We start from the raw sequence: 40663 nt of genomic DNA, 5'->3' as shown, positions 1-40663 counted from the left end.
CGTAGTACCGGGAGGGGAACCCTTGGACGGAACCTCCCCGGCCCCGCCTTACGAGGGCAGGACGGAGGCGCCGGTCCCTTTCCCGCGGGACCGCCGTCGCGACCCGCTTTCCCGCGGAAAGGGATGGGGCAAGGATAGCGCAGGTTAGGAAGGCGGGGATGAAATGGTGAATGGGGAGTAGTGAATGGTGAAGGGCGACAATGGCTTGGCGCGGAGAGGGCGAAGAATCTATCCCCGCGCGTGTTCCTTCACCGCCTGTTGAATGGAGACAGAGAGGAGCGGCTGCACCTCTAATTCAGATCGCGGTGATGCCGCCGTCGGCGGCGAGCGTCTGGCCTGTCATGAAGCTGTTTTTCGGATCGGCGGCAAAAAGGATCACTTCGACAATCTCTTCCACCTCGGCGAGCCGTTTCATTGGCACACCGCGCGTCAGGTCGGCTTCGGCTGCGGCGTTGTCCGGAGCCAGCTTCAACGTGCCCGTCACCATGGCCGTGCGGGCGAAGGAGGGGCAGACGGCGTTCACGCGGATGCCCTTGGTGGCATATTCCGCCGCCGCGGAACGGGTCAGGCCGACGACGCCGTGCTTGGCCGCCGCATAGGCCGCAAGCCGCGGCGCGCCGGCAATGCCGGCGACGGAGGCGATGTTGACGATCGCTCCGCCGCGCGATCCTTCGCGATGCTGGCGCTCCATCACCGGCAATTGATGCTTCATGGCGTAGAATACGCCGAGCAGGTCCACCTCAAGGATGCGCCGCGCCTCCTCGGAAGGAATGAGAGGGAGTTTCACGAAATTCTGCGCGATGCCGGCATTGTTGACGGCGATATCGAGCCGGCCGAATTTCTCCAGCGCCAGCTTCACCAGATTCTCCGAAAGGCTTTCCCTGGCGATGTCGCCGGCCAGTGTCGCCGTCTCGGCTTCCAGCGAGGCCGCCAGGGTTTCAAGCGGCTCGGGACTGATGTCGGACAGGACAAGGCGTGCTCCCTCGGCGGCGAAACGCGCGGCCGCCCGGCTGCCGAAGCCGCCACATGCCCCCGTCACCAATACGGTAAGTCCGTCGAAGCGTTTCATCGCATCCTCGATCCTTTCCCGTCGATCAGCTCACCGGCGAGCCCGGCAAGCAGCTTTACCGCTTCCCCATAGGTCTTTGCCTTTTCCGGGTTCGACGCGTTGCCGTCCAGGGCGCGCTTGTAGACGCCCTGGCAGATCGCGGCGAGGCGGAAGAAGGAGAAAGCAAGATAGAAGGTCCAGTTGCCGATCGCGGCAATTCCGCGCCGCGCGCAATAGCTTTCGACATAGGCCTCCTCGGAGGGAAGACCGATGGCTGACCGGTCGATGCCGCCCAGCCCCTTGAAGCCGGAACTGTGCGGCAGGCGCCACTGCATGCATTGATAGGCGACGTCGGCAAAGGGATGACCGAGGGTGGAAAGCTCCCAATCCAGCACCGCCGCGACTTTGGGCCTGTCCGGCGCGAAGATCATGTTGTCGAGCCGGTAATCGCCATGGACGAGCGACACGCGCCCGTCGTCCGGCGGCATATGCTCCTCCAGCCAGGCGATCAGCCGGTCCATGTCGGGCACGGTCTCCGTCTCGGAGGCGCGGTACTGGCTCGYCCAGCGCGAGAACTGACGTTCGAAATAGCTGCCCGGCTTGCCGAAATCCGCAAGGCCCGCCTTTTCGATATCCACGTCGTGAAGGGCGGCCAGCGTTTCGTTCATGGCGTCGTAGATGGCGGTGCGCTCGTCATTGCTTCCAACCTCCGGCAGGGCCGGATCCCAGAAGATGCGGCCCTCCACGAGGCCCATGACATAGAACATGCGGCCGATGGGGGAATCCTCCGGCGACAGATGCAGGACGGGCGGCACGGGAACCGGCGTGTCGGCAAGCGCCTGCATGACGCGGAATTCGCGATCCACCTGATGCGCCGATTTCAGCAGCTCGCCCGGCGGCTTGGCGCGCAGCACGTAACGGCCGCTTTTCGCCTTCAGGAGATAGGTCGGGTTCGACTGGCCGGAACTGAATTTCTCGATTACCTCGAGGCCGGAGAAGCCTTCCACATGGGTTTCGAGATAGGGGCCGAGTGTGGCCGCGTCGAGCCTGTTGGGATCCTTCATGCGGTTTCTTCCCCGGCACGGTCGGGCATGGCGAGCGTCAGCCAGCGGGCGGTCAGTGCCGGCTTCAGGAAATTCTCGATCTCGACCGTCACGTCATAGCCGATCTCGACGATGCCGGAAGGGCGCAGGTTGAATTTGGCCAGAACGAAACGGGCGCGGATGCGGGCGCCCGACTTGACCGGCGCCAGGAAGCGCACCTTGTCGAAGCCGAAATTGACCCCCATTGCCGCGCCTTCGACCCGCGGCACTGCCTCGAAGACCATGGCGGACAGAAGAGAAAGCGACAGGAAGCCATGGGCGATCGTGCCGCCGAATTGCGTCTCGCGCGCCGCCCTTTCAGGGTCCGTATGGATGAATTGATGATCGTCGGTCGCCTCGGCGAACTGGTCGATCATCCGCTGCGAGACGACGCGCCATCCTGACACGCCGATCTCCTTGCCGACCAGCGCCTTTGCCTCGTCTATCGTAACGGTTCTGTCGTTCAAAGACCCTGCTCCGTCCCGGTGCCCGACAGGTCAGTCCTTGAACAGCTTCATCCCGTGCTGCACCGACTGACCCCCATCGAGCGGAAGTATTGCGCCGGTCACATAGCTGCCGGCCCGGCTGCACAGATACAGTGTTGCTCCCGCGATGTCATCCGGAGCGCCGATCCGCCCCATCGGTACCCGGCTGCCGATCCTGGCAGCCTGTTCGTCGGTCTTGGTGGCGAAGGCCGTCATGCGGCTCTGGAAGGGGCCGGGCGCGAAAGCGTTGACGGTGATGCGCCTTTCGGCAAGTTCGATGGCGAGGGTGCGCGTCAGATGGTGAACGGCAGCCTTCGAGGCCGTATAGGAATAGGCACCGTCGGCGATCGGCTGCGTTCCCATGACGGAGCCCAGATTGATGATGCGGGCCGGGTCTTCATGGCTGGCGGCTTTTTCAAGCAGCGGAACGAGCTCGCGCGTCAAATGGAAGAGACCGGTGACATTGACGTTCAGCACGCGCGCCCAGGCGTGATAGGGAAAGGTCTCGAAGGGCTCGCCCCAGCTCACGCCGGCATTGTTGATGAGGATATGGAGCTTGTCCGTGCGCTTCTTGACCTCCCCGGCAAGCGCCAGCACGCCTTCCTCGGAACTCACGTCGCCGGCAAAGCCCTCCGCCTTTCCGGCACCACCCAGCGCGTTCAGCTCCTCGGCCGTCTTTTCGCATTCGGCACCCTTGCGTGAGGCGATCATGACATTCGCGCCCGCCTGGATCAGCCCGGTCGCGGCCATACGTCCAATGCCGGTGGCGGCTCCGGTGACAAGCGCCGTCTTGCCGGCGACAGAAAACAGTTCGTCCAGATAGCTCATGAAATCACTCCTCCCGCGACAATCGGCACGGCGCGCACATTGACAACATACCCGGTAGTATGTTCATCATTCCATGGTCCGTAAAGCCCCGCCGGTGGATCGACAAGAATAATAGCCGGCGAAGACGGGAGGAGGGTTTTCCGCATGACGCTCGACGTCCGGGAGCACAATCTGGACAGTTCGCGCCTGGACATATTGCGGGCGGCGGCGACATGCTTCATGGAGCGCGGCTATGCGGCGGCTTCCATCGACGAAGTGGCGCGCAGCCTTGGCGCAACCAAGGGCCGCATCTACCATCATTATCCGTCCAAGGCCGATCTGTTCGCGGATGTCTTCCGCACCGGCATGGACATGAATTACGAAGCGATCGCGCCTTATCGCGATCTGGCCGGTCCGGCCCTGCCGCGCTGGCGGCGCATGGCCTTCGCCCATGTCATGCAGATGATCACCACCAGAGCGTTCCAGCGCGCGGTATGGATCGGGGTGGAAATGCATCTGCGCGGTGCCACCACGCCGGAGCAGCGCACCGTCTTCAACGAACTGATCGCCTACCGGTCGGCCTATGGGGACGTCTTCCGCGAGACCCTCAGGCAAGGCCGGGCTGAAGGCGTGTTTTTCTACGAGGACCTGAGCATCACCAACCAGCTCATGTTCATGACGCTGAATTCGCCCATCTTCTGGTATAGCCCGCGTTCGGGAGAGACCCTGGCCGACATAGAGCATCTGGCCACGCAGGTTGTCGATTTCGCAGAGGGGGGGCTCGTCACCAGGAAGGAACAGGCAGCATGACGGAAATGAATCTCGGCATGACCGAGCGGCTGAAGCCGATCCACGAAAAGGTCGCGCGCATGGTGCGCGAGGAGATCATGCCGCTCGACCAGGAATTCCTGGGCGAGGTCGGCAAGAGCGGCGACCGCTGGAGCTACACGCCGCGCCAGACCGAGATTCTGGAAGGGCTGAAGGCCAAGGCGCGCGAACGCGGATTGTGGAATTTCTGGCTTACCGGCTCCGAGCGCGGCTACGGGCTTTCGACCGTGGAATATGCCTATCTCGCCGAGGAGATGGGCAAGGCGCATCTGGGGGCCGAGACCTTCAACTGCTCCGCGCCCGATACGGGCAATATGGAGGTTCTGGAGCGTTTCGGCTCGCCCGAGCACAAGAAGAAATGGCTGGAGCCGCTGCTCGAGGGGAAGATCCGTTCGGCCTATCTGATGACCGAGCCAGACGTTGCCTCGTCGGACGCCACCAACATCTCCATGCGCTGCGAACGAGACGGCGACGGCTATGTGCTGAACGGCGAGAAATGGTGGTCATCGGGCGCCGGCGACCCGCGCTGCGCCATCTACATCACCATGGTGAAGACCGGCGGCGACGACATGCCGAAGCACCAGCGGCACTCGATGATCCTGGTGCCGGCCGACACGCCGGGCATCACCAAGCTGCGGGCGATGAAAGTCTATGGCGACGACGACGCGCCGCACGGGCATCTGCATCTGAAATTCGAGAATGTGCGCGTACCCGCCGAAAACCTGATCCTTGGCGAAGGGAAGGGCTTCGAGATCGCGCAGGGGCGGCTCGGGCCGGGCCGCATCCACCACTGCATGCGCGCCATCGGCCAGGCGGAAATGGCGCTGGAGCTGATGTGCAAGCGGGCGCTGCGCCGCGAGGCCTTCGGCAAGCCGCTCGCCCAGCTCGGCGCCAATTACGACATCATCGCCGAATGCCGCATGGAGATCGAGATGGCGCGGCTTCTGTGCCTCAAGGCGGCCTGGATGATGGACCAGGGCGATCCGCGGGCGGCCGCCCCCTGGATCAGCCAGATCAAGGTGGTGGCGCCGCGTGTCGCGCTCAAGGTTGCCGACGAGGCGATCCAGATGCATGGCGGGCAGGGCATCAGCCAGGACACGCCGCTGGCGCGCGCCTGGACGCATCTGCGCACCCTGCGGCTGGCCGACGGCCCCGATGCGGTCCATCGCCGGCAGGTCGCCCGCGCCGAACTGAAGAAATATACGCAAGAGAAGGTCTGATGAAGGCAATCGTCGCTCGCGATTTCGCTCCGCTCGACAAGCTCGAATATGCCGACTGGCCGGAGCCGGAGGCGAAGGGCGATGCGGTCGTGATCGGGGCGGAGGCCATCGGTGTCAACTATCCCGACGGCCTGCTCGTGCAGGGGCTCTATCAGATGCGGCCCGAAACCCCCTTCGTGCCCGGCATGGAAGTGGCTGGCAAGGTGCTGGCGGTCGGCGACAAGGTGGCGAGCGTCAAGCCAGGCGATCGCGTCGCCGCGCTGATGACCCATGGAGCCTATGCCGAAAAGGTGGCCGTGCCGGAAGCGACAGTGATGAAGCTGCCCGACGGCATAGGCAATGAGGATGCCTGCGCCCTGATATGCGGCTACGGCACGGCGCATCACGCGCTGAAGCAGCGCGGCGAGCTGAAGCCCGGCGAGACGCTCTGCGTGCTGGGCGCTTCGGGCGCGACCGGCGTGGCTGCCGTGCAGATCGGCAAGGCCATGGGCGCGAAGGTGATCGGCGTCGCCTCGACGGAGGAGAAGCGCCGGGTCGCCGGGGAAGCGGGTGCGGATATAGTCATCGGCTACGAGAACCTCAAGGACGAGCTGAAGCGCCTGACGGACGGCAAGGGCGTCGATGTCGCCTTCGATCCGGTCGGCGGCGAGTCCTTCGACGCGCTTTCGCGTTCCATGGGGTGGAAGGGAAGGCTGCTGATTATCGGTTTCGCTTCCGGAACGATCCCCAAATTCTCGGTCAATCTGGCGCTCGTCAAGGGCTTCAGCCTTGTCGGCGTGTTCTGGGGCTCATTCACCCAGCGGGAGCCGGAAGTCTATGCCGAGAATATGAAGGAGCTGATCGGCTGGCATATTGCGGGCAAGGTGAAGCCGGTGATCGAAGGAACCTATCCGCTGGCACAGGCGCCGGAAGTGCTGAAACGCGTTCTCGGGCGCGGCGCCACCGGCAAGCTGATACTGAAACCGTGAGCCGCCGATGATGACCGGAACCATGCGCGCCCTGATCCAGAAACATGACGGCTATGCCACACGGCATTCGGGCACCGTGCTGGAAGCCATGGAACCCTATGTGGAAGAGGCGCAGGTCCCGATGCCGGAGCCCGGCCCGAGCCAGGTGCTGATCAAGATCAGGATCGCCGCCGTCAATCCATCCGATGTCATGTTCGTCAAAGGCCTTTATGGCCAGCCGCGCCGCAAGGGCCAGCCTGCCGGCTTCGAAGGTGTGGGGGACGTGGTCTCGGCGGGCAGCGAGGCCGGACAGGCCCTGGTCGGCAAGCGCGTCGCATTCACCGTCGGGCTGACCGGCTGGGGCTCGTGGGCGGAATATGCCGTGGCCGAGGCGGCAGCCTGCATTCCGCTTGTCGAAGGCGTGCGCGACGAGGACGGGGCGGCACTGATCGTCAACCCGATCACCGCTCTCGCCATGTTCGACATCGTGCGCGAGGAGGGTCAGAAGTCCTTCATCCTGACGGCCGGTGCAAGCCAGCTCTGCAAGCTGATGATCGGCGTGGCAAAGGACGAAGGCTTCCGGCCCATAGCTGTGGTGCGCCGTGACGAGCAGATACCGCTTCTCGAAAGGCTCGGCGCCGCGCATGTGCTCAACAGCGAGGCGCCGGACTTTTCCCAGCGCATGGCCGCGCTCTGCAAGGAGGAGGAGCCGCGCATCCTGCTCGACGCGACCACCGGCCCGGTCGCCTCGGAGATATTCCATTCCATGCGCCATGGCGCGCGCTGGATCATCTATGGCCGGCTCGATCCGGCCGGGACGGTCATCCGCGAGCCCGGCCAGATGATCTTCATGCGCAAGCGGATCGAAGGCTTCTGGCTGGTGGAATGGATCCGCCAGGTGCCAACCGAAAGGAAGGTGCAGGCCTTCACCGAGGCGCAGAAGCGTTTTTCGGACGGGCGCTGGAAAACGGATGTAACGGCCATGGTATCGCTTGAGGAGGCGATGGCGCGCGTGCCGGAGGAATTGGCAAAGCCGAACGGAAAGGTGTTTATACGCCCTTAAAAGGGCGCAGGGAGGAGCGCCTTGTCCTTTGGGCGGGGTGCAATAAGGTAGGCTCGAAAGCCGGCACAAGACCGGCCGGGAACGTGGGAGGAATGCGTCTTGGACGTATTGCAGCTCTTTGTCAGCGGCCTTGCGAATGGCTGCGTGTACGGGCTGATCGCGCTTGGCTTCGTGCTCATCTACAAGGCAACCGAGGCGGTGAATTTCGCGCAGGGCGATTTCATGATGCTCGGCGCCTTCATCTGCCTCGGCCTGACCAATCCGCAATTCATGGATCTGCCGTTCTGGTTCTCGGTGCCGGTCGCGATCCTGATCATGGGAGTCTTCGGCTACCTGGTGGACATGGTCGTGCTCAGGCGGATGTTCGGCCAGTCGCAGGTGGCCGTCATCATCCTGACGATCGCGCTCGGCTTCGTGCTGCGTTTCGCGGCGGGAGTGATCTGGGGGCATGAACCGATCTCCCTGCGCACGCCCATGGCCGGCGAATATGTGCGCTTCGGAGGGCTGGTGCTTGGCCTGAGCGAGGTGATGGTCATCATCGTGACCTTCCTGCTCACGCTTGTCCTCTATGTCTATTTCAACCGCACGAAACTCGGCGTCGCCATGCAGGCGGCCTCGCAGAACCAGCTCGCAGCATACTACATGGGCATCCCCGTCAAGCGGCTGCATTCGCTGATCTGGGGGCTCGCGGGCATGGTGGCCGCCGTGGCCGGCATCCTCTTCGCCTCCAAGGGCTCCATCGAACCGTCTATCGGCCTGCTGGGAATCAAGGCTTTTGCGGCCGCCGTGATCGGCGGGTTCGGCAGTCTGCCCGGCGCGCTGCTCGGCGGCATCATCGTCGGGCTGATCGAACCCTTCGCCTCCTATTACATCGCCGCCGGCTATTCGCAGATCACGCCGTATCTGCTGCTCTTCCTGATCCTCGTCTTCCGGCCGCACGGCATCCTGGCCCAGATCCACAGCAAGAAGGTCTGAGCCATGCGGATGATCTTCAAGACCTCCTACGACGCAGACATCAATCTCTTCCGCGACCGCGAGCAGGGCTTCTGGTACATGACGCTGCTCGTCCTGTCGCTGATCCTGCCCTTCCTGCTCGACACCTTCTGGCTCGGCGAGATCACCAATGTGCTGATCTGGGCGATCGCCGGCATGGGGCTGATGATCCTTGTCGGCCAGACGGGACAGGCGAGCCTCGGGCACGCGGCCTTCCTGGCGGTCGGCTGCTACGCGAATGTGCTCCTGCAGGACCCGGTGGGCCTTCCCTTCATCCTATCCTTCCCGCTGGCGGGGCTCATCGCAGGGCTTGCCGGAATGCTGATCGCGCTGCCGATGACGCGGCTGCACGGCGTCTATCTGGCGATCGGCACGCTGGCGATCGCCATCCTCACGGAGGACCTGATCGTGATCGCGGAGCCGCTGACCAGCGGCGTCATGGGGCTCGTGGCGCCGACGATCAATATTTTCGGCCTCGAATTCGACCGCTACGGCACGCCTGGCCGCTTCTACTGGCTGGTGCTTGCCATCGCGATCCTGATGGTGCTTGCTTATCGCAACATCCTGCGCACGCCGCTCGGGCGGTCCTTTGCCGCCATTCGCGACTCGGAGGTCTCGGCGCGCGCGATGGGCGTCAATGTGGCGTGGACGAAGGCAATCTCCTTCGGCATCTCCAGCACCATCACGGGTCTTGCCGGCGCGCTGATGGGGCATTTCGCGGGCATCTTCAACAACGAGACCTTCAACATCATCATCTCGATCCAGCTCCTGCTGATGATCGTGATCGGTGGTCTCGGCTCCATTCACGGCGCATTCTTCGGGGCGATCATCGTGGCCTTGATGCCCCAGACCATCGCCATTCTGCGGGATACGGCCGGCAGCGTCTTCGGCGGCGGGTCGGTGGCGATACCGGGGCTGGAATCGGCGATCTTCGGCGCGATCCTCATCCTCTTCATCCTGTTCGAGCCGATGGGGATCTATGGCCGCTGGGTCAAGATACGCACCTATTTCCAGCTCTTCCCCTTCTATCGCCGCGACATGTTCCGCCGGCAGAAAAGCTACCTGAAGACGGAGCGCATGCGATGAAGGCCTTGCTAGAGATCGACAATGTCACGCTGCGCTTCGGCGGGGTCGTCGCCGTCAACAAGGTCTCCTTCTCCGTCGAGGAGGGCGAGGTCTTTGCGCTGGTCGGGCCGAACGGGGCCGGCAAGTCGACCCTCTTCAACCTTGTCTCGCGCTTCTACGACCCCGTGGAAGGCGACATCCGCTTCGCAGGCGAGAGCATACTGGACCGCAGGCCGCACGAGATTGCCCGCCTTGGTATCGCCCGTACATTCCAGAACATCGAGCTGTTCGAGCAGGCGACGGTGCTGCAGAATCTGCTGGTCGGGCGGCATCGTCACAGGCAAGGAAGTTTTGCCGGGCAGATACTGTTCACGCCCTTCGTCCGCAAAGAGGAACGACGGCACCGCGAGGCGGTCGAGAAGGTGATCGATTTCCTCGATCTCCAGCCCTATCGCGAAAAATACATCGCCGGCCTGCCCTATGGCGTGCGCAAGGTGGTCGAGCTGGGCCGCGCGCTGGCGATCGAGCCGCGGCTTCTCCTGCTCGACGAACCGGCTTCGGGCCTTTCGGTGGAGGAGACGCAGGACGTCGCGTTCTGGATCGAGGATATCCGCAAACAGATGGGCATCACCGTGCTCATGGTCGAGCATGACATGCATCTCGTCTCGTCAGTATCCGACCGGGTGCTGGCGCTGGCGGACGGCAAGATGCTTTCGCTCGGCACGCCGCAGGAAGTGCAGAACGATCCGGCAGTGATCGAGGCCTATATAGGCACTTCGGACGAGCATGAAAGGGTGGTGGCCTGATGCTGATGCAGGAGGAAAGGCCGGCGCAGGCCGACACGTCCGTGATTCTGACGGTCAGGAACCTGGAATCCTATTACGGGCCGATCATGGCGATCCGCGGCGTAAGCCTGGAAGTGCGCGAGGGGCAGATTGTCAGCGTGCTTGGCGCCAATGGCGCCGGCAAGACGACGCTTCTAAAGACGATCTCCGGCGTGATGGACCCGGAAAAGGGCGAAATTCTCTATCAGGGCCGCGATATCGCGGGCTTCGATCCCGACAAGATCGTGCGCATGGGCATCGTCCATGTGCCGGAAGGGCGCGAGGTGTTTCCGCTGCTCACGGTGGAGGAGAACCTGAAGATGGGCGCCTATGTGCGCTCCGACGCCGACGGTATCCGTCAGGATCAGGAGATGGTCTATTCCTATTTCCCGATCCTTGCCGAAAGGCGGCGTCAGGCAGCGGGCACGCTTTCAGGCGGGCAGCAGCAGATGCTGGCGATCGGACGCGGGCTGATGGCGCGGCCGAAGCTGATGCTGCTTGACGAGCCGAGCCTCGGCCTGTCGCCCCGGCTGGTGAAGGAGATCTTCACCATCATACGCCGGCTGAACCGCGAGCAGGGGGTGACGATGATGCTGGTCGAGCAGAATGCCAAGGTGGCGCTGGAAGTCGCCGACTACGGATATGTGATGGAACTCGGCCGCATGGTGATGGCGAACGATGCTCGGCGGCTGATGGAATCCAAGGACGTGCAGGAATTCTATCTTGGCGTCCAGCAGGAGACGCAGCGCGGCCAGAAGCGCTGGAAGCAGAAGAAGACATGGCGATGACGGTGGAGGATGGCATGACGATTGCCAGGCAGCTTCCCCCGCAGCAGACGGTGGGCGGGCACAGCTTCAATGCCGATCTGGCCACCGGCCCATTCTATTTCGACGGCTGCGACACGCTGGTGAAGCTCTTCCGCGAACGCTGCCGCAAGCTCGGGCAAAAGGTGGCGCATCGCGAGAAGGATTATGGAATCTGGCTTTCCTATACCTGGGACGACTTTTACGAACATGCCCGCCTGATCGGCCTCGGGCTCCTGTCGCTGGGACTAAAGCGCGGCGAGGTGGTCTCGATCCTTTCGGAGGACAACAAGGAATGGATCTATGCCGATCTCGGCGTGCAGTCTGTGGGCGGGATCGCTTCCGGCGTCTATCCGACCGACTCGGCGAGCCAGCTTGCCTATCTGGTCAACGATTCCGACAGCCGCTTTCTTTTCGTGGAGAATGACGAGCAACTCGACAAATTTCTCTCGGTCCAGAACGAGATGCCGGGGCTTGCCAAGGTCATCGTCTTCGACCGCGACGGGCTGTTCGACTTTTCGCATGAAAGGGTGCTCTTCCTCGACGACCTCTACCGGATCGGCCGCGAGTTCCTGAAGGAGAACCCGAACCGCTTCGATGAGGAGATCGCCAGATCGGAGCCGCAGGATACCGCCATCCTCGTTTATACTTCCGGCACGACCGGGCCGCCGAAAGGGGCGATGATCAGCCATGAGAACATTATCGTTTCCATCATCGGCGGGGTGCTGACCCTGCCGGTGCGGGCCGACGACGAGCAGGTCTGTTTCCTGCCGCTCTGCCACATCCTCGAAAGGCTGATATCGGTCTTCCTCCCGATCGGCATGGAATCGACGGTCAATTTCGCCGAAAGCCCGGAAACCGTGTTCGACAATGTGCGCGAGGTGAGCCCGCATGTCTTCACGGCGGTGCCGCGGGTCTGGGAAAAGATCTATTCGCGCATCACGATCATGGCCGGCGAGGCGACCCCGCTCGGCCGCTGGGCCTATCGGCGCGCCGTGGCGGCTGGCATGGCGAGAGCGCAATATCTGGAGGAGGGGCGAGAGGTGCCTTTCGGCACACGCCTTGCCCATGCCTTCTGGGACCGGATGGTGCTCAGGAACATGCGCCAGATGCTCGGCTTTGACCGGTTGCGCCGCGGCACGACAGGTGCGGCGCCGATCTCACCGGACCTGCTCAAGTGGTTCAAGGCGATCGGGGTGACGATCCTCGAAGGCTACGGCATGACGGAGAGCTCCGGCGTCATCTCGGTCAACACGCTGACGGATTGCAAGACCGGCAGCATAGGCAAAGTGGTGCCGGGAGCGGAGGCAAGAATCGGCCCCGACGGGGAAATCCTCTATCGTGGCCCGAATGTCTTCAAGGGCTACTGGGGCAAGCCGGACAAGAGCGCGGAAGCGATCGACCCGGAGGGCTGGCTTCATACCGGTGATGTGGGGCGCATCGACAATGAAGGCTTTCTCTTCATCACCGGCCGAGCCAAGGACATCATCATCACCGCCGGCGGCAAGAACATAACCCCCGCCGAGATCGAGAACCGGCTGAAATTCTCGCCCTACATATCCGATGCCGTCGTTCTGGGAGACCGGAGGAACTACCTCACCTGCCTGATCATGATCGATCAGGAGAATGTCGAGAAATTCGCCCAGGACAACCGCGTGCCCTTCAGCGATTTCCGCTCGCTCTGCCAGGCGAAGGAGGTGCGGGAGCTGATCGCAGGGGTCGTGGAGGAGACGAACAGGGAGTTTGCCCGCGTGGAACAGATAAAGGATTTCCGCTTGATCGATGTGCTGCTCACCGCGGAGGACGAGGAGCTGACGGCCACGATGAAGCTGAAACGCAGCTTCGTGGAGAAGAAGCACAAGAAGCTGATAGACGAGATGTACGGGTAGGGGGCAGGTCCCGCCGTCGCTCGAATGGTGCAACCGGAGGAAACGCACATGAAACATGCAGTCAGGACTTCCTTGCTTGCCCTTGCCGCTGCCGTGGGAATGACGGGCGCGGCGCACGCCCAGCAGGGCGTGACCGATACCGAGATCGTCATCGGCTCGAACGGCGACCTTTCAGGCATTTTCGCCGCCTTCAACGTGCAGGCCATCAAGGCGGCACAGCGCTATTTCGACCAGGTCAACGAAAAGGGCGGCGTGCACGGCCGCAAGATCAGGTTCATCGCCGAGGACCACGGCTACCAGGTGCCCAAGGCGGTGCAGAACTTCAACAAGCTGATCAATTCGGACAAGGTGTTCGCGATGATCCTCAATCTTGGAACGCCGCACAACATCGCGGGCTTCAAGATGATGGAGCCGAAGAAGATCGCCAATGTGTCTCCCCTGACGGCTGCGCGGCAGATGATCGAGGGCGACATAACCTACAAATATCTTGGCACCTCTACCTATTACGACCAGGTGAAAGCGGCCGTGGCGCTTCTTGCCGAGGAGAAGGACGCCAAGGAGATCTGCGCCATGTATATCCCGTCCGATTTCGGGCTCGAGGTCGAGGAGGCGGCCAAGGATCAGGCGGAGGCCTTGGGCCTGACCTTTGCCGCCGAGACCACGCACAAGCCGGACGAGCAGGATTTCGTCGGCTCGATCACCAAGCTGCGTGATGCGGGCTGCGATATCGTGGCGACCGGCCTCGGCGTACGCCAGACGATCGTCGCCATCGGTACGGCCAAGAAGCTCGGCTGGGAGGATGTCTCCTTCCTCGGCTCCTCGGCGGCCTTCAACACGGCGGTCGCCAAGGTTCCGGGCGGCGTGACCGAAGGCTACTATGCCGGCGCTGGCTGGTCCGACCTCGAAGCGCGGCTGGACGAGAACGAGGAACTGAAAGCCTGGGCAGAAGACTACAAGAAGACCTTCAACGAGGATCCCGGAACCGCCGCGCAGCTCGGATACGGCGCTGCCGCGCTTCTCGTGGCGGGCCTCGAGGCGGCCGGTCCCGACCTGACGCCGGAAAGCTTCCAGAAAGGGATGGAATCGCTGTCCTTCTACGACCCGGTCATGGATGTCGAGGTCAAATACGGCCCGGATGACCACAAGGGCGGCGACCTGATCGTGATCTCTCAGGTCCAGGATGGCATGTGGCGGGAAGTCGCGCGCAAATAACGCGCAAATAAGACGGCGAAACGTCGAAGGCCGCGCGGGCATGATCCGCGCGGCTTTTTTGTGGCGATCGATCCGCTATTCGCCGGGCGCCAGCCGCGCCTTGGCCTGGGCCTGGCCCAGTTCCCGATGCAGGCGGGCTTCCTCTTCGGTCTTCGGCGTCACGAAGCGTCCGAGCAGCAGATAGACGACGGGAGTGAGGAAAAGCGTCGCCAGGGTCGAAAGGCCGAGGCCGCCCACGATGACCCAGCCGAGCGCGATGCGGGCTTCCGCGCCGGCCCCGCTCGCCAGTACCAGCGGCAGGCCGCCGACGATGGTGCAGATCATGGTCATCAGCACCGGGCGAAGGCGGATATTGGAGGCCTCCTCGATCGCCTCATGTACTCCAAGCCCGCGCTCGCGCAACTGGTTGGCGAATTCGACGATAAGGATGCCGTTCTTGGCCATGATGCCGATGAGCATGACCAGGCCGATCTGGCTGTAGACGTTCAGGCTGGTGCCAGTGAGGATGAGTGCGAAGACGGCGCATGCAAGTCCCAGCGGCACGGTTGCCATGATGATGACGGCGCTGACGAAGCTTTCGAATTGCGCGGCGAGCACCAGCAGTATGATGACGATGGCGAAGCCGAAAGTGGTCAGCATGCTGTCGGAAGTTTCGCCCAGGGTGGCGGTTTCGGCGAGCGGAATGATGCGGCTGCCGGCCGGCATCAGTGGTTCGGCAATCTCCTGCGCGCGCTCATAGGCGTCTCCGAGGGCGAAATCCGAACGCAGCGCCGAGGTGATGCCGACCGCGCGCATCTGCTGCTCGCGCTGGAGCGCGGGCGGGACGGGCTCTTCCTTCAGGGTGGCTACGGTCGAAACCGGAACGAATTTCCCGTCGCTGGTCTTCAGGAATATGTTTTCCAGATCGGTCGGGTCGTTGATCGGATTGGTCGTCGAGACGAGCTTCACGTCGAAGCTGCGGTCATTGATGAAAACCGAGCCGATCTCGCGGCCATCGAGCATGGCCTGCATGGCCTCGCCGAAGCCGGCGATGTCGATGCCGAGATCGGAAGCCCGCTCACGGTCTATGGCGATGGAGAGCTGCGGCTGCGTCAGGTCGTCCGAGAGGCGGGCCTGCTCGAAGCGCAGGTCCTTGTCCATTTCGGCAACGATCTTCATCGCCGCATCGGTCAAGGACTGATAGCTGTATCCGGCCAGTGCGAATTGCAGGCCGCTGCCGGCGCCGCGGATGCCGAGGCTGTTCGGCTGGAAGGCGAAGGCGCGAACACCGGGCACGTTCTCGACAAGCGCGGAAACCTCGTCGAGAATTTCCTGCTGGGTACGCTGACGTTCTTCCCAAGGCGCCAGGCTCATCACCATGAAGCCGGTGTTCTTCGCCCCTCGCGCGCCGGCGATGGAGAAGGTGCTCCTGATCTCTCCGCTGTCACGCAGCGGCCGGATAAGCCGCTCGATCTCGTTCATCTGCCCTGCGAGATAATCGAGGCTGACGCCTTGTGGCGCCTGGATGCGCAGGAAGGCCATCGAGCGATCCTCGGGCGGCGTCAGCTCGTTGCGGATGGTGCCGAACATGGCAAAGGCAGCGCCGGCAAACAGGACAGAGACCAGAACGACCACCAGCGGAGCCTTGAGACAGGCCCTGAGGCAGCGCCGGTAGAATTCCGCAAGCGAGCGGCCGAGGCGGACAACCGCTCCTCCACGATGCTCATGCCCCTCCTGCGAGCCGGCAAGCATGCGCGAGGCAAGCATCGGACAGAGCGACAGGGCAACAATGGAAGACAGGAACACCGAGAAGGCGAGCACGAAACCGAATTCGCGGAAAAGCCCGCCTGCCTGTCCCGGCAGGAAGGATAGAGGCACGAAGACGGCGATCAGCGTCGCGGTGGTCGCAAGAACGGCGAAGAAGACCTCCTCGGTGCCGAGAACGGCCGCCGCGCGGGGGCCGATGCCCTCATTGCGCCGGCGCACGATGTTCTCCAGAACCACAATGGCATCGTCAACGACGAGGCCGGTGGCCAGCACCAGGGCGAGCAGCGTCAGGATGTTGACGGAGAAGCCGGCGAGATAAATGGCCGCGATCGTACCGATCAGGGCGACCGGAATGGCGACGCCGGGAATGACGGTCGCCCGCCAGTCCCACAGGAACAGGAAAATGATGGCAAGCACCACCGTGACCGAGATGCCGAGAGCAATCTCGACCTCGTGAATGGCGCCGTCGATGAAGGCGGCGTCGTCACTGGTGATGGTGATGTTCATGCCCTCGGGCAAGTTCGGCCGGAGATTTTCGACCGCCTCCCTGACGCCCTCAGAGATATCGAGCGTGTTCGACTGGGCCTGGCGGATGATGCCGAGGCCGATGCCAGTCTGGCCGTTGGCGCGCAACTGCGATTCGCCGATATCGCCGCCGAGCGTCACCGTCGCGACGTCGCCGATGCGGGTGTTCCTGTTGATGAAGATGCTTTCGAAACCTTCCGGCGTGGTGACGGTCGCCGTGGCGCGCACAACGAGGTCCTGCGTATTGCTGGTCAGCGAGCCGGCGGGCGTGTCGAAGGCCACGGTCGCCAGGGCGTCGTGCACGTCGGCGACCGTCAGGCCGCGGCTGGCAAGCCGCGCCTGGTTGATGTCGACGCGGAAGATCTTGGCCCGATCACCCCATATCTGGACGTCTGCCACGCCGGGCACGGCGGCGAATGTATCGGCGATCTCGTCCTCCACCAGGACGGTCATGTCCTGGATACTCATGGTGGAGGAAGTCACCGCCAGCCGGATCACGGGCTCGGCATTGGCATCAGCCTTGACGATGCGCGACGGATCCGCCTCTTCGGGTATGTCGTTCTGCACGCGGCCGAGCGCATCGCGCAGATCCGAGGCGGCAACGTCGAGATTGGTCTCGTCACCGAACTCGACCGTCACCCGGCTTCGTCCGAAGGACGAGGTGGAGGAGATCGACTTGATGCCGGCGACCCGCGAAATGGCGCCTTCGATGACAGAGGTCAGCTCACGGTCGACAGTTTCCGCCGCAGCGCCCTGGAAATCGGTGGAGATCGTGATGACCGGGCGGTCGACATCGGGAAGCTCGCGAATCTCGACGCCGAAGAAAGCGGCCAGACCTGCCACCGCGATCAGCGTGTTGAGCACGAATGCGAGCACCGGCCGGCGGATGAAAAGCGCCGTCATACCGGTTTCCGTGCGGGAGGTCGGACCCTCGTTCAAACCGGTTCTCCTTCGCCTGACCTATGATCCGCGCGCGGGGAGGGCGGTGCTTGGAATGGCGGAGCTTCCACCACCGCGCTCTGCGACCAGGACCTCGGCGCCATCGCGCACATTGTGGATACCCTGCACCACCACGACGTCTCCGTCGACGAAATCGCCGTCCACCAGAACGCTGTCGGTGTTGCGCTGGATGATGGTCACCGGCGTGCGGCGCGCGCGGCCATCCTGGACGGCCCAGACGAAGGCCCCTTCCGCTCCCCACTGGATGGCGAGCGGATCGACGGAGGCGTAGGTGTCGCCGGGGAACTGCAATGTCACCCGGAAGGCCATGCCGGCGCGCAGGGTGTCGGCCGGATTGATGACGCGGGCCTGTACCTGCAGGGTGCGGCTTTCAGGGTCTATGCGGTTGTCGAGCGCGTTGACGGTGCCCTGATAGACTTCGGTCGGGCGTGAAATGGAGGTGGCCGACAAGGGCATGTCGAGGCGGACCGAGCTGGCGTAACGTTCCGGCACCCAGAAGTCGATCAGGATCTCAGAGCGGTCGTCGATGGTCGCGATGTTGGTTTCCGTCGTGACGTAATCACCTTCCGAAACCGGAAGGATGCCGACGACACCCGAAATCGGCGCGACGATGGAGCGGCGCTCGAGCGCCAGTTCAGCTTCACGCAGCGCAAGCTGGGCATTGCGCAGTTCCAGCTCGGCCTGCGTCACCTGGACGGCAGTGGAGGTATTCGAGGAGCGCAGCGCCAGCACCCGGTCGAGCTTGGCCTGGGCATCATCGACCGTCAGCTTCGCGCGATCGACGGCAATCTGTTCGGCGTCGAGATCAAGGCGGGCAATCGGCTGTCCGGCCTCCACCTCAGCGCCGGAATCGACGAGGATTTCGGTTATGCGCCCGGAACTGAACGGGGTGACGATAACCGAATTCAAGGCGCGGCCGGTACCGATCGCTGTCAGCCGGTCATTGATCGTCGCGATTGCTATGGGTTCGATCACAACCTGGCCGCTAGGACCTTCGCCGGCCCCTGACATGCCGTCTTGCGCAGTGGCGCGCTCATCCGACGCATCGGTCGCGGCGATGGCCCAATCCATGCCCCACCGTCCCAGGACCTCCTGAGCTCCAGGGAAGAATTTCGCCCATATGACAATGGCGGCCGCAAGAACGATCAGGCAAAGGGCCGACTGCTTCCAGAATGACATCCACTGCTCCGGGTTCGGTCGTTCCGGCACAAGGGCCGTGCGAGAAACAAAACAGGCCCGGCCACGGGCCCTACGCGATTGACCGCCTATACGCGATTTCTATGTAACTTATCACTCAATATATCATTAAATAATCGTAATGCGCGGCCTTTCGCGTTCATTGTGGGTCCGCGTTGCCAATAGGCTACATGCGCTTGGCGACCTCCTCCAGCATCACCTCGGTGGCGCCGCCGCCGATTGCCTGGATACGGGCGTCGCGCACCATGCGCTCGATGGGAAATTCGCGCATATAGCCGTAGCCGCCGTGGAACTGCTGGCAGGAATACATGACGCGGTTTACGAGCTCGCCGCACAGCGCCTTGACCATAGAAACCTCGCGCGTGGCGTCCTGGCCCTGCGCGTCAAGCCATGCCGCATGATAGACGAGTTGGCGGGCGGCGGCGACCTCCGCCTGCAGCATGGCGAGGCGCTGGCGGATTGCCTGCTTGTCCCAGAGCCTGGCGCCGAAGGCGGGACGTTCCTTCACGTAATCCAGGGTCAGGTCGATCGCCTTCTGTGCTTCTCCGACGCACATGGCACCGAGCACGATGCGTTCGTTCTGGAAGTTCTCCATGATGGCGTAGAAGCCGCGATTTTCCGTGCCGAGAAGTGCGTCGCCGGGCAGTTCGCAGTCCTCGAAGACGAGTTCGGCGGTATCGGAGGAGCGCCAGCCCATCTTGTCGAGCTTGCGGCCGACGCGAAAGCCGGGCGTGTCCTTCTCGACGATGAACATTGAAATCCCGCGCGAACCCTTGGCATCTGGATCGGTACGGGCAGCGACGAAAAATAGGTCGCCATGCACGCCGTTGGTAATGAACATCTTGCTGCCGTTCAGGACCCAGCCGTTGCCGCGCTTCTCGGCGCGGGTGCGCAGGGCCTGCACATCCGAGCCGCCGCCCGGTTCGGTGACGCCGACGCCGGTGATCTTCCGGCCGGCAACGATGTCGGGCATGTAGCGGTCGAGCTGTTCCGATGTGCCGAAGCGGGCCAGATGCGGCGAAGCCATGTCGGTGTGGACGAGAACGGTGATGTTGAACCCAGCATAGGTGGAGCGCGACAGCTCCTCTACGAAGGCGACCGTGGCAACGGTATCGAGGCCGGCGCCGCCGTATTTCTCCTGATAGCGGATGCCCAGGAAACCGAGTTCGCCCATTTTCCCGAGCACCTCGCGCGGCACCATGCCGCCCTTCTCCCAGACGTCGCCATTGGGAACGACTTCGGTCTCGACGAAGCGCCGCACCTGTTCGCGCAATGCCTCGACGGTTTCGTCGGTGTAGATGAGCGGATGTGACATTCTGCCTCCCGTTTTCCTGGCAGATTGGCCGCGCCGCCGGCCGAATGCAACGGACTTTATGAGAATGGGTTCTACGAAAAATGGCGGGCCGGGCGGGACAGGTGCTCGTCTGCCTTTTCGTTGGCCAGGCAGAGAAACCGGGAAAATCCGCCTGTTCACCTTGCCGCCATGCCCGGTTGACGCGGCCCGCTCGTAAAATCAACGGAGGGCTGCGTCGATGGTTCCTGATTTTCAGGCAGTTTCACCATTGATCGCGATGCGGTTTGCGCGGCACTCTGACGGCCATCGCACAACAGAAGGGCAGATTGACCATGGCCACCCTCACACGCTTTTCCGTAAAGCCGCTCTCCGCCATGACGCGGCACCTGGCCGATGTCGCTTCCGCAAGGGCGGAGCCGGATCTCGTCATCAAGGGCGCGCCGGTCCTTTCGACCTATTCCGAGCGCATCCTGCCCGAGCGCGAGGTCTGGATCGCCGGCGGCCGCATAGCGGCGGTGAAGCCCGCAGGGAGTTACAAAGGCTCCTCGGCCAAGGTCCATGACGCAAAAGGCGGCGTCATTGCGCCTGGATTGGTCGATCCGCATATCCATATCGAATCGAGCATGGTGACCGCCTGCGCCTATGCGGAGGCTGCGCTCCTCAACGGTACGACGACCATTTTCTGCGACAGCCACGAGATCGGCAATGTCATGGATGTTGCCGGCGTGGAGGCCATGCTGGAGGATGCCCGCGAGGCGCCGCTGTCGATCTTCCTGACTGTGCCGAGCACCGTTCCGGCGACTTCGCCTGAACTGGAGACGGCGGGCGGTGACCTGACGGCGGAAAAGATCGCCGCCCTTTTCGACAAATGGCCGGAGGCCGTGGCACTGGGGGAAAAGATGGATTTCGTGCAGGTGGCGACAGGTGACGAGCGCAGCCATGCCATACTCGCCGCCGCACTCCAACGCGGGCGTCCCGTATCGGGCCATGTCTACGGGCGTGAATTCGTGGCCGCCTATGCGGCGTCGGGCGTTACCGACACGCATGAGGCGATAGACCGCGACATCGCGGACGATCTGCTGGAGGCTGGCATCTGGCTCTTCCTGCGCGGCGGACCGCCGACCACGCCGTGGCACAGTCTGCCGGAGGCGATCAAGACGATTACCGAGCTTGGCGCCTCGCACAAGCGTATTGCCGTCTGCACCGACGACCGCGATGCCGACGATCTGCTGCTGTTCGGCCAGGACTGGGTGACGCGGCAGACAATGAAGGCTGGCATGAAGCCGGAACAGGCATGGGCCATGGGTTCATTGCACGGCGCGACGCGTTTCGGCATGGAAGGCGAGATCGGCGGCATGGGCGGTGGCCGTCGTGCAGACCTTGTGCTGCTCGATGACGAGTTCAAGCCGATCAACACCTGGTATGGCGGCGAACTGGTGGTGGAGGACCGCAGGATCACGCCGCTGCTGGATCAGGCGTTGTCTGCTCGCTACCGCTATCCCGAGGCGGCTTTCAGGACAGTGAAGCTGCCGAAGGAAATCAGGCTGACGCCGGAACTGCCGACGGAGACGGTGGTCGCGCATACCATCAGGACGGAACTGCCGGGCATCACGCTCGGCCATGTGAAGGTGACGCTGGAGCCTGCCAATGACTGGCAGACCCATTTCGACCGCCATGGCTTGTGTTTCGTGACGGTAGTCGAGCGTCATGGCAAATCGGCGGGCAATGTCGCGCATGGGCTCTTGAGCAATTTCAACCTGAAGCGCGGGGCGGTGGCCTCGTCTGTCGGCCATGACAGCCATAACATCATCATCGCCGGCACCAACGAAGCCGACATGCAGGTGGCGCTGAGGACGATCGAGGAGAGCCAGGGCGGCGTCTGCGTGGTCGACAATGGCGAGGTGAGGGCGATGGTGGAACTGCCGATCGCCGGGCTCTTGTCGGACAAGCGTGTGACCGAGGTCGCCGACGAGGTGCAGGCATTGAAGCGCGAATGGGAAGCTGCCGGCTGCGCCATCCCCTATATGGGCTTCAATCTCATCCCGCTCTCGGTGATCCCGGAAATCCGCATCACCGACAAGGGGCTGGTGCTGGTGCCCGAGATGGAGATCGTGCCGGCCTTCGAGACCGTCTGATAATTCTACTCGGGCGGTCACCTGCTGTGTTCGGTCGGCAATGATTGGGCTATGATTTGATTCGTGCGCGGCCCACGCCTCCCCCCTCCTTCGGGAAAGTATTGTTCGTACAGGGCTACTGACCCTAATCATCGAACCGACTGTTCGAGCACTGCGCATAAGGAGGGATTGCGAAAGACTGCTCGCATAGGAGGTTATTGATGAAGCTGTCCGCGCCGATCCATCACCTGAAGCGCAAAGCCAAGCTCTTGTCCCGCAAAGAGAATATCTCGCTTCACCAAGCGCTCGACCGCGTGGCCCGGCAGGAAGGCCACAACGGCTGGAGCTTCCTTGCGGCACAGCTTGCAAAGTCTGCGCCGGCTCGAACACTGTTTGCCAAATTGAAACCGGGCGACCTGGTGCTTGTGGGGGCCCGGCCGGGCCAGGGTAAGACCCTGTTGAGCCTTGAACTGGCCGTGGAGGCCATGAAGGCCGGCAACCGGGCGATGTTCTTCACGCTGGAATATACGGAAAAGGGCATTCTGGATCGTTTTGAGGCGATAGGCGCGGACTACGCCCGGTTTGACGGCCTCTTCGAGTTCGACTGCTCAGACGCCATCAGTGCCGACCACATCATCGGCTCTTTGGCGTCGATGCCTCGCCGTAGCCTCGTGGTTGTAGATTATCTGCAATTGCTTGATCAGAAACGCGAGAAACCCGAATTGGCAGTGCAGGTGCGTGCGCTGAGGTCGTTTGCGCGGAGACGAGGACTGATCATCGTTTTCATCTCTCAGATCGACCGGTCATACGACCCAACGAAGAAACCTTGCCCTGACCTTCAGGATGTCCGACTGCCGAACCCGCTGGATTTGCGGCTGTTCGACAAGACCTGTTTCCTGAACAAAGGCAAAGTTAGGTTCCAGGCGACGGTCTAGAAAAGCCAAGCCAACTCGCTGCGGGACCGCAGCTATCGTCACTCCGAGAGAACAACAGTTGACGTAATAAACTTTTGTTTATACTGCGGCTAGGCCATGAGCGACAAGGATCTCGGGCCGCAGGAAAAGGCCGTGCTGGATGTGATCACCGCCAATCCATTCATCGGGCAAGCGGAGATCGCGAGTGCGCTTGGTCTGGCGCGCTCGACCGTGGCGGCGCATATCGTCTCCCTTGGCCGCAAGGGCTATATACTCGGGCGCGGCTATGTGCTGCCGCGGGCCAAAAAGGTGATCTGCATCGGCGGCGCGGTGGTGGACCGGAAATATCATGCCGTCCAGCCGATACGGCCCGAAACCTCCAATCCAGTGACCGGACGGCGCTCCTTCGGCGGCGTGGCGCGCAATGTCTGCGAGAATCTCGCTCGGCTCGGCGTCGAAACCGGCATGGTCTCCCTGCTCGGCGAGGACGATGCCGGCCGCGCGCTGGCGGCGCATCTGCGTAATCTCGGCATCGACACGGCGGGCATTTCCTGGCGCCACGGCGCGGCGACGGCGGAATATGTCGCGGTGCTCGATACCGACAGCAGCCTTGTCGTCGGCCTTGCCGATATGGGCATTTTCGACAGTTTGGATACCCGGGTCCTGGAAAGCGCCTGGCCGAATATCGCCGCCGCCAACTGGGTTTTCTGCGATTGCAATCCGACGAGCGACTTCCTGCATCACCTGACGGCGCGCCGCCACTCGGCGCGTTTCAGACTGGCGATCGACGCCGTATCGAGCCCGAAGGTGCAGCGCTTGCCGGAAAGGCTGGAAGGGATCGATCTCCTTTTCCTCAATATGGACGAGGCAGTTGCCTATCTCGGCATCAGGAACTTGAGCCCCGAAGATGCGGCGCTTGCCCTGCTCGAGCGCGGAGCGGGTGAAGTTGTGCTTACGCTCGGAAGCCGCGGGGCGCTGGCGGCGGGCGACGACGGCGTCATATTATGCGAGGCGGTACCGTGCGAACCTGTCGATGTGACCGGTGCTGGCGATGCGCTGATCGCGGGAACGCTGTTCAGCCTGCTTTCGGGCGACAGCCTTACCGGAGCGGTGCGAACCGGCTGCCTGCTCGCTGCATTGACGACGGAGAGCGAGGCATCCGTGCACCAGGAATTGTCGGCCGAATTCCTCGCCCGATCCATGGGCCGCATCGAAAACGAAACCGGAGCCGCCAATGTCGAATGAACCGATCCGTCCCGTCCTGAGCGAGGAGGTTGCCGATGCACTGGCGGAAGGCCGTGCCGTGGTGGCGCTGGAATCGACCATCATCTCGCATGGTATGCCCTATCCGCAGAATCTCGAGACGGCGCGTCTGGTCGAGGCGATGGTGCGCGAGCATGGCGCGATACCGGCGACGGTCGCCGTGGTGGACGGCATGCTGCGCGCCGGGCTCGACGACGCGACGCTGGCGCGCTTCGGCGATGACAGGACCGTCATCAAGGCTTCCTCGCGCGATCTCGCCGCCGTCATGGCCGGCAGGTTGTCTGCGGGCACGACGGTTTCGGCCACCATGCGCATAGCGGAACTGGCCGGCATCGGCATTTTCGCCACCGGCGGCATCGGCGGCGTGCATCGCGAGGCGGAAACGAGCTTCGACATTTCGGCCGATCTTACCGAATTGGGGCACACGGGCACGGCGGTAGTATGCGCCGGCGTGAAGTCGATCCTCGATATCGGCAAGACGCTCGAATATCTGGAGACCCAGCGCGTGCCCGTCATCGCCTTCGGGACGAACGAATTTCCGGCCTTTTACATGCGCAAGAGCGGTTTCAAGGTCGAACTGAGGCTCGACACGCCGGAAGCGATCGCCGAGACAATCGCGCTGCACCGGCGGCTGGGTTCCGGCACCGGTCTCCTGATCGCCAATCCTATCCCCGAGGAGGCGGCGCTGGATCCGGCTGCGATCGACGGTACGATCGCCGATGCGGTGGAAGAGGCGCGGCGTTCCGGCATCACCGGCAAGGATGTGACGCCCTTTCTGCTCGCCCGTCTCAACGAACTGACGGCGGGTGAAAGCCTCAAGGCCAATATCGCGCTGGTGCTGAACAATGCGGCGCTTGCGGCGCGCATCGCCGTTGCCGGCGCCGCAGGGCGCTCCCAAGGATCAAGCCGTCAATGAGGTACCTGGAGGATTTGCAAAAGGGCGAGATCAGACGACGAAGAAAGACGGATATTCGTGCGCCAGTTTCGGCAGCGAAATCAGGATTTCCGACAGGTGCCGCCGCATTGCGGCTTCCGCCTCTTTCGCCGACCGCGCCTTGATCGCCTCGATGATCGCGGTGTGCTGCTCGATGATCGTATCCAACGGCGTTGCTTCCGGCAACGAGAGGTAACGCACCCGGTCCATCTGCGCCTTCAGCCCTTCCAGTACCCGCCAGGCATCATCGCAGCCAGCGCTGCCGGCGATCGCCTGGTGGAACATCTCGTCCAAACGCAGAAAGCCGACATTGTCGCCGTGGCGGGCGACGGACCATTGCCGCCCGATCAGCTCTTCCATCGCCGCAATATCGCTTTCGGAGGCCTCCGCCGTTGCCTTGCACACGATGGCGACCTCGATCGCCTCGCGGATGAAGCGCGCGGTCTCCACCTCGCGAATGGAGATCAGGCGTACGAACGTTCCGCGTTGCGGCCGGATCTCCACCAGCCCCGCTTCGCCGAGCTTTATGAATGCCTCGCGCACCGGCTGGCGCGAAACGCCGAGCTGGCGGGCGATCTCGGCCTCCGAAAGAGGATTTCCCGGCCGCAACTGCAACTGCACGATGGCGTTGCGCACATTCTCGAACACACGGCCACCGATCGTCGCCCGGCGCACCCGGCGGCCATCCTGTTCCAGGGCGGTCAGTTCGAAATTGATCGTCATGTTGACAGTTCTATACTACCATACTAGTCTGCGGAAGAGGTAAACGGAAGTTATCCGGTTCTGGGAGGAACGTATGAAACCCGTCGCACTGAAAGCACTCATCTCGGCCGCGCTCGTGACCATTTCGGCGCAGGCATTCTCGGCTGATTACACGCTCAGCATCAATACGGCCCTTACCACTGACGACCCGCTTTACAAAGGGCTGGAGAGCTTCCGCGACGCGATTGCCGAGCGCTCGGACGGCGCCATCGAGGTCAAGCTTTTTCCGAATTCGCAACTCGGCCCGGACGAGGATGTGCTTGAACAGGCAAGGGCCGGCGCGCCGGTGGCCGTGGTCGTAGACGGCGGCCGCCTCGCGGTGTTCCAGAAGGAATTCGGCGTGCTCGGCGCACCCTATCTCGCTTCCGGCTACGAGGGCATCCGCAAGGTTGTTACCTCGCCTCTGTTCGAGGAATGGGTGCAGAAGCTGCGCGATGCTTCCGGCCACCAGATCCTGTCCTTCAACTGGTGGCAGGGCGAGCGCGAATTGTGGACCAACAAGCCGGTCGAGACTCCGGCCGACCTCAATGGCATACGCATGCGCACGCCGGGCGCGCCGGTCTGGGTTGAAACGATCAAGGCGATGGGCGCCACCCCGACACCGATGCCCTATGCGGAAGTCTATTCCGCCATGCAGCAAAATGTCATTGATGCGGTCGAGGCGCAGCTTCCGGCCGGCAAGGGCTCCAAGCTCAACGAGGTGGCCAAGTACCTGACCAAGACTCACCACATCAATCTCATCACCGGGCTGGTGACGAGCGCATCCTGGTTCGACAGCCTGTCGCCGGAACTGCAGACGATCCTGCGCGAGGAGGCGCTGAAAGCGGGTGATGTCGCTTCGCACGGCACCGAAGATTCTCTGGCCCAGATCGAGGCCGAAATGAAGGAAGCCGGCATGACGGTTTCCGAGATCGATGTGACGCCGTTCAAGGAGGCGACGGCCGGTGTCTATGAGACGCTCGGCTACGGCGACCTTCGCGAAGAGCTGCAAAAGATAGCCGGTCAGTAGGCCTTTCAGGACTACTCCAAAGTGGCGTGGGCGTCAGCCCGCGCCGATGGGACATCATGCTGAAGAACCTCTCCCGCATAGAATTCGGCATCGCCGCTTCCCTCCTGGCGATCATCGTCGTGCTCGTATTTCTGGCTGCGATCATGCGGTTCTTTGGCCATCCGCTGATTTGGTCGGTCGATCTGGCGCAGCTCCTGTTCATCTGGCTGTGCTTCCTGGGCGCTACGCGCGCAATGCGCGAGAAAGGCCATATCGGCATCGACCTGCTGGTCCGGCAGCTCGGCAATCGCAGCCGGTTCGCGCTGGAAACCGCCATCACCATTGTCATTCTGGTCTTTCTCGGTCTCCTCGCCTACGAGGGTTATGAGCTGACCATGCTCAACAGGCAGCGCCAGTTCGGCGACAGCGGCCTGTCCTATGCGTGGGTTACCGCCGCGGTTCCGGTCGGATGCCTGATGCTCGCCGGCGCACTGATCTGGAACCTTGTCCAGGCATGGCGCAACCGGCGTGAAGGCTTGCTGGTCTATTCGCGCATATCGGACGGAACCGCCTCCGCTTCGGAGCTCTGATCTTGCTGCTGCCATCGATCGCCTTTCTTGCCCTGATGCTGCTCGGCGCGCCCGTCGCCTTCGCGATCGGCATTTCAGGTTTTCTCTTCTTCCTCACCGATCCCGTCATGCCTGTCTCGATCGGTGTGCAGAAGATCGCCACGATGAGCCAGAGTTTTCCTCTGCTTGCGGTGCCCTTCTTTGTCTTCGCCGGCCACCTGATGAACGAGAGCGGCATCACCTCGCGGCTGTTCCGCTTCTCGTCAGTGGCGGTCGGGTGGATGTCGGGCGGGCTTGCGCAGGTCGCGATCGTGCTTTCGACAGTGATGGGCGGGGTGTCCGGTTCGGCTGTCGCCGACGCGGCGATGGAGGCGCGCATCCTTGGACCGACGATGGTCTCGAACGGCTACGGCAAGGGCTTTTCCGCTGCCGCGATAGCCGTCGGCTCGCTGATCACCGCTACCATCCCACCCTCGATCGGCCTTATCCTCTACGGCTATGTCGGCAATGTTTCGATCGGCCGCCTGTTTGTCGCCGGCATCATTCCGGGTTTCCTGATGATGCTGGTTCTGATGGTCACCGTCTATGTGATCGCGCGCCGCCGCAATTATGTCGTGGCCGACAGCAACCGGCCGACCCTGGCAGCCCTCTTTTCCGCCACCTGGGGCGCCAAATGGGCGCTGCTCTTCCCTGTCGCTCTGATCTTCGCGATCCGCGGCGGCGTGTTCACGCCTTCGGAGGTCGGTGCATTCGCCGTCGTCTACGCCGTCCTGGTCGGCTTTCTCGCCCATCGCGAGATGGACCTGAGAAAGCTGAAGCGCGCCTTCGAGCACACGATCTCCGATATCGGCCTGATCATGATCATCATCCTGATGTCGGGCATGATCGGCTTCGCCATCATCTTTATGCAGGTGCCGCAGGAGATCTCGCAATGGATGCTGAACGGCATCAGCAGTCCGCAGGTGATCGTGCTCGTCATCCTGGTCTTTCTGCTGGTCGCCGGCTGTTTCATCGAAAGCACCGTGCTCGTCCTGCTTCTGACGCCGATTTTCGTGCCGATCATCACGCAGATAGGCATCGATCCGGTGCATTTCGGCATTCTGATGATGAGCATCGTCACGCTCGGCGGGATGACGCCGCCAGTGGGCGTGGCCATGTACGCGGTATGCTCGCTGATGGACGTGAAGATCGAGGAATATACGGCCGAAGCAATCCCGTTCCTGGCGGCGGTGATCGGCCTCATCGTCACGCTGCTCTTCCTGCCGGGTCTCGTGCTTTGGCTGCCCAACCTGGCCTTCGGCTGAAAGCGCGGCCTGACCCAATCCGGAGTTTGACGAATGCGGCATGTCTGGAGATGGTTCGGACCGATCGACAAGGTCACGATCGCAGACGCGCGGCAAGCCGGCGCGCAAGGCATCGTGACGGCCCTGCACCACGTTCCCTATGGCGCCGTCTGGACGCCTTCCGAGATTGAAAAACGGCAGCGGGAGGTTGCGACCCTGCCAGACGGAACGCCGAGCGGCCTTGCTTGGGAAGTGGTGGAGAGCCTGCCGGTCTCGGAGGAGATCAAGACGCAGACCGGTGACTGGCGCAGCCATATAGCAAACTACAAGATATCGCTCGAAAACCTGGCGCAAGCCGGCATATCGACCATCTGCTACAATTTCATGCCGGTGCTCGACTGGACACGGACCGACCTTACCTGGCGCGTGTCTAATGGCGGTACCACCATGCGCTTCGACCTCATCGACTTCGCCGCCTTCGACATTGCCATCCTGAAACGCAGGAATGCAGCCGCCGATTACGCGCCTGACATCGTGAGAGACGCCGAGCGCCGTCATGCGCTTATGGATGATGCCGCGAGGACGAAACTGGCCAGAAGCATAAATTCGGGCCTGCCCGGCTCGACCGAGGACACGTCCCTGAACAGTCTTGCCGCGCAATTGGCGCATTATGAAAATATCGATGCAGCCATGCTGCGCCGGCACTTCGTCGATTTCCTTTCCGAAGTGGTGCCTGTGGCTGAGCGGCTCGGCGTTCGGCTCTGCTGCCATCCGGACGACCCGCCTTTCCCTCTGCTCGGTCTGCCGCGCATCATGTCCACCGAGGCCGATTACCGTTTCATCCTGGATGCCGTCGACAGCCCGGCCAACGGGGCGACGCTGTGCACCGGCTCGCTCGGTGCAAGGCCGGACAACGACCTGCCCGGCATGGCCGCACGGCTGGGACCAAGGGTTCATTTCGCGCATCTGCGGAATGTACGGAGGGAAACGCAAACCACGCCCTGCTCCTTTTACGAAGACGAGCATCTGGGAGGCGATACCGATATGGTGGCCGTGGTGGCGGCGCTGCTTCGGGAGGAGACCCGGCGCAAGGCCGAGGGGCGGTCCGACGCAATCATCCCGATGCGTCCGGATCACGGCCAGGACATCCTTGACGATCTCAAGCGCAACGCCCAGCCCGGCTATCCGGCGATCGGGCGGCTGAAAGGCCTCGCTGAACTGCGCGGCGTCGAGCAGGCGCTTACGCATGGGCCGAGTCGCAGCCAGTAACCAGCTCATCCCTTGATCGTTAGATTCGGCGGCCTTTGGTTCTTCGCGATCGGTTATAGGGTGGAGCCAATATGCCCGATTGCGGAAAGGTGATCAGCGATTAACGTGATACTCGTCCTCGCTATGTCCCACGTGACCTAGCGTTACCGTGGATTATTCTTCAGCAGAAATATTCTGAAAGCGCTTTCAAAACACAAGGCGCAATGCTAGGTTTAGTTCGCCAACTTGATTTATGGATTTGGAAGCATGCTAGACATTCAGCAGGGATCTCGGGCGGCCTTTGAGGAAGCTCTCCATCTTCTGGCGACAAAGACACTCGAAGATGAGGCAGGCCTAGGAATTCGCTTTCCCTATGTAACCAAACCGGACGGCTCGTGGGATACCATGCTCGCCTCTGTTTCCGCCGGCTACCAGGAAGATGCCTGGAGCCACGGCAACTGGTTTTGCGGCTTCTGGATCGGGTTGTTGCTGATTTCATATCTTCATACCGGCAATGAGGAAGCACTGGAGCTTGCGCGTGAACGCATGCATCTTGTGGCTCCCCGCGCGAAGGACCCTAACACCCATGATATCGGGTTCATTTTCCTGTCGAGCGCCATACCAGCCTTTCATATCACCGGGGACAGATTTTACGCGGAGGTCGCGCTGGAAGCTGCGCAGCAATTGCGGGCGCGGCTCGTGCGTACGGATCTTGGTTCATATATCTCCTCGTGGGGCCCACATAACGATATCCGGGGCAGGCGGAGTTCTGCCATCGATACCATGGCCAACCTGCCGCTTCTCTACTGGGCGGCCGCACAGGCAAAGGACGACAGTTTCCTAGTCGCGGGAGAACTGCACGCTCGGATGACCGAGCATGCGTTCATCCGTTCCGATCTCTCAACTTACCACGCCGTGGAGTACGATCTCCCTTCGGGCGTGCGCGGCAGAGGGTACACGTTTCAGGGATATGGCGATGAATCGTTCTGGTCACGCGGACAAGGTTGGGCAATCCTGGGCTATGCCGAAACGGCTCGCGCCACCGGCTCCTTGCGTCATCTGAAATTGGCTCACCGCCTTGCAGACCGGTTCCTCGACGCTCTCGGAGATGCAACATCGGCCCCTTGGGACTTCGATGATCCGGCTGGAAAGGACGCGACTCTGGATACTGCGGCCTCTGCAATTGTAGCCAATGCGCTGCTGCAGATGGCGGATCTGGAACCTGACATGGAACTCGCCGAGCAGCGGCATGGTCAGGCGGTCAAAATCTTAAGTGATCTCTGTCGCGACCACCTGTCCCGGAATTCCGCCGAACGTGGCTTTCTGCGCCACGGCTGCTATTCCAAGCCTCACAATATCGGCCCCGACGCCGCGGTGCTGTTCGGCGACTATTATTTCGCCGAAGCGTTGCTGAAGGTGCTGAAGCCGGGTGCATTTCGGCCGATCGCCGAGCGGCTGACCGCTACGGAGGTGTAAGCTCGATGGAGAGGGAAACTTCCGTCGGCCTTTCATGCTCGGGGTCAGTCGCAATCCTCCAGATAGACAATCCACCCCTCAACATTCTGACCGTCGCTGTGAGAGAAGCGCTCTTCCGACGGATCATCGAAGTTGAGAACCGGCCGGATATCCGCGTCGTGGTGGTTCAGGCCGGCGGTAGCCGTGCCTTCTCCGTGGGCTCCGACATCAGGGAGTTTCCCGACGACGAATTGGGAGGCGTAGCCAAGATACGCTTCGAGCAATATTTGCTCGATCGATTGGCCGGGTTGCCAGCGGTCACCATTGCCAAGGTCGGAGGAATGGCGCTCGGCGGTGGAGCCGAGTTGATGCTTGCCTGCGACTTCCGGATTGCATCGACGGGTGCGGAAATAGGCTTTCCGGAAATCCGTCTGGGAGCTTTGCCTGCTGCGGGCGGCATGAAGCGGCTCACACGGGAAATTGGCCCTCTGTATGCTCGGGAGCTCGTGCTACTCGGGCGGCCGGTAAGCGCCACCCGAGCCGCCGAAATTGGGCTCATCAACTCTGTCGTTCCGGCGGAGGACTTAGATGCGGAGGTTGACCGCCTCGCACGGGAGCTCGTGGCCCTTCCTGCAGAGGCCATGAGGCTGGCCAAGCGGGTTATTGGCTCAGACGCCCTGTGGCGGCAAATGGACACCGAAGAAGCCGAGGCTTTCGGAATCTTGTTTCGTGGAACCGACTTGGCGGAAGGGCTGGCAGCGTTTCTTGAAAAGCGCGAACCACGCTTTAATCGTTAGCAGTAAAAGCCGGCGTTTCAGAAGTTTCGACCGGCAGGTCGAGCCGAAGCGGCATGTCACGCGGAGGTCCGGCTGATTCCCTCACGGCCAGCCGCGCATCAATGATTGTCGCAGGGGCTGCGGGCCTGCCGTGAAGCAGTTCCAGGATCCGCTCTGCTGCCGCGGTGCCGATTTCTGCCGCCGGAACCGTCACTGTTGTGAGACCGGGCGTCAGATAGCTGGCGAAGTCCAGACCATCATAGCCGGCGATCGACAGGTCTTCGGGCACCTTAATGCCCAGTTGCCTCGCCTCTGCCATTGCCCCGACCGCCAGCACATCGGTGGTGCAGACAAGACAGGTCGTTTCGGGCGCCTTGGTCATGATTGCGCGGAGACCCTCGCGCCCGGCCTTCATCTCGTAAGGCACTTCCAGGAGCTCTTCCAGCCGGCAGTGCGATCCCGCATCTTCGAGGCAGCGTCTGATCCCGTCGCGGCGGGCGCGGATGCGGTCATTGTTCCCGGCAGGGCTTGTCAGTATGGAAAAGCGACGATGGCCGAGCCCAACCAGATAGCTCGTCATGTCGTAGGCGGAGCCGAAATTGTTGAATCCAACGGCAGGATAATCCTCCGCAGCTTCATGGACGAAAGTGACCACGATCGGGCAGCCATGTTGCCGCAGAAGCGTTCGCGTCTCCGGCAAACGTTCGTTACCGACCAGCACCAGGCCATCGACACCATGAGCCAGCAGCGACTGTGTCTCCTGGTGCTCCTTTGCCGGATCGTATTGCGAGTTAGCCACCAGAAGACGATAGCCGTCCTCTCCGAGGCGGTCCTGAAGCGCCTCCACGCCCCGCGCAAAAACCGAGATCCCCAAGGTGGGTACGACCACACCAACGGACCGGGTGCGATTGGACGCAAGCGCACGCGCCGCGCCATGGGGGACGTAATTCAGCTCCCGCGTGGCCTTCAAGACCCGTTCGCGCAGATCCGCCTTGACGATCTTTGGGTTGTTCAGCACCCGGGATACAGTGGCAATCGACACTCCCGCGACCGCCGCGACATCGGCAAGTGAAGCTTTCTTACTCACAGCGAATCTGCTCCCACCTGAAAGCGCTATCAAATCACTGTGAGAAGTTTAGCACAGGCAGTCCGCAGCTACGAGCACCAGCAGCAGCCATCTTTATATCACTTGCGCACAAATATGGTTCTCGGGATTTGACAAGATAAAATCATTATGTATTCTGAAAGCGCTTTCATAACCTTGCAGATCGCCGGATTGCCGAGGCGGTGCCACAAAAGGGAGGATGTATATGGCGCATTGGAGGGGGGTTTTTCCCGCCGTAACCACCAAAATGTCTTCTGACGGCACGGTCGATCTCGAGGCCACACAGCGTAGCGTCCAACGCCTGATCGAAGCGGGCGTCAGTGGCGTCGTCATGTTGCCGATGCTCGGCGAGAATGCCTCTCTCGACGATAGTGAGCGCGAGCGGGTCCTGCGGAGCGCTGCCGAGGTCGTTGGCGGTAAGGTGCCCATGTTGTCCGGCCTTGCAGCCACCACGACCGAAGGCGCGAGAATCCTTGCCCGCAGCATGAAGAAGTGGGGCGCGGAAGGCTTCATGGTCTTTCCAAGCCTTGGCTACAAGTCCGACGGACCCGAGACGGCGGAATGGTACAGGGCGATCGCCAGCGCGACCGATTTGCCGATCATGATTTACAACAATCCCATCGCATATGGGGTCGATGTTACGCCCGAAGTGCTTGCTCAGCTTGCTGACGTCCCGGAGATCATCTGCATCAAGGAAGAAAGCGGGGACGTGAGACGCGTTACCGATCTCTTCATTGCATTTGGCGACAGGTTCAGTGTCTTTTGCGGCGTGGATGACCAGGTGCTGGAGAGCGTCGCGCTTGGCTCTACCGGCTGGGTTTCCGGCATGACGAATGCCTGGCCCGCCGAATGCGTCAAGCTGTTCAATCTATGCACGGAGGGCCGTCTGGCGGAGGCGCGGGCGCTCTACCGGTTTCTCACGCCCGCCTTTCATCTCGATACTCATGTGAAACTCGTCCAGTACATCAAGCTGGCCGAGCACCTTGTTTATGGAGCGCCCGAATGGACTCGTGCTCCGCGCTTACCCCTTTCTGGAGAAGAGAGGGATCGGGTGGCGAGCATCATCGAGGCGACGAAAGCTGCGCTCGAAAGAAGTGTCTGAGGCAGCTACGTCAGCAAAAAAGGGAGGAAGGATGCAAGCGATCAGTCGATTTGCCGACGGGCTGTGCCTCATGCTCGGGTGGATAGTTGGTATCTTTCTGGCGGCGGCGACGGCTGCCGTGTTTCTTCAGGTGGTGATCCGTTTTGTTCTGCCGTTATTCAATGTCATCGTGGCGGCGCCATGGACTGAGGAAGCAGCGCGCTACCTGATGGTATGGGTCGTCTTCCTGGGTGTGGCGGTGTTGTGCCGAAGTTATCGCCTGATTTCAGTCGAGATGTTGGCAATCGTCGTGCCAAAGCCTGCCGGTACGGCAATCAAGCTCATTTCGACTGCAATTTCCATCGGCTTCTTCGCTCTCGTCGCTCAAATCGGTTTCGGCTGGACGATGATGAGCGGCATCGAACTTTCCCCCGTCATGCGGCTGCCGATGAACTGGGTCTACTTTGCTGTTCCCATCGGCAGCCTCCTTGCCATCTTCAACCTGCTCGTCTTCGCGGGCGAATGCCTGGTTGGTAGCCGAGAGGCGGTCGCCGCCCATGCCGAGATCGCGGACTGAAAATCCATGCTTATTGCTCAGATCATTCTCGGCCTGCTGGCTCTCCTGGCAATCACAGTTCCCGTTGGCATCGCCATCGGCGCGCTTTCCTTCATCGGCCTCTGGGCGCGTGGGATCCCCCTTGTATCGGCAGCGCAGACCGTGTTCGAGAGCTTGGACAGTTTTTCTCTGATGGCGGTGCCTTTCTACATCCTTGCCGGCAGCATCATGCAGGCGGGCGGGATATCGCAGCGCCTGGTCAATCTTGCGAACGCTGTGATCGGATGGCTGAGAGGCGGGCTCGGCGGCGCGGCAGTGCTCACCAGCATGTTGTTCGCCACGATCTCTGGCTCGTCCTCCGCCACCACGGCGGCTGTCGGATCGACCACAATTCCGGCCATGGTGGCCAAGGGCTATCCCCGCAACTATGCGGCCGCTCTTGTAGCTTCATCGGGTGAACTCGGAGTCATCATTCCGCCCTCGCTGCCGATCATCATCTACGGGTTGGTGATGAACCAGTCGATCGCGACCCTGTTCATTGCCGGCATATTGCCGGGCATTATTATCGGCGGCTCGCTCATACTGACCTCCATCCTAGCCGCTTATGTGCGCGGTTTTGACAACGTCACACCCGTTCGCCTGGGCGAATGGATCCGTAACGTGGGGAAAGCTGCGTGGGAGGCGCTCTTTGCTCTGATGATGCCGATCATCATCCTCGGCGGCATTTATACAGGTGCCTTCACGCCGACCGAAGCGGCGGTGGTGGCAGTGGTCTATGGCCTCATTGTCAGCCTCTTCGTCTACCGCGAGCTGCGCTGGCGATATCTCGGCGAAGTTTTCGTGAAGTCGGCGCTGGTTTCGGCCGGCATCCTCCTGATCGTTGCCTTCGCCTCGGCGCTTGGCTTCTTCCTGACGATCAGCCAGATCCCGCAACAGATCGGGCTGTGGCTGGGTGGCCTCACCGAGTCGCCGATCGCCTTCCTGCTGATCGTCAACGTGCTGCTCTTCATTACCGGCATGTTCATGGAGACGCTGGCGGCCATCATCATCCTTGCCCCAATCCTTGGGCCGATCGCCAGCCAGTATGGCATCGATCCCATCCATTTCGGCATGGTGATGGTGGTCAACCTGGCAGTGGGAATGGTCACCCCGCCCGTCGGTGTCAATCTGTTCATAGCCTGCGAGGTGGCTGGGATACGTCTCGATCAGATCATCCGTCCATTGCTGCTTTTCCTCGCGATCCTGGCGCTGGACATCCTGATCATTTCTTACGTGCCAGCGATTTCGCTGTTCCTAATTCGCTAACCAAGGGAGGAATATCGATGAAACTCTTCAAGATGCTCGCGCTCGGCAGCCTGATTTCGGCGCTGCCGACAATGGCGAATGCGCTCGAGATCACGCTCGGCCATACGCTCGCCCTCGACAGTCACTACCAGGCGGCCGCTGAAAAGTTCAAGGAAGTGGTTGAGGCCGGCAGCAACGGCGAGATCACTGTGTCGGTCTTCCCGCAAAGCCAGCTTGGCGGCGAAGTTAAAATGATCCAGTCGGCGCGCACAGGCGCAATTGGAGCTTTCATTACTGCCGGCCCTCCGCTCGAAAACACGATCCCACAATTCGCCGTCTTCTCGCTTCCCTATCTCTTCAATTCGGTGGACGAGGCGAATGGCATCCTGCAGGGCGAGATAGGAGACAAGTTTCTCGGCCTTTTGCCTGATGCGGGACTTGTTGGCCTGAACTTCTTCTCTGTCTTCGAGCGCAGCGTTTTTGGTAGCAAACCCGTCAAGTCCCTCGTGGATATGAGCGGCATGAAGATTCGCGTCCTCCAAGGCCCGGGCTTTGTCCAGACCTATGACGCGCTTGGCGCGCAGGCCACGCCAATGGCCTACAGCGAGGTTTTCGTCGCGTTGCAGAATCGTGTCGTGGACGGAGCCGAGGCTTCGCCCGAGCAGGTTATTCAGGACAAGTTTGTGGAAGCTACCGACTATTTCAGTCTGACAAAGATCCACTACATGCCTTCGTTGCTGATCATGTCGAAGCCGATTTTCGATGGACTGACACCGGAACAGCAGGAACTGGTGCGGGAGGCTGCCCGCCAAGCGCGGGATGCATCGCTGGAGACCTACAGGCGCACCTATGAAGAGGCGCTGGTCGAGTTACGGGAAAACGACGTCGAAATCATCGAACCGGATTTGACGGAGTTTCAGTCGAAGGCCAAGGCTCTCTGGCCCAATCTCCTGGCGAATGTGCCGCAAGGCGAAGAGAACCTCAAGCTGATCCAGGCTGGGATTGGCAAGGAATGACCGATCGAACCGGTGACGCATCCGCGTTGCCGGTAACCCCCGAAGAATGCTCCGCACTCAAGAAGCCCCCCATGTTCGAACTCGATCAAGAAACACAGCTCATCCAGGACACTGTTCGTTCGTTCGTCGCAGACATGGTGGTGCCCCGTGCCGCCTTGATCGACGAGAAGGATGAGTTTCCCTTCGATGTCTATCGCGGCATGGGCGAATTGGGGCTTCTTGCGATGACGCTCCCCGCCCGATACGGCGGGGCCGAGGCAAGCACCATGGCCTGGGCAGTCGTGCAGGAAGAACTGGCCCGCGGTTCGGCCGCGGTGGCGGACGCGCACATGGTGAACAAGCTCATGTGCGATATCCTCCTCAGCAACGCCAATGAAGAGGACCAGGCTCATTTTCTGCCGCGCATGGGGCGTGGTGAGATCATCTGCGCCATTGCGCAGACGGAATCCGACACAGGTTCCGACGTAGCTGCGGTCAAGACTACCGCAAAGCCAGTCAGTGGCGGTTTCCTCATCACCGGAGCCAAGCAGTTCATCACCTTTGCCGGGATCTGTGATCTGGCAATCGTCGTGGCGACGACTGATCGCAGTCTTGGCCGCGATGGCATTGGACTTTTTCTGGTCGATGCTGAAAGCGAAGGTTTCCGACGTGGCGCCAAGAGCAGCATCATGGGTGTTCGGGGGTTGGCGACGGGCGAACTCGTTTTCGAAGACTGTTTTGTTCCCGAAAGTCGCATGCTCGCGCCTCCCGGAACGGGCTTGAAGCGTGCGCTGATCTCGCTGAATTCCGGCCGCATCGGAATGGCGGCCCAATCGATAGGCATCGCCCAGGCGGCTTTCGATTTGGCGCTGACCTTCGCCAAGGAACGACAGGCCTTCGGCGGTCCGATCGCCAATTTCCAGGCGATCCAGTTCATGTTGGCGGATATGTCGATGAAGATTGAAGCCGGACGCCTGATGACAAGGCGAGCAGCATGGACGCGCGACGCCGGCAAGGCCTTCATTCGCGAGGCTTCTGAGGCCAAGCTTTTCGCCTCGGAACTGGTGGCGAAAGTTGTTGACGACGCGCTGCAAATCCACGGCGCGCACGGATACTCGCGCGAAGCCGTTATCGAACGTCTTTACCGCGACAGCCGTGTATATCGGATTTGGGAAGGCACCAGCCAAATTCAACGGATTGTCATTGCCCGGCAACTGCTGGCGGCTTGAAAGCTATCCAAAAGGGCAGTGCCGCTCATCAGAGACGCGCGCTTGATCCACTCTCCGTGAAGAAGGAACCTGATGTGACGACAAAATCGAGCGAGCCGAAGGCGCCGCGCCTCCTCGAAGGAATGACGGTGCTGAGCTTCTGCCACTATCTGCAAGGCCCGGCCGCTGCCCAGTATCTTGCTGATCTCGGTGCGGATGTGATCAAAGTCGAGCCCAAGAAGGGTGCCTTTGAAAGGCACTGGGCCGGGGCTTCCACCTTCGTTGAAGACGTAAGCGTGTTCTTTCTCTGCGCCAACCGCAACAAGCGAAGCATAGCGCTCGATCTCAAGCATCCCGACAGCACACAGATCCTGCATCGCCTTATCGCAAGTGCGGATGTTCTGGTCGAGAACTATCGTCCCGGCGTTATGGACAGGCTCAATCTAGGCTACGAGGCGGTGCGCCGAATCAAGCCGGATATCATCTACGCGTCAGCGACCGGTTTCGGCGCTGATGGCCCTTTCAAGGATCGCCCCGGTCAGGATCTGCTCATTCAGGCGCGCTCCGGACTCATTGCTGCGAGTGGCGCCCGTCCGACAGTGACAGGCTGTGCTGCGGTGGATCAGCATGGCGCCGCCCTTCTAGCAATGGGAATCGCGGCCGCCTATGCCTCGAAGCTGACGACCGGCAAAGGGACGCGGATCGAAGGCAGCCTATTCAATGCCGGTATCGACCTGCAGGCGGAATCGCTAACGCTCTACTATTCCGGCAAACAGAGTCGGGAACGATTTACACGCGATCCTCACCTGGGAACGTGGTTCCATGAGGCGCCTTATGGCGTCTATGAGCTCACTGACGCGTTTGTCGCCATTTCGCTCAATCCCGTCCAGAAAATAGCCGACGCACTCGGCAGCGAGGAATTGGCGGCCCTCGCCGGAAACGATGCTTATAATGACCGCGACCTAATCGCTTCCACGCTAGCCAATATCCTGTCCGAATGGAGTTTTGCAGATCTGGAACGCGCCTTCGAGCCCGCTGGCATCTGGTACGAGCGCGTCAACGATTATGATGACCTCCTAGTCGATCCGCAGGCCGTGCACAATCAGATCTTCCGAAAGATTCCTGTGCGGGGCGACGAGGCCACGATCGTCAATCATCCTCTGAAATATGACGGCCTCGTACCGGAATTGCGGCTGATGCCGCCCGAGATCGGCCAGCATGGCGAGGAGATCCTGGAAACGCTCGGATTTAGCCAGGAGGAGATCGCCAGACTTGTGGAATCCGGCGCGCTGGCCCAACCGCCGAAGACAGCCGAATACAAAGATGGAACGACACAATGACCTACATGAACGTGGAACTCTCCGAACAGGTTCGCTTCTCCAAGACGGTATCGGAGACGGACGTGTATCTTTTCGCCGGCATCACTGGAGACTTCAGCGGAAACCATGTTGATGAGGAATTCATGCGCACGTCGCGCTACGGTCGGCGCATCGCGCACGGCGCGCTCATCATCGGCTTCATGTCGACGACGTCGACCATGCTGATCGAACGTGCTCTAGCTAGAGGAATCGACTCGACCCCGGTCTCGCTCGGATATGACCGTATCCGTATTCTGGCTCCGGTCTTTCTGGGCGATACCGTGACGGTCACCTATACGATTGCCGAGATCGACGAGGAACGTTTGCGTACTCGAGCCAAGATCGAAGTTACCAACCAACATGGCGAGCTCGTGACCGTCGGGGAGCATATTCTGAAATGGGTTCCGCGGGTTGAGCCGGCGGCATCCACAGGGCCGGTTGTGTAACAAGACTCTGTATCTGCTTGAAAAGGCGCTTATTTTCGTCGTTGGAAGGGGTCATTCACGTATGAGATATTCTCTGGGCCTTCCGGATGAGGGAGTGTTTGTTGGTCGTGCCAGGACCGCTTCTGCCCGTCATCCCCTGGTGGTGACGGTGCGGGAAGGCGCGGTGCTCGACATCACCTCGAAGGAGGCGCCGACGGTGCGCGACATCTGCGAACTGGATGACCCGGCAGGTTACGTCCGTAAGGCGCAAGGCAGGGTGATCGGCAGTCTTGAGGCGGTGGCGGAAAACAGCTTCGAAGCGCATCGCGACCCGCGGCAGCCCTTTCTGCTTTCGCC

General features: G+C 61.7%; 36 protein-coding genes and 1 pseudogene. 28 read left to right on the top strand and 9 right to left on the bottom strand.

Annotated elements, in window-relative coordinates; all coding sequences use genetic code 11:
- Positions 1–295: 295 nt before the first annotated feature.
- The 4 genes from L598_RS11880 to L598_RS11865 are packed head-to-tail and all read right to left on the bottom strand — an operon-like array spanning position 296 to position 3443.
- Positions 296–1069 (bottom strand): SDR family oxidoreductase, encoded by a 774-nt coding sequence (locus L598_RS11880; RefSeq protein ID WP_144862736.1) that lies wholly within the window; start codon positions 1067–1069, stop codon positions 296–298.
- Positions 1066–2112 (bottom strand): phosphotransferase family protein, encoded by a 1047-nt coding sequence (locus tag L598_RS11875; RefSeq protein WP_144862735.1) that lies wholly within the window; start codon positions 2110–2112, stop codon positions 1066–1068. The genes L598_RS11880 and L598_RS11875 overlap by 4 nt, the downstream gene beginning before the upstream one ends.
- A complete protein-coding gene (locus tag L598_RS11870) occupies positions 2109–2597 on the bottom strand; it encodes a MaoC family dehydratase (RefSeq protein ID WP_144862734.1) in 489 nt (162 codons plus the stop codon). The genes L598_RS11875 and L598_RS11870 overlap by 4 nt, the downstream gene beginning before the upstream one ends.
- A 30-nt stretch (positions 2598–2627) precedes the next feature.
- Positions 2628–3443: an SDR family oxidoreductase gene (locus L598_RS11865; RefSeq protein ID WP_144862733.1), complete on the bottom strand. Its 816-nt coding sequence runs from the start codon at positions 3441–3443 to the stop codon at positions 2628–2630.
- 144 nt (positions 3444–3587) lie between these two features.
- Here L598_RS11865 and L598_RS11860 point away from each other — a divergent pair, with 144 nt between their 5' ends.
- The 10 genes from L598_RS11860 (at position 3588) to L598_RS11815 (ending at position 14266) form a co-directional block, all read left to right on the top strand.
- The gene (locus tag L598_RS11860; protein WP_144862732.1) at positions 3588–4232 is read left to right on the top strand and encodes a TetR/AcrR family transcriptional regulator; all 645 of its coding nucleotides are present in this window, start codon (positions 3588–3590) and stop codon (positions 4230–4232) included.
- Entirely contained in the window at positions 4229–5470 is a 1242-nt protein-coding gene (locus tag L598_RS11855; RefSeq protein WP_144862731.1) for an acyl-CoA dehydrogenase family protein, read from the top strand. Before L598_RS11860 ends, L598_RS11855 begins: the two co-directional genes overlap by 4 nt.
- A complete protein-coding gene (locus L598_RS11850) occupies positions 5470–6438 on the top strand; it encodes an NADPH:quinone oxidoreductase family protein (protein WP_144862730.1) in 969 nt (322 codons plus the stop codon). The genes L598_RS11855 and L598_RS11850 overlap by 1 nt, the downstream gene beginning before the upstream one ends.
- Before the next feature lie 10 nt (positions 6439–6448).
- On the top strand, positions 6449–7480 hold the full coding sequence (locus L598_RS11845) for a zinc-binding dehydrogenase (RefSeq protein WP_144862741.1): 1032 nt from the start codon (positions 6449–6451) through the stop codon (positions 7478–7480).
- Between the two features lie 99 nt (positions 7481–7579).
- Positions 7580–8455, top strand: coding sequence for a branched-chain amino acid ABC transporter permease (locus L598_RS11840; protein ID WP_144862729.1), 876 nt, complete (start codon positions 7580–7582; stop codon positions 8453–8455).
- Between the two features lie 3 nt (positions 8456–8458).
- On the top strand, positions 8459–9559 hold the full coding sequence (locus L598_RS11835) for a branched-chain amino acid ABC transporter permease (RefSeq protein WP_144862728.1): 1101 nt from the start codon (positions 8459–8461) through the stop codon (positions 9557–9559).
- Positions 9556–10344: an ABC transporter ATP-binding protein gene (locus L598_RS11830; RefSeq protein WP_144862727.1), complete on the top strand. Its 789-nt coding sequence runs from the start codon at positions 9556–9558 to the stop codon at positions 10342–10344. Before L598_RS11835 ends, L598_RS11830 begins: the two co-directional genes overlap by 4 nt.
- Positions 10344–11150 (top strand): ABC transporter ATP-binding protein, encoded by an 807-nt coding sequence (locus L598_RS11825; RefSeq protein ID WP_246658729.1) that lies wholly within the window; start codon positions 10344–10346, stop codon positions 11148–11150. Before L598_RS11830 ends, L598_RS11825 begins: the two co-directional genes overlap by 1 nt.
- Positions 11141–13054, top strand: a complete 1914-nt coding sequence (locus tag L598_RS11820) for a long-chain fatty acid--CoA ligase (RefSeq protein WP_246658728.1) — start codon at positions 11141–11143, stop codon at positions 13052–13054. Before L598_RS11825 ends, L598_RS11820 begins: the two co-directional genes overlap by 10 nt.
- Positions 13055–13102: 48 nt before the next feature.
- Complete coding sequence (locus L598_RS11815) at positions 13103–14266, top strand: ABC transporter substrate-binding protein (RefSeq protein ID WP_144862726.1); 1164 nt, start codon at positions 13103–13105, stop codon at positions 14264–14266.
- A gap of 75 nt (positions 14267–14341) precedes the next feature.
- Here L598_RS11815 and L598_RS11810 read toward each other — a convergent pair whose 3' ends face one another.
- From L598_RS11810 to L598_RS11800, 3 genes are all read right to left on the bottom strand, one after another.
- Entirely contained in the window at positions 14342–17440 is a 3099-nt protein-coding gene (locus L598_RS11810; protein ID WP_144862738.1) for an efflux RND transporter permease subunit, read from the bottom strand.
- A 57-nt stretch (positions 17441–17497) separates the two neighbouring features.
- Positions 17498–18676 carry an efflux RND transporter periplasmic adaptor subunit gene (locus tag L598_RS11805; protein WP_144862725.1) on the bottom strand — a complete coding sequence of 393 codons (1179 nt, stop codon included), beginning with the start codon at positions 18674–18676 and terminating at the stop codon, positions 17498–17500.
- A 184-nt stretch (positions 18677–18860) separates the two neighbouring features.
- Positions 18861–20009: an acyl-CoA dehydrogenase family protein gene (locus L598_RS11800; RefSeq protein WP_144862724.1), complete on the bottom strand. Its 1149-nt coding sequence runs from the start codon at positions 20007–20009 to the stop codon at positions 18861–18863.
- Positions 20010–20320: 311 nt separating this feature from the next.
- Between L598_RS11800 and L598_RS11795 the strand changes: the two genes are divergently transcribed.
- From L598_RS11795 to L598_RS11780, 4 genes are all read left to right on the top strand, one after another.
- On the top strand, positions 20321–22123 hold the full coding sequence (locus L598_RS11795; RefSeq protein WP_144862723.1) for an adenine deaminase C-terminal domain-containing protein: 1803 nt from the start codon (positions 20321–20323) through the stop codon (positions 22121–22123).
- Positions 22124–22323: 200 nt separating this feature from the next.
- Positions 22324–23037: a DNA helicase gene (locus L598_RS11790; protein ID WP_144862722.1), complete on the top strand. Its 714-nt coding sequence runs from the start codon at positions 22324–22326 to the stop codon at positions 23035–23037.
- Positions 23038–23133: 96 nt separating this feature from the next.
- Positions 23134–24261: a carbohydrate kinase gene (locus L598_RS11785; protein WP_144862721.1), complete on the top strand. Its 1128-nt coding sequence runs from the start codon at positions 23134–23136 to the stop codon at positions 24259–24261.
- Positions 24251–25195, top strand: a complete 945-nt coding sequence (locus tag L598_RS11780; protein WP_144862720.1) for a pseudouridine-5'-phosphate glycosidase — start codon at positions 24251–24253, stop codon at positions 25193–25195. Before L598_RS11785 ends, L598_RS11780 begins: the two co-directional genes overlap by 11 nt.
- Positions 25196–25225: 30 nt before the next feature.
- Here L598_RS11780 and L598_RS11775 read toward each other — a convergent pair whose 3' ends face one another.
- Positions 25226–25936, bottom strand: coding sequence for a GntR family transcriptional regulator (locus tag L598_RS11775; protein WP_144862719.1), 711 nt, complete (start codon positions 25934–25936; stop codon positions 25226–25228).
- A 73-nt stretch (positions 25937–26009) separates the two neighbouring features.
- On the opposite strand from L598_RS11775, the gene L598_RS11770 reads away from it, so the two are divergent.
- The 6 genes from L598_RS11770 to L598_RS11745 all read left to right on the top strand — a co-directional run bounded on the left by L598_RS11770 (position 26010) and on the right by L598_RS11745 (position 32315).
- Complete coding sequence (locus L598_RS11770; protein ID WP_144862718.1) at positions 26010–26984, top strand: C4-dicarboxylate TRAP transporter substrate-binding protein; 975 nt, start codon at positions 26010–26012, stop codon at positions 26982–26984.
- Between the two features lie 56 nt (positions 26985–27040).
- Positions 27041–27553, top strand: coding sequence for a TRAP transporter small permease (locus L598_RS11765; protein ID WP_144862717.1), 513 nt, complete (start codon positions 27041–27043; stop codon positions 27551–27553).
- 2 nt (positions 27554–27555) lie between these two features.
- Positions 27556–28836 carry a TRAP transporter large permease gene (locus tag L598_RS11760; RefSeq protein ID WP_144862716.1) on the top strand — a complete coding sequence of 427 codons (1281 nt, stop codon included), beginning with the start codon at positions 27556–27558 and terminating at the stop codon, positions 28834–28836.
- A gap of 33 nt (positions 28837–28869) precedes the next feature.
- Positions 28870–30084 (top strand): mannonate dehydratase, encoded by a 1215-nt coding sequence (uxuA, locus tag L598_RS11755; RefSeq protein ID WP_144862715.1) that lies wholly within the window; start codon positions 28870–28872, stop codon positions 30082–30084.
- 246 nt (positions 30085–30330) lie between these two features.
- Positions 30331–31539 carry a glycoside hydrolase family 88 protein gene (locus L598_RS11750; protein ID WP_144862714.1) on the top strand — a complete coding sequence of 403 codons (1209 nt, stop codon included), beginning with the start codon at positions 30331–30333 and terminating at the stop codon, positions 31537–31539.
- Positions 31540–31544: 5 nt separating this feature from the next.
- Complete coding sequence (locus L598_RS11745) at positions 31545–32315, top strand: enoyl-CoA hydratase-related protein (RefSeq protein WP_144862713.1); 771 nt, start codon at positions 31545–31547, stop codon at positions 32313–32315.
- Here L598_RS11745 and L598_RS11740 read toward each other — a convergent pair.
- On the bottom strand, positions 32305–33381 hold the full coding sequence (locus tag L598_RS11740) for a LacI family DNA-binding transcriptional regulator (protein WP_186445015.1): 1077 nt from the start codon (positions 33379–33381) through the stop codon (positions 32305–32307). The genes L598_RS11745 and L598_RS11740 overlap by 11 nt on opposite strands.
- Positions 33382–33604: 223 nt before the next feature.
- Here L598_RS11740 and L598_RS11735 point away from each other — a divergent pair, with 223 nt between their 5' ends.
- From L598_RS11735 to L598_RS11700, 8 genes and pseudogenes are all read left to right on the top strand, one after another.
- Positions 33605–34501, top strand: a complete 897-nt coding sequence (locus L598_RS11735) for a dihydrodipicolinate synthase family protein (RefSeq protein WP_144862711.1) — start codon at positions 33605–33607, stop codon at positions 34499–34501.
- Between the two features lie 31 nt (positions 34502–34532).
- Positions 34533–35057, top strand: a complete 525-nt coding sequence (locus L598_RS11730) for a TRAP transporter small permease subunit (RefSeq protein WP_186445014.1) — start codon at positions 34533–34535, stop codon at positions 35055–35057.
- A 6-nt stretch (positions 35058–35063) separates the two neighbouring features.
- Entirely contained in the window at positions 35064–36341 is a 1278-nt protein-coding gene (locus tag L598_RS11725) for a TRAP transporter large permease (RefSeq protein ID WP_144862709.1), read from the top strand.
- 17 nt (positions 36342–36358) lie between these two features.
- Positions 36359–37336, top strand: coding sequence for a TRAP transporter substrate-binding protein (locus tag L598_RS11720; RefSeq protein ID WP_144862708.1), 978 nt, complete (start codon positions 36359–36361; stop codon positions 37334–37336).
- A complete protein-coding gene (locus tag L598_RS11715) occupies positions 37333–38544 on the top strand; it encodes an acyl-CoA dehydrogenase family protein (RefSeq protein WP_144862707.1) in 1212 nt (403 codons plus the stop codon). The genes L598_RS11720 and L598_RS11715 overlap by 4 nt, the downstream gene beginning before the upstream one ends.
- Before the next feature lie 74 nt (positions 38545–38618).
- A complete protein-coding gene (locus tag L598_RS11710; protein ID WP_246658726.1) occupies positions 38619–39863 on the top strand; it encodes a CaiB/BaiF CoA-transferase family protein in 1245 nt (414 codons plus the stop codon).
- Positions 39860–40327, top strand: coding sequence for a MaoC/PaaZ C-terminal domain-containing protein (locus tag L598_RS11705; protein ID WP_144862706.1), 468 nt, complete (start codon positions 39860–39862; stop codon positions 40325–40327). The genes L598_RS11710 and L598_RS11705 overlap by 4 nt, the downstream gene beginning before the upstream one ends.
- Positions 40328–40421: 94 nt before the next feature.
- Positions 40422–40663, top strand: a pseudogene (locus L598_RS11700) (fumarylacetoacetate hydrolase); the annotation flags it as partial.

This window comes from Mesorhizobium sp. J18 (assembly GCF_007829525.1).
Classification (GTDB): domain Bacteria; phylum Pseudomonadota; class Alphaproteobacteria; order Rhizobiales; family Rhizobiaceae; genus VLJP01.
The sequence above is the reverse complement of the archived record's forward strand: the minus strand, read 5'-3'. Positions and strand labels throughout refer to the sequence as shown.

Excerpts from the sequence above, each read along its gene's own strand:
- L598_RS11825 (WP_246658729.1), top strand. The coding sequence starts at position 10,344 with ATGCTGATGCAGGAGGAAAGGCCGGCGCAGGCCGACACGTCCGTGATT.
- L598_RS11745 (WP_144862713.1), top strand. The coding sequence starts at position 31,545 with ATGGAGAGGGAAACTTCCGTCGGCCTTTCATGCTCGGGGTCAGTCGCA.
- L598_RS11880 (WP_144862736.1), bottom strand. The coding sequence starts at position 1,069 with ATGAAACGCTTCGACGGACTTACCGTATTGGTGACGGGGGCATGTGGC.
- L598_RS11725 (WP_144862709.1), top strand. The coding sequence starts at position 35,064 with ATGCTTATTGCTCAGATCATTCTCGGCCTGCTGGCTCTCCTGGCAATC.
- L598_RS11770 (WP_144862718.1), top strand. The coding sequence starts at position 26,010 with ATGAAACCCGTCGCACTGAAAGCACTCATCTCGGCCGCGCTCGTGACC.
- L598_RS11750 (WP_144862714.1), top strand. The coding sequence starts at position 30,331 with ATGCTAGACATTCAGCAGGGATCTCGGGCGGCCTTTGAGGAAGCTCTC.
- L598_RS11820 (WP_246658728.1), top strand. The coding sequence starts at position 11,141 with ATGGCGATGACGGTGGAGGATGGCATGACGATTGCCAGGCAGCTTCCC.
- L598_RS11850 (WP_144862730.1), top strand. The coding sequence starts at position 5,470 with ATGAAGGCAATCGTCGCTCGCGATTTCGCTCCGCTCGACAAGCTCGAA.
- uxuA (WP_144862715.1), top strand. The coding sequence starts at position 28,870 with ATGCGGCATGTCTGGAGATGGTTCGGACCGATCGACAAGGTCACGATC.
- L598_RS11800 (WP_144862724.1), bottom strand. The coding sequence starts at position 20,009 with ATGTCACATCCGCTCATCTACACCGACGAAACCGTCGAGGCATTGCGC.
- L598_RS11720 (WP_144862708.1), top strand. The coding sequence starts at position 36,359 with ATGAAACTCTTCAAGATGCTCGCGCTCGGCAGCCTGATTTCGGCGCTG.
- L598_RS11815 (WP_144862726.1), top strand. The coding sequence starts at position 13,103 with ATGAAACATGCAGTCAGGACTTCCTTGCTTGCCCTTGCCGCTGCCGTG.
- L598_RS11715 (WP_144862707.1), top strand. The coding sequence starts at position 37,333 with ATGACCGATCGAACCGGTGACGCATCCGCGTTGCCGGTAACCCCCGAA.
- L598_RS11865 (WP_144862733.1), bottom strand. The coding sequence starts at position 3,443 with ATGAGCTATCTGGACGAACTGTTTTCTGTCGCCGGCAAGACGGCGCTT.
- L598_RS11780 (WP_144862720.1), top strand. The coding sequence starts at position 24,251 with ATGTCGAATGAACCGATCCGTCCCGTCCTGAGCGAGGAGGTTGCCGAT.
- L598_RS11790 (WP_144862722.1), top strand. The coding sequence starts at position 22,324 with ATGAAGCTGTCCGCGCCGATCCATCACCTGAAGCGCAAAGCCAAGCTC.
- L598_RS11735 (WP_144862711.1), top strand. The coding sequence starts at position 33,605 with ATGGCGCATTGGAGGGGGGTTTTTCCCGCCGTAACCACCAAAATGTCT.
- L598_RS11830 (WP_144862727.1), top strand. The coding sequence starts at position 9,556 with ATGAAGGCCTTGCTAGAGATCGACAATGTCACGCTGCGCTTCGGCGGG.
- L598_RS11785 (WP_144862721.1), top strand. The coding sequence starts at position 23,134 with ATGAGCGACAAGGATCTCGGGCCGCAGGAAAAGGCCGTGCTGGATGTG.
- L598_RS11775 (WP_144862719.1), bottom strand. The coding sequence starts at position 25,936 with ATGACGATCAATTTCGAACTGACCGCCCTGGAACAGGATGGCCGCCGG.
- L598_RS11810 (WP_144862738.1), bottom strand. The coding sequence starts at position 17,440 with ATGACGGCGCTTTTCATCCGCCGGCCGGTGCTCGCATTCGTGCTCAAC.
- L598_RS11705 (WP_144862706.1), top strand. The coding sequence starts at position 39,860 with ATGACCTACATGAACGTGGAACTCTCCGAACAGGTTCGCTTCTCCAAG.
- L598_RS11845 (WP_144862741.1), top strand. The coding sequence starts at position 6,449 with ATGACCGGAACCATGCGCGCCCTGATCCAGAAACATGACGGCTATGCC.
- L598_RS11730 (WP_186445014.1), top strand. The coding sequence starts at position 34,533 with ATGCAAGCGATCAGTCGATTTGCCGACGGGCTGTGCCTCATGCTCGGG.
- L598_RS11765 (WP_144862717.1), top strand. The coding sequence starts at position 27,041 with ATGCTGAAGAACCTCTCCCGCATAGAATTCGGCATCGCCGCTTCCCTC.
- L598_RS11860 (WP_144862732.1), top strand. The coding sequence starts at position 3,588 with ATGACGCTCGACGTCCGGGAGCACAATCTGGACAGTTCGCGCCTGGAC.
- L598_RS11795 (WP_144862723.1), top strand. The coding sequence starts at position 20,321 with ATGGCCACCCTCACACGCTTTTCCGTAAAGCCGCTCTCCGCCATGACG.
- L598_RS11805 (WP_144862725.1), bottom strand. The coding sequence starts at position 18,676 with ATGTCATTCTGGAAGCAGTCGGCCCTTTGCCTGATCGTTCTTGCGGCC.
- L598_RS11835 (WP_144862728.1), top strand. The coding sequence starts at position 8,459 with ATGCGGATGATCTTCAAGACCTCCTACGACGCAGACATCAATCTCTTC.
- L598_RS11855 (WP_144862731.1), top strand. The coding sequence starts at position 4,229 with ATGACGGAAATGAATCTCGGCATGACCGAGCGGCTGAAGCCGATCCAC.